This is a genomic window from Anabaena sp. 4-3, from assembly GCF_001597745.1.
Lineage (GTDB): Bacteria > Cyanobacteriota > Cyanobacteriia > Cyanobacteriales > Nostocaceae > Trichormus.
Window position 1 is genome coordinate 9598 of the sequence record NZ_LUHJ01000047.1, and the last position, 57671, is coordinate 67268.

Genomic DNA, 57671 nt, shown 5'->3' on the forward strand with positions numbered 1-57671 from the left:
CAGTCCCCATTCCCCATTCTGAAAATTATGCAAATTCGTCGTCGTCAACCAAGTCCACCTGTAAATGTTGCCTGGTTGCGTTATCAAGTTGTTTTAGATGACTCGCAACCCCAGAATATCCTAGAGGAAATTGTCTGGCATAAGGAAATAGAAATTGAGCAAATGCGCGAAAAAGTGCCTTTGCGAGAGTTACAAAAGCAAGCACTCACCGCACCCCCAACTCGTGATTTTGTCGCCGCTTTACGACAAGGGAGAACTAAACCAGCTTTGATTGCGGAAGTGAAGAAAGCTTCCCCCAGTAAAGGTGTATTTCGGGAAGATTTTGACCCTGTAGCGATCGCCCTATCTTACCAACAAGGTGGCGCAAGTTGTCTTTCGGTTTTAACGGATGTTAAATTTTTTCAAGGTGGTTTTGATAACCTAGCTAAAGTCCGTGCTACCGTAGACTTACCGCTACTATGTAAGGATTTTGTGATTTACCCTTATCAAATGTACCTAGCTCGTGTCAAAGGTGCAGATGCGGTGTTATTAATTGCTGCTATTCTCAGCGATCAAGATTTACAATACTGTGTCAAGATTGCCAAGGCTTTGAATATGGCAGCATTGATTGAAGTCCACAATTTGGCAGAACTTGACCGGGTATTGGCTTTAGATGGTGTAACTTTAGTAGGCATCAATAACCGCAATTTAGAAGATTTTTCTGTGGATTTGCAAACAACTTGCCAACTGTTAGAGGCTAGGAGTAGCCAATTACAGGAAAGAAATATTCTAGTTGTGAGTGAGTCGGGATTACATACGCCAGATGATTTAAGTGTTGTATCCCAAGCTGGTGCATCTGCCGTGTTAATTGGTGAATCTTTGGTAAAACAACCAGATCCAGAAATTGCGATCGCCCGCCTATTTTCCCAATCACCTTGACAACCTTAGTTATTAGTCATTAGTCATTAGTTATTAGTCATTAGTCATTAGTCATTAGTCATTAGTTTCTCTCCTTTGCCCCCTGCTCCCTGCCCCCTGCCCCCTGCCCCTGCTACTTTCCGCAATAGCAACAGTACGTACTGCTACATTGATTATCTAAATTTAAGTTAAATATTTATTTAATGTGTCAAAATTGGCTGGACAGTTAATAAACAGTTACCATTCAAAAATTACCAACTTGATAACTACATGGAGCAACTTCCCCTACCATCACCCATCCACTACGAACTGATACTGCAACTATTAGAAAGACAAACCATGTCAGCAGCCAGTAACAACCCAGAACTGCGACATCAAGTCAATCAACTAATTATTACCCTCCGTAAAGCCGCAGCCCAACAAAAACAATTAGAAGAAACTTGTCAAGCTTCCTCCGTACCTGTAGAACACCGTTGGTCAATCAATCATCATAATCAGCCAATTGGCAGATCGGATTAATTGGTTAATACTTATTAGTCAACCTCAGAGATTATTCATAAAGTAAACCTTAAATTGTAGGGGGCGTTAAAGCAGCGCATAACGCACCGTGTTTATTGGTGCGTTACGGCTAATTCCTACTCTCTCAAACGTGAAAATCCTTTCATCGCCGTAACACATCCTACTTAATATTTACTTGATAAATAGCCTCTCAGCACTGAAAGAAAAGAGCGAGTTAACTAATTAACTCGCTCTTTTCTTAAATTTATAATGCAAGGAGTCTTTATCTGTCAGCCCTGGCACAAGACAGAGTAAATGTGACATACTCTGATTCTCCTGTATGAATAACCCATACTCTACGCTGCATCCATCCAATCGTAAATTTGCTCTAACTGTTCTAAAGTAATCAAACCGTACTGCCAAAGAATCATGGGTAAAGGGCCTGGGTCTTGTTCCCGATGGCGTAAAGCTACCGCCAGTGAAGCTGCGGAAATAGACAAATCTTCCCTGAGAAAATTAATTAGTCTTGAATAGGTTGATGGTGACATTTGCAACTCACCTCCTGGCTGAGTATGTATTGTCATGTCTTGGTTTCCCATTGCTATGTAACCTGCAACTATTACTTCACCCGTGAATATACGATGACCGGAAAAAAACCTCTGAAAATTCTTTTATTAGCCTGAAAAAGATGCTTTTAGCCAGAAAAATAGAATTAATCTAGCATATTCTAGCTGTAAAAGCATTTGTCTGCTGAATTCTCAAGCTGCAAGTTACTCTCTGGCAATGGGCTTGAACTTTTTTACTGTCATGAGCTATCTAGAATGAGCTATCTAGTCACACATTTAGTAATCAAGTTTCCATAGCTAATACTGCCTTATGAGCGACTAATTACACTTATGCCAAAAGGAAGATTTTTAGCAACCAGTTTTATTAGGATGAAATTTTACCTGAGAAACAACATATTTGGTTATTTTTGACATGATATTCAATAGTAACCTCAGAATTCAATAGTTTACGTACATTTGATATTTTTTTTACACAAACCTCATGAATTCAAAATTCCTTTAGCCTTACTCCATCAGTGATACAAAGATTGATTACTGCAAGGCTCCGGTGTTTAAAAACTGAATGTTGATCCGATCTCCTGTTTTGAGATTTAATTCCGCAGCTCGTCCTGAGCGCAGTTCGATCACTTGATCGATGGGTACGTTAGGGCCATAAGTAGGACAAGGCTCACTTGTGCAAGGAGGTGCGGAAGCTTGAATATACTTGACTACTCCATTGTGTAAAAACACCATATCGAGAGCTACAGGTACATTCTTCATCCAAAACTGCACAGGTTGTGCTGTAGGAAACTGAAAGAGCATTCCCCGATTGTCTGGTAGGGCAGGACGATACATCAAGCCCATTTCTTGCTGTTCACGTGTCGCCGCTACTTCTAACTCAATCTCTGTACCATTGGGAACTGTTGCTTTTGCAGAAATTGGTAGTATTTGTCCAGATGGTAATTGTGTTAGAGCATTAGAAGTGTTTGTGGGCGGTTTAGCGGTTGTCTGCATTGAACATCCCATCAGTAAGATACTCAGCAGCAGGGGCATTAAACTTAACCAACGCATCATCGAATTCGTCTTGTAATAATTGGGATTTCGATTTTACCGAAATTTCTGCAAAATGGCTTTTGGCTGTTGAGGGAATGGGGATTGGGAACAATCCTCAATATTTTTCGCGGTAATTACGTAAATGGTATACTATTCGGTGTTAGATTAAGAGAGGACTAAATTACTCTGGTGCGGACGCTACGCGTAGCTTGCTTCCCCGGAGTGGCTCAATACATACAAATAATGCTTCCACCCTCTAAAGGATGGAAGTATTTAATGAATTTGTAATTTTTACTACTTAGTTTTGAGATGCTATGATTCTCTGAGTACGTAACCTACGCCGCGCACTGTTTGAATTAGCCGTTTTTGACCTTCGTCTTCTATTTTTAAGCGTAAGTAGCGAATGTACACCTCTATAACATTAGATTCACCCATGAAGTCGTAACCCCAAACATTTTCCAGAATTTGTTCACGGGTTAATACTTCACGGGGATGTTCCATTAAGAACTTTAAGAGTTCAAATTCTTTCATGGTTAAGTCAATGATTCGCCCGTTGTAAACCGCACGGCGGTTGGCTATGTCTAAAACCAGTTCTCCAAAGCGTAACTGTTCTGTTGTATCAACTTCTGGTTTCAGGTAGAGGCGAATCAGTTTTAAAAAGTCTTCGGAACGATAAGGTTTGAGGATATAATCATCTGCCCCTGCTTCTAGACAAGCTACCCGATCATCAACTGCATCCCTAGCCATGAGTACCAAGACAGGCGATCGCATCCCAGCACTTCTAAGATTTCTGCACAATGACAGTCCTGATTCACCGGAAAGCATTCGGTCTAAAACTACTAAAGCAGGTTGGCGATCGCGATAGTATTGTAAACCACTCGCCGCATCATTAGCCAACACAGGCTCATAGCCAGCTTCTTGCAAATCACAGGAAATCTGATTGGCTAGGCTATCATCGGTTTCGATGACCAAAACACAGGCACTGTGAGCAGGTGTCATAACTATTGGGGACTGGGGATTGGGGACTGGGGAAGGAAAGGCAGGGGGCAGAGGAGAGAAACTAATGACTAATGACTAATAACTAATGACTAATGACTAAGGTAATTCTACAGAAGTTGGTTTAGCGATGTGTGGCAAACCCCAACCTAATTTTTCCCTTAAAATGCGGAAAAATTCGGGTGGTTGTAGGCGGATGAATTTGACACTGTAAGGCGATCGCTCTAAATATACCCTATCCTCTGGGAAAACGTAGCAACCACCATTACCATCCACTACCATGACTAACCGAGGAATATTCACTGGATAAATATTCACTGGTTCCGTATCTGGAAATACCAAAGCCCTAGAAGCCAAAGAGTGGGGGCAAATAGGTACTAATTGTAATACAGGTACACCTGGGGTAATGACAGGGCCACCGGCACTTAAAGAATAAGCTGTAGAACCAGTAGGTGTAGAAACAATTATACCATCAGCCGCAATATCGACTGGTGCATGGCGACCTACAGCAATTTCAAAATGGCACATCGAGGTTAAAGGCTCTCGATGTAAGACCATTTCATTTAAGCATAGGGCTTCCCAAAGCACCGACTCGCCTCGCCGCACTTGCACACTCAGCATGGCGCGTTCTTCAATTTCATATTCACCCGCGATCGCCTGTTCTATGGCTTGGGGCAATTGATTCAGATAAGCTTCTGTTAAAAACCCCATGTGTCCGGTATTCACTGCTAATAGTGGAATACCGCAAGGGGCAACCTGACGCGAAGCTGCTAAAACAGTACCATCCCCCCCTAGAACCACGGCAAACTGCATTTCTGAGTCAAATCCAGGGGGTGTCAAACCATCAATAGGGGTGTGACATACAGGGCTTTCGGGATTAGAGTAGCCCAATATGCCACCGATACTTGATGTAATACATACATCCCAACCGGCTGCGGTTAGCTTGTCTTTCAGTTCGATAGCCGTGCGTGTGGCTATCGGTTTAACGTCATTGTAGATAATGCCTGCTTTCGGCACACTCAAATATCCAAGTATAGTAGGCTATGCTTTTACTTATGTCATCCTGACACATTTTGGATCACGAGTCATTAGTCAAAAGTCAAAAGACTAAAATTGTGGGCTTTTTCAATTGTGGAAAGTAGGAATTGGGGGAGCTTTCAAAGCAGGGGAGAAAAACTCATGACTAATGACTAACAACTAATCACTGCTGACTATTGACTTTTTTAAAGGGAGTCTTTTTCGATTTCTGCTTTTTGGTTTTTTCGTAATCTAATTCCTTGAGCTTTCTCATGATGCGGCTGAAATACTCTTGTAAATAGCCTTCTAAAGTCGTTGTCTGTGATTGTTCTAAGCCAAATACTGTATATACCTCATCCATTGGCGCATTCAGAGGTTTACCACTAGCTAAGACTTCTGTAAATGCTAGTCTATCTGCCACATTCCATCCCCACTGAAAGAATCGGGCAATTTGGCGCACAGTACGCAGCAGGTTAATCGGCATGCGTCGGACTTTTGCTTCTTTCCCAGATAAACGCTCACATAAGCTGGTAATTTCTTCTGCACTCCAAGCACGAGTTCCCACCACCGGGAACGTTTGTTTTTCGGTGGCTGGTACACTTAATGCACCCACAGCAAACTTGGCAATGTCTTGAGTATCCATGTAGGCGATAGGTGAAGATGTACCAGTCACCCAAACTGGTTGTCCTTCTAAAATGGGTATGCCATATTGACCGATTAAACCTTGCATGAACCCAGCCAAGCGTAAAATTGTGTAGTTTAATCCAGACTCGATTAAAAATGCTTCAGTACACCGCTTAATCTCCATCAGTGGCACTTCTGGGTACTTGTCAGCATCAATAATAGAAAAGAATATAAAACGCTCTACACCAGCAGCTTGAGCCGCTTGAATTAAAGCTACCTTCCCTTGCCAATCTACTTGTTTGATTGTCAGGGAATCTGTAGCACGAGAGGTAGCCGCATCAATTACGGCTGTGACACCTTCTAACGCGCCTGTGAGGCTTTCAGGATAACATAAATCTCCTTTGACGAGTTCCGCACCCCATTCTTTGAGAAAAGCAGCTTTTTTAACACTGCGGACAAGACAGCGCACTTTATAACCCTCATCGATTGCACGACGAGCCACTTGTCTTCCCAAAGTGCCGGTAGCACCAACTATTAATAATGTCATGAGGTTTGTAATATTTATTAAACTTTTATGAGAAAAATCTTAACAGAATTATATTCTGTAAACAAAAGTTTACGTCTTTTTAATTGATTTGTTGAATATTTCGGGGATAGCCAAAAATTAAATTCTGCAATTTCTGCGTGTGAATACGGCTATCAGGTGTTTTTTTTCCTGCTTCCCCTGCTTCCCCTCTTCCCCCTGCGCCAGAAACGTCACCCACAGCGATTGATTATCTTTTGATTTGGAAGTCTCTGGGGAGTAGTGGAAACAGCGTTGTCCGGTTGGCGGACACGCTATTTTTTTAGAGAGAGTCGAGTTTATTGTCTCTCGCCGAAGGTTCTGGAAAGGGATTATTCTTCTGAACCTTGAATTTTCAGCAATAAAGCACCCAAAGCCCAACCTACGAAGATTAGACTAAAAGGTAACAGAGCTGCATTCAACATTTCGCCGCTCATTGATTTGGTTCTCCTTTGTGAATGGTGGACTGTAGATGTTTTTCAGTTGTTTCACCAGACTAGACTCGATGGCTCAAATCTAATCTGTGCTAATCCTACGACCGAGGCAACCTCAGATCAACAATGTCTACCAGAAGCTCTGCAACGCTAACTGTAGGATTAGCCTCGTGTAAATAATTCTAAACCAGTTTGATGGTTAATTAAGATAGGAGATTGGGGAATAGGGAATAGGCAATGGGGCATTGTGAGACTTTTATGGGTACAAATATGTATCAACTTGATCAACATCAGCCAGTTAATTTACATCAACAACACTGTCCTCGTTTAGCGATTACTTTGGGTGATCCAGCCGGAATTGGCCCGGAAGTGATTTTAAAAGCTTTGGCAGATCCAACGGTAACTCAAAAATGTGATGTTTCTGTGGTAGGTAATCAAGATTTGTTGCTACAGACTTATCACAGACTGACTCAGACTGAGAATTTAGCACCTTTGGTAAATCCTGACGAGTTGAAAATTGTTGATGTCCCTTGTGATTGGGAGAAAGGGGAAATTGTCATCGGCTTTGGGAATGCTGCTAGTGGTGCGGCGAGTTTTGCTTATATGGAAGATGCGATCGCTCAAACTCTCGCAGGGAAATTTGATGCTATTGTTACCGCCCCCATAGCTAAATCTGCGTGGAAATCCGCAGGGTATCATTACCCAGGACAAACAGAATTGTTAGCCGAAAAGGCTGGGGTTGACCGCTTTGGAATGTTATTTGTGGCGCGATCGCCTTACACTGGTTGGACAATGCGCGCTTTATTAGCTACCACACATATTCCCCTGTGTCAAGTAGCCAAAACACTGACACCGGAGTTATTAACAAAAAAATTAGATTTGTTGGTGGAGTGTTTAGAGCAAGATTTTGGGATAACTCATGGCAGAATTGCGATCGCCGGTTTAAATCCCCACAGTGGCGAACAAGGACAACTAGGAACAGAAGAACAGGATTGGTTAATTGCTTGGTTAGAATCCGAACGGCAAAAACGCCCGAATTTCCAGCTAGAAGGGCCGATTCCACCAGATACAATGTGGGTTAAACCCGGTCAAGCTTGGTATGGTCATTCTCAGGTGCAAAATCCCGCCGATGCTTATTTAGCACTGTATCACGACCAAGGTTTAATTCCCGTCAAGTTAATGGCGTTTGACCGTGCTGTTAATACTTCGATTGGTTTACCTTTTGTTCGCACTTCCCCCGATCACGGAACGGCGTTTGATATTGCAGGTAAGGGAATTGCTGATGCTACCAGTATGAAAGCAGCAATCGAGTTAGCGGCGGAGTTGGTGAGTCAAAGGTTAACTATTCAGAAATATGAGAAACCTGTTGAGCATTAGCTCTGTACTTTTCCCAAGTCTTCTACCTTCAGGGAAAATATCCGATAAATTAAAATCCACAGAGCTGTTCTTTGAGACTTGAGTAGACACCATCTTCCCTGATGTTGTTGGTATTACACCCCAAAACTAACACCAATCAACACACACAAGCCTCAGTAAAATTCTTGATCACTAACCTGATCAGTTATTTGCAAATTGATTGCAACTATCAAGCACATATTTGCATTTGCTGTACAGCAATCAGCTTGATATTTATTGCATTGCCATGAGTAAATGTGATTTAACTTGTGTATATCTAAACTGTAGTTGGCTCAGGGATTTCAAACTTGTAACCGTACCCACGAACAGTTTTAATAAATTCCGGTACACTGGTATCTGCTTCTAGTTTCTTACGTAGCTGACCGATGTGTACGTCAACTACCCGTCCATCTCCCACATAGTCACAACCCCAAATCTTTTGAATTAGTTGGGGACGACTCCAAGCTTGACCAGGATGACTTGCCAAAAAGTGGAGAATATTAAATTCCAAAGCTGTTAAATTCAAGGGTTTATCGTTCAGTGTCACCTCTCGTCCATCTGGGTTAATAGCTAAGTTTTTAAAGATTAGGCGTTGTGATGGAGATGGTTTAATAGAGCGGATGCGCCTTAAGAGAGCTTGGACTCTCAATTCAACTTCAGCTAGACTAAACGGTTTAGTTATAAAGTCATCAGCACCAGCCGCCATAATTCTGATCTTGTCAGCTTCTTCTGTCCTGCTAGTCAGTATCATCACCAACACATTGTTCCGACTTTGCATTTCTTGGCAAAGTTGATAGCCACTGGTATCTGGGAGATTCCAATCCAGAATTACTAAAGCTGGGTCGAATTCTTCAAATAACGACAGCGCAGTTTTACCATCTGCTGCTGACTCTATTTGATATTTCCGGCTTAAAAAGCGATATATCAGGTTACGCACACCAAAATCGTCATCTACGACCAGAATTTTAGGATTTGAAGAAGCAGAAAGCATCACCATAACTTGATAGCCTGTTGTTAATTTGCCAATTGATTGTGGTCTGTAAAGCTCCCCTGAAAAAAGCTACTCTGAATGTATCTGTGCTACACGCGCTTTCGTTTGGTAGTGTTTATTTCTTTGTACTTCAGAGATGGCGTATACTTACAGCAACTTATCGCCGTATATTGCCGTTGTTTTACTGATCTATATTTAATTTTCCATTAAATTTCTGAAAAGTCCAGTTATGATACTGCATACCAAAGGCATAACTTTAGTAGAAGGTTGGTATATTTTGATCGTTGCTGCCAAAATTAAGAATCTTGAAGCTGGAAATATATCCTAGAATCTCAGTGTATTCTCCGGTTTGTCAATCATCTTTTAAGTAGAAATTACTAGCTAAAAAAATCAAGCTCCAAAACAATTTGAGATACAACATCTACCATATTTTTCTCTGAACTACCCAAAGTAAAAAGTTCCTCTGGTTAGTCTTGTAGGGTGCGTCAGATTGTTTAAATGCTATCAAACTGTCTTCCTTGCTCGGAACATCCTTTGAGAATCCCCTTGATTTTTAATCAGGGGAGTACGTCAACAATAGGTCAACAATAGGTGAAAAATATACTCAAATGCTAATCTACCCCAAGAAATAATTTGCAGCTTTTCATCCCACAGCCAGAGAAATTAAATCAAGTTAATTAGCTAAATTGCTGTTATATAGCAGTAAGAAAGCAATAATCAAGTTATGGATAGCAATCGACTAGGTGGTATTATTCCTCCCCAACCACCAATTGAAGCCCAATCTGATGTTTATGCACTTAAGTCTCGTTTAGAATGGGGTGAACCTGCCTTTACTATCTTAGATGTACGCGATCGCCCCATATATAATGATGGTCATATTATGGGTGCAATGCCCATGCCAATGGATGAATTGGTAGACAGAGCCGTACCATCTTTAGATAAAAACCGTGATATCTATGTTTACGGTGCGACTGAAGAACAAACCGCCGCCGCCGTTAATATGCTGCGTTCGGCTGGCTTTGATCATGTTTCAGAACTCAAAGGTGGTTTAGCTGCATGGAAGGCAATTGGCGGCCCCACAGAAGGCATCATTGAATCTAAAACCCCAGCCGGTGCGGATGATTATAATGTAGTCTCTCGACTTCAAGACTATTCAGAGACTCAGCACAAAGATGTATAAGGTTTTGGTCAATAGCCAGTAGTCAGTAGAGACGTTTCAACGGAACGTCTCTACAAGTCATAAGTTAATAATTTTGAACATTAACAAGACTTACGCAACTGGCACATTAGTAGGGTGCGTCAGATGTTGAAAATCTGTGATTTTTGACCCAATTATCGCTTCTGACGCACCCTACACGAATCTGTGAGACTAATGTTCAAATAAATCTTTGAATTGTAATAAATCCAAAGACACAATTGTTGGTAGAACTTGAAAGCATTCTTGAGCAAGTTGCCAACGTTCTTCTCGTTGCAGCATGGCGGTTAACTTTTGCTGCACGCTGAGTAAATAGCGGACATCATTGGCGGCGTAACTCAACTGCGCTTCAGATAAGTTAGTGGCGTTACCCCAATCAGAACTTTGAGCAGTTTTATCTAGTTCTACATTTTCCAATTCTTGCACCACATCCTTAAGTCCGTGACGATTGGTATAGGTACGGGCTAGCTTACTGGCAATTTTGGTGCAGAAGACTGGTTGGACATGAATACCTAGATGATAACGCAAAGCGGCCATGTCGAACCGAGCAAAGTGAAATACTTTACCGACATTTGTAGCTTCTAGCAGTTTTTTTAAATTTGGGGCTTGGGTTTGTCCTTTGAAGATGCGAATCGCAGTGACTTTACCTTCAGGATTGCATAGCTGAACTAAGCAGAGGCGATCGCGCGCTGGTAATAAACCCATTGTTTCAGTATCAACAGCGATCGCTGCCGATGCTAAATATTGGGTAAGAGCAGCATCACTCAGATCGCGATCGCTCACTTGAAAATCTTGTAATGTCATGAACCACTTAATAATATATGCAGTATCTTCTCAACAAGCTACCATCAGACACTACATTATTATTGTGCAGAACATCCACAATTCCACCTAGCGAGTCCGGAGGAAAATTTGTGTCAAGTAAACCTCACCTTGCTGATTTGTCGCCACACCAATCCCTGTGAGATTATAATTACCATGAATATTCTTTAAATGTCCAGGACTTTCGAGCCAACCAATCACAGCTTGATTGGCAGGATCACTATACCCCCGATTGAAAGCGAGATTTTCAGCCGCACTCTTATAGCGAAGGGGAATAGCATCAACTCGCCGTTCAAATCCCTGATGACTAAAAGGTGCTTTTCCTTTAGCCATGTTCTGACTGTGGATTCTGGCTTGTCGAGTAATGTTGGAATTTAAAGTTAACTTTGGCAGGTTCTTAGCTCTCCGATAGCGATTAATTTGCTCAAATACTGATTTTTCTAAAGCAGTAGTTTGAAAAGTCGCCGAGCTAGCAACCTGAGTATAACCCGGCGATGAGGGTTGATTATCAGTAGTTGTGTTTGTAGAAGTATGGCCAGGTATGGGAGGAGCCATTAATCCTCCAGCAAAGACAAGCGTACTTAAAGCGATGCCAAAAGCAGTTTGTCGGGACATGAAAAATTACTTTGTGTACATACTATAAGACCTATACTCTAAATTCTCCTTCCTAGAATATGTAACAGGATACTTTTGCAGATTCATCAATTAGAGCAGGGGAGGCAGGGGAGGCAGGGGAGGCAGGGGAGCAGGGGAGGCAGGGGAGGCAGGGGAGGCAGGGGAGCAGGGGAGAAGAACTTGTACCCAGTCCCCAATCCCCAGTCGCTTTTAAGAACGCATAAAAATTTGTGTCAGGTAAACTACCCCTCGGCCATTCACTGCAACACCAACTCCGGTGGTATTAGCATTACTTTTAATGTTAGCTAAGTGTCCTGAACTTTTCAGCCAACTTTGCACAGCGCGTGTAGCTGCATCTCTATCTTGGTTATAAGCAACATTTTCACTAGCTGATTTGTGAGCAATACCAATTGCTTTCACTCGCTGATCAAATCCCTGATGGCTAAATGGAACTTTTCCACTAGCCATGTTTTGACTATGAATTCTGGCCTGCTCATCAATGGCAGAATTACGTGATAGTGCTGGCAAGCCTATAGAAGCTCTGTATTCGTTAATTTGCTCAAAAACTGACTGTTCTATAGAAGCAGTATTAGAGTTAGATCCTCCACGGGAAGAGCCGGAATTGGATTGTTCACGGGAAGAACTGGGATTAGATTGTTCACGGGAAGAACTGGGATTGGATTGTTCACCCGGATAGTCTGAATTTGATGTTCCGGGATTATATGGTCTTTGCCGAGAAGATGGTATTGAACGATTATATGGTCTAGAACGACGGTTGTATTGTCTAGGAAAATATTGCCCAGGAAAATATTGTGCTAGATGATTTTCTATGCTTGAGGATTTTGGCTGAACAGATGCAGATGGGAGAGAAACAGCACTCGCTCCAGTGGCGAGAAGAAAACTGCCTAAAGCAAAACTGTAGAGTGTTGTTCTAATCATTTTTCAAGCCATGTAGTTGTTGCAACCATCTAACCAGACCGTTATTGATTGAACAAATTCGCTATATGGTCATATATCTTTGGTTATAGTGTTTTGTCTAGGAATATTCTCTGCTCACGTTTAAATTCATAGATTTGCAAAAAAAAGGGGCGATCGCCTAGAATCGCCCTCTCTCATTAGTCTGATTTTTCCGAAAAATTTGGGAAAATTTTGTCAATCTTGTTCTGTTCAATCTATCAGTGAGCAGCTAAACTTATGTCTCCAGATAGATTTATTCTGGGCTGAAAAATTTAGCTACAGTTTGCACATCCTTATCGCCCCGTCCAGAGCAGTTAATAATAATTCGGGGGCTACCGCTAAGTTGAGGACAGAGGGTTTCTAAGTAGGCGATCGCATGAGATGTTTCTAATGCGGGGATAATTCCTTCCAACTGAGATAATCTCTGGAATGCTGCCAAAGCTTCTGCATCCGTCACACTGTAATATTCAGCACGACCCATATCTTTCAAATAACTATGTTCCGGGCCAACACCAGGATAATCTAAACCCGCACTAATCGAGTGTGCCTCAATCACTTGTCCATCTTCATCTTGTAACAGATAACTCATTGCTCCGTGCAGTACACCAACACGTCCTTTTGTCAAGGTAGCAGCGTGTTTTTCTGTATTCACACCTTCTCCCGCAGCTTCCACCCCAATTAGTCGGACAGATGACTCATCCACAAACTCATGGAATAAACCCATAGCATTAGAACCACCACCCACACAAGCCATGAGAATATCCGGTAAACCGCCCCACTTTTCTAAAGCTTGAGCGCGAGTTTCTTGACCGATAATCGCATGAAAATCACGTACCATCATCGGGTATGGATGGGGGCCAGCTACCGAACCCAAAATATAGTGAGTGGTTTCGACATTTGTCACCCAATCCCGGATAGCCTCAGATGTGGCATCCTTGAGAGTACCAGTACCGGCAGCTACCGGACGCACTTGTGCGCCCATCAGCCGCATTCTAAACACATTTAATGCTTGGCGTTCCATATCGTGAACGCCCATATAAATCACACATTCCAACCCAAAACGAGCGCAAACTGTCGCCGTAGCTACACCATGTTGTCCAGCACCAGTTTCAGCAATAATGCGTTGCTTACCCATGCGCTTCGCCAACAACACCTGTCCGAGAGCGTTATTAATTTTGTGCGCGCCTGTGTGATTGAGGTCTTCTCGCTTTAAGTAAATTTGCGGCCCGGAACCATCTGGCCTCGCATAATGAGCAGTCAAGCGTTCCGCAAAATACAAGGGTGTAGCACGTCCTACATAGTCCTTTAGCAGTTGTTGAAGTTCTGCTTGGAAGTTGGGATCATGGCGGTATTGCTGATAAGCTGCTTCTAATTCCGCTAAAGCAGGCATTAAGGTTTCCGGGACGTACTTACCGCCAAAGCGTCCAAAGCGTCCTTGTGTATCGGGAACCGGAGAAGTAGAGGGAGAACTTGGAGAAAGGGGAGTAGTAGTCACGGAAATCATTTTAATGATGGGACAGCTTTATTATTATAGGTAAAGACTGAGGCAGAGAAAACAGACTGTTTGACTACATCTAGCCCACTGATTGGATTTGTTAATGTTAGGCTAGAAATGGATTTGCAGGCTTATGTACCATTGCCTCTCAAGTTTTTCTCGCTCAAAATTTTATGTCTTCTTCCAATTCCCATTCTTCAGACAAGCGTTACGCCTACCGCGAGTTTGGTGACGACAACTCTGCCGCCACAGCCAGACCAACTCCCGAATTACCGCCGAAACAACAAAATATCAGAATCCAAGCCACCCGCGCAGGACGCAAAGGTAAAACAGTTACTGTGATTACTGGTTTTCAAGCCAAGCCAGAAACCTTGACAGATTTAGTCAAGAAGTTAAAAACTCAGTGCGGCACTGGTGGCACAGTTAAGGATAATGAAATTGAAATTCAAGGCGATCACAAACAAAAAATTTTAGAAATTTTAACCAATCTTGGCTATAAAGCTAAAATTAGCGGCGGTTAGTGGCAAAATTACCCAGCCAAAATTCTGGAATCAAAATCATTTCTAGGGTAGTTAAAGCAAGAAATGTATTCATCTAGTTAGTAGATCCTCAAAAGGAGGTTGACATGGATTTAGTGCGAATTCTATGCGCGATTTTCTTCCCACCTCTGGGAGTGTTTTTACAAGTGGGAATAGGCAAGGATTTTTGGATTAATATCCTGTTAACGTTTTTGGGTTATATCCCCGGAATTGTTCATGCTGTGTGGGTGATTGCCAAGAAATAATGATTCACATCTAGGTTAATTTTCGCTGTCACTATTGCTGATCATGTAGGGAATAAATAATAATTTGAAAAAATCTCTCTAGACACGAATGCAATTCACGACTAGAGAGATAAAATTTGATGACTATCAAAGATTTGAGTTGCCTAGGCTATACTAACTCAATCTATCTTACAAATCAGGAGGGATAATAACTTTGTTAATGACATGGATTACGCCATTACTAGCTTTGATGTCTGCTTGTACTACCTTAGCATCATTGACATTGACACCCATTTTGGGGTCAACTTTGACATTGATGGCACCGCCTTCTACACTTTTGACTTCGCCAGATTTTAAATCAGTGGATAAGACAGTACCTGGAACAACATGATAAGTCAACAGCTTGACTAATATTTCTTTGTTCTCTGGTTTCAACAAATCTTGTACAGCGTCTTGAGGTAATTCAGCAAACGCAGCATCAGTAGGCGCAAAAACTGTTAAGTTATCTTTGCCTTGCAGAACTTCTGTCAGTCCGGCAGCTTTGATAGCTTTAGTTAACATTGTAAAAGAACTGTTAGACTCTGCCAATGCTAACAAAGTTTTGCCTTGAGTATCTGGTGTCTCAGTGGTTGGTACTTGTGTTTCAGGTGTGCTAGGTTTTACTTGTGGGGTGGTAGTAGTTGGGGTGGTGCGATTACCACGATTGTAGGGAGCTTCATTGAAAATACTGGGTCTAGGATTTAGTTTATCCCCTCCTGTATTCTGTGAAATCTGCTCTTTATGGTGGTGTTTGCTTTTTGTAGTCTCGGTGAGAGTCTCAGTCTGGCTATGTTGGCTGTTTACCTGTACACGTTGACTGCGGTTGTAGGTAGCTTCTTTGAAAATAGAGGGATGGGGATTTAATACTTCTCTTGCGCCAGATGGTGCGGTAGTCAGGAAACTTACGCCTGCAATACTAAACACACTAGCCAAAGTGGTCAATAGTTTGCTGTAATTTACCTTCATAAATTTCGTTTGTTTTGATTTTACAGCTGTTACATAAAGACTTATAACACTTTGTTACCAATAAAAGCTAACTATCCATGAGAATTTTTTACCAAAATATTATCAGTAGGATTGTGACCTGACTTGCTCACGAACTAAAATCAGAACAATGGTGTTCTCTGGGCTGTTTTTTTACCAAAAGCTTTGTCAACAACTGTATCTCATCCCCATAGAACATTGCCTTCTTCAAACTTGAGTTAATTCTTGATTTATTGGCGGATAGGAATTTGTTGACCACACTAAAATATACAACATCAATATTTGAATAAAATTAATGTTTTTAGTGGGGTTAGGCAACAAATATAGCAATCAGCTAGATACATAATGGATGAATTATTTCTGTAGTAGTCTGGGAAAATTTATATATATTTTTACAAGTATATGGATAAATAACTATATAATTTTAAGTAGATGTATACGATGTAGGAAAAACTAAAGAAAAATTTTACGGTTGCAATTGTGAGAATTTGAGTTTGTGTAGGGAGATTTATTGAAAATATTGTGTCATTTAATATTCTTATAAGTTTAAAAATTAATGAAAGCAAAAATGTGTAAACCTGCAAAAACTTACCTAAAGTTTCAGTTTTTTAACTGATAAATCTGTCTAATAATTCATGGTTTGCTCAGGAAAATTACTTGAAGTGAAGATACAATTATAGAGTTGTTCAAATAATCAGCAACCAGGAAGACAATATGTTAGAATTATACCAATGGGAACTATCTCACTACTCAGAAAAAGTGCGGTTGATTCTAGATTATAAAGGGTTAGAATACCGCAAAATTGAAGTCACACCAGGGATTGGGCAGGTAGACCTATTTCGCTTGACTGGACAGAAGCAAGTGCCAGTCTTGAAGGATGGTAACAAATATATTGCGGATTCTACAGAGATAGCTAAGTATTTAGACTTGGAGTATCCTGAGCGTCCACTAATACCAAAAGATCCAAAAAGAAAAGGTCTAACTTTAATGATGGAAGAATGGGCAGATGAATCAATAGGGATTAAAGGTAGAAAGGCGTTATTCTCTGCGATTAGTCAAGACCAAAATTTCCGCAAGTCGTTACTACCTACCTCAACACCAGATGTTTTAAAAACGCTAGTGGAAGGTGTACCTAGTGATTTTCTGACGGTTTTGGGGTTTGGTGTTGGTTATAGTCCAGATGTGATCAAATCAGCGATCGCAGATTTAAAACAAGACTTAGAAGCATTGACTCTATTATTGGCAGATAGTCCTTATTTAACTGGAGATGAACCCACCTTAGCTGATTTAGCAGTCGCAGGTTTATCTATATTGTTAAAATTCCCTGAAGGAGCGTACCTAGATTTACCAGCAACCCTCAGAGGTAAAGGTGTACCATCCATAGCTGACAACCCTGATTATGCACCGTTTTTTGAGTGGCGCGATCGCATCTATGCCCAATTCCGCAAACCTTTAATTGGTGTGCCTCCCACTGGTTCAGCACCTACTTCTATTCAGATTGAATAGATAAGAGAGTAGGGAGTAGGGGAGTAAGGGGAGTGGGGGGAGTGGGGGGAGTGGGGGAGGCAGAGGAGGCAGGGGAGGCAGGGGAGAAAAACTAATGACTAATGACTAATGACTAATGACTAATGACTAATGACTAATGACTAACGACTAATGACTAATGACTAATGACTAATGACTAATGACTAACGACTAACGACTAATGACTAACGACAATTCTCTTAAACCATTAGGTTCAGTAATCGAAGGTTCCTTGACTGGGGGTTTAGAAGTGCGATTACACCCGGATGTATCTGTTGAGGATATGCGGGTGGGTAAATTTTTAGTTGTGCAGGGGGTGCGATCGCGCTTTTTCTGTATGCTAACAGATGTCGCCCTAGGTGCAGCTAACGCCCGCATCATCGCCAACCCCCCCAGTTGGGAAGATACTTTTTTACGGGAAGTGTTAGCTGGTAGTGGAACTTATGGGATGATTAACCTGGCTCCCATGTTAATGTTCACGCCGGAATCTGATGAGTCTTTCTCATCTACAGATGGTAAATCTGTAAACCCCTTTGTGCCATCGTCTACTAATTTGGCTTCTTTCCAACCCCAAACTAGCACCACGATGGAATTACTTCCCGTGAAAACTATCCCCAGTCACTTCAGCCAAGTCTACGAAGCCAGCGTTGAAGACTTTCGCCGGGTATTTGGTTGGGAAGATGATCCTCTGCGGCGCAACTTTTCCATCGGTAAACCCTTAGATATGGATGTCCCGGTGTGTATCGATTTGAATCGGTTTGTCGAACGTAGCAATGGGGTGTTTGGTAAATCGGGTACGGGTAAATCTTTTCTGACTCGGTTACTGTTGGCGGGTGTGATTCGCAAAAAGGCCGCAGTTAACTTAATTTTTGATATGCACTCGGAATATGGTTGGGAGGCAGTAGCAGAAGGTAAAAACGTTAACACTGTTAAGGGACTGAAACAATTGTTTCCTGGGAGAGTCGAAGTTTACACCCTCGATCCTGAGTCTACTAAGCGTCGGGGTGTACGAGATTCTCAAGAACTCTACCTGAGTTATGAGCAAATCGAAGTCGAAGATATTAAATTATGTAGTCGAGATTTAGGCTTATCAGAAGCAGCTTTAGATAATGCCAACATTTTATCCAACGAGTATGGCAAATCCTGGATTGTCCAGCTGCTGAACATGACTAATGAAGAAATTGAGATGTTTTGTGATGAGAAGCGGGGACACAAAGGCTCAATTATGGCATTGCAGCGCAAGTTATTGCGTTTAGATAGTTTAAAATATATGCGGGCAGTGTGTCCCCAGAATTACATTAATAAAATTTTACAATCTTTAGAAGCTGGGAAAAATGTAGTAGTAGAATTTGGTTCGCAGTCGAATATGCTTTCGTATATGTTGGTGACTAACATGATCACCAGAAGGATTCATGAGCATTATGTGAAAAAAGCTGATAAATTCCTCCAAAGTAAAAACCCCAGCGATCGCCCCACGCCATTAATGATTACTATAGAAGAAGCCCACCGCTTCCTTGACCCAGGTGTGGTGCAAAGTACCATCTTCGGGACAATCGCCCGTGAACTGCGAAAATACTTTGTCACACTTTTGGTAGTTGATCAAAGACCCTCTGGGATAGATAATGAGGTGATGTCTCAAATCGGGACTCGCATTACTGCCTTGCTCAATGATGAAAAAGACATTGATGCCATATTTACAGGTGTATCGGGTGCTGGTGGTCTGAGGTCTGTACTAGCCAAGTTAGACTCGAAGCAACAAGCCTTAATTTTAGGTCACGCTGTCCCTATGCCTGTGGTAGTAAGAACTCGTCCCTATGATGCCACCTTCTACGAAGAAATTGGTGATCCAGCGTGGGAAGAAAAACCAGATGCAGAAGTATTCGCAGCTGCGGAACTAGCCAAAGCTGATTTAGGTTTTTAAAGGCGATTGGGGAAGCAGAGGAAGCGGAAGCGAAAGAGAAAAACTAATAACTCATGACTAATAACTAAGGACTAAGTAGTAACTTCCCTCCATCACCTGGCCTCATTAAGTTCGGTTATCTCCCTACTGCCAGGCAACAGCAGAGGGGGTTTTCGCGTCACTATAGATATAGTTAGCTTTGTCTAGGAAAATCACTTGTTTTAACAAAAAACTAATCTAACATTATAACCTATATACCTCTTCAGGCTACTTTACTATCTGCCTGATTTGTTTTAATATAAAATAATTAAAAGTCATACTGACTTCGGATAAACCGGTGGCTGCCGGCGACTGAAAGAAAGAATTCTTGAAAAAAACCCAGATTGTTTGTAAGAGATTGAAAAATTGAGGGATGGTAGGGAACCTATCTCCAAGACGCGCCTTCTGGAAAAGGGATATAAAAGATTGATAAAGTTTGGTAGCGTTTTGTGTTCAGTGATATATGTACTACCTTCCCTGATGGATTGATGTACTCAAGATTGATTGTGTTTACGGAGTAGAGGATAACGCACCAATGCCTATTGTTAACAACCACAACGAAGACCTGAACACCAAATTCACGGCTGATATGGTGCGAACCTATCTGCGGGAAATTGGTCGCGTGCCTTTGCTTACCCGTGAGCAAGAGATTGTTTACGGGAAGCAGGTACAACAAATGATGTCGCTGATAGAAGCGAAGGAAGAGTTAGCCAAGAAGTTACAACGGGAACCGAGTTTAGCAGAGTGGGCTGATCATGTTCACCAGTCTGAGACAGAAGTGAAACAAACGGTAGCCCAAGGTAAACGCGCCAAGCAGAAGATGATTGAAGCGAACTTACGCTTGGTAGTGGCGATCGCCAAAAAATACCAGAAACGTAACATGGAGTTTCTGGATTTAATCCAAGAGGGAACTTTAGGATTAGAGCGAGGAGTGGAAAAATTTGATCCCACCAGGGGTTATAAATTTTCAACCTATGCTTACTGGTGGATTCGCCAAGCAATTACCCGCGCGATCGCTCAACAAGGTCGTACTATCAGATTACCCATCCACATTACCGAGAAACTGAACAAAATTAAAAAAGTGCAGCGCGAACTAGCTCAGACTTTGGGGCGATCGCCAACTCCGGCGGAAATTGCCAAAGAACTAGAACTAGAACCGGCTCAGATTCGTGAGTATCTGAACATGGCGCGTCAACCAGTTTCTTTAGATGTGCGAGTTGGCGACAACCAAGACACAGAACTACAAGAAATGCTCGAAGATGAAGGCCCATCTCCAGAGTATTACACCACTCAAGAATTCTTGCGCCAAGACTTAAACAGCTTGTTGGCGGAACTCACACCCCAACAGCGAGAAGTGTTAGCACTGCGTTTTGGGTTAGAAGATGGTAACGAAATGTCTCTGGCAAAAGTCGGCGAAAGATTAAACCTCAGTCGTGAACGTGTCCGCCAGTTAGAGCATCAAGCCTTAGCTCATCTGCGTCGCCGTCGAGCGAATGTCAAGGAATACGTTGCTAGCTAAATCTACAGGCGTAGTAGTGTTACGTCTCTATAGGGTAACGCGCCTCCTGAACTCAGGGGGCAATTTTTTTAGGAGAAAAAAATATTGGGAATTTTCCGAAATGGAATCAGGGGCGGTTGTAGATATGGGTGTACTGAAAAAAGAGAGATGTTTGTTCAGCGCAACATCAATTTTTTGAAACCGATTAGAAAAACAGTGAGATATCAAACCCGCTCAGGGAGAGGAATCCTTAACTCACATCCTCCAAAAGCATGATTATTTTAGCTGAAGCATAAATTTTTCAATTATTGATAGGGTGTGATTATACCGCAAAATTGCATAAAAACGCGATTTTTTAGGAATTTTAATTTTTCAAGACATAAATCCAACCTTTGACCGAGCCTTAAACAATAGAGATTTCATTATGGTTTAAGTCAAGTTACAGAGGAAGTCGTTAGGTTTTAACAGGAGAAGTCGGGTGCTTAACAACAAATTGAAAATTTTCCCCTTACACCGTTTGAGAATCCCCGCGATTGCTTTCCTTTTCACCCTTGGTGCTGTGGGCGAACAAGCAATACCTGTACTCAGTAATCGTATTGCACAAGTACCGAACTCGATAGCGATCGCCGCTTCTCTTCCCGAATTGACGCATCAACCACAAAAGAGTTCCAAAACATCTATTAATTCTGAGTCAATCACAACCGAGTTTACCAGCACTCTCAAAGCTGCCAAAAATTCAGGAATTACCCAAAAAGCCGACCTACCGCTTAAAGATGGTGTATATCTATATGGTCAATCACCCCAACCAAACCAATTAGGTCAAGGGTATGTTGTCTTCCAAAAGCGGCAAGGTAAAATAGTCGGTGCGCTATATATGCCTAGATCCGAGTTTAGCTGCTTTCAAGGCACACTCGACAAATCAGGAGAATTGGCGATGACTGTGACTGGTACACCAGATGCAGGTATTGCACCAGATGTAGCTACAGCTAGTACAATACCTACATTTTCCGTAGATCAGCCAGCTACTTATGCTCACTCTTTAGCACTGCAAGACTATCATCAGATTAACTCTATCAGTGGCGATGATCGCCGTGTGCTTCAAATGTGTAATCATTGAGGGACTGGGTAGACAAAAAAGCGGAGGGAGCAAAGGAAGCGGAGGAAGCGGAGAAAGAAATTCTTTCCCAATGCCCAATGCCCAATGCCCAATGCCCAATAAAATTAAAACTCAATCCCTGGTTGTGCTTTGACATTTTGATCGCGGAAAGGATGCTTAACTAGAGTCATTTCTGTCACTAAGTCAGCGCGATCAATGATAGCGGCTGGTGCGCCTCTACCTGTAAGGATGACGTGTTTAGTGGCAGGTTTTTGTGCTAACCCGGCTAAGACTTGCTCAACTTGTAAATATCCCATTTTCAGGGCAATGTTAATTTCATCTAACAGCACTAGCTGAAAATCGGGGTTGCGGATGAATTCGAGTGATTTTTCCCAGGCGGCGGTGGCTTTTTCGATATCGCGATCGCGATCTTGGGTTTCCCAGGTGAAGCCTTCCCCCATAGCGTGAAATTCGATTTGATCTTCCCAAAGGCTGAACACCCTTTTTTCTGAGGGTTCCCAAGAACCTTTGATGTATTGGACGATCGCTACTTTGTAACCGTGTCCAAGCGATCGTAACACCATCCCCAATGCGGCGGTTGTTTTTCCTTTACCATTACCAGTGTGAACAATAATTAAACCTTTTTCTGGTAAAGCTTGCGCTATGCGTCGATCCTGTACTTCTTTGCGACGCTGCATTTTTTCCCTGTGTTGTTCATTAGTCAGATTAGCTGACATTATTTCATCAATTAAACGCTCAATTTCCTTATCTGATTCTAATGCTTCTGGTGTATCGCGTGTCATCAAAGTCACCGGGAAATACAGAAAATAATTGTTAGGACTGACAAAACCCAGAAAAATTTGTGCTTATATGGATCAGCACTGAAGGTGAATCTGGCAGAGAATCAAGAAAAATTTGGGAAAAAGTTGGATATTATGACTAAATCTTCTCCGGTGGGAGATGTTGCGAGCATGATTTAGCTGGCATATCTTGTGACTCTAACTGATTATCTTCTAGCACCTAATTTTTTACAGTAGAGTCTTTCGGGATTGAGTATGTATGTCTAATCAGATGACCTTAGAAAATATTGATAATATCCTCACCTTTTTACCATTATTTTCTAGCCGAACCTCTAACTTTTGCGTCATATTATTATTCTAAATAATTTCAGAGATTCATTGCAGCCATTGACGAAGAAAATTTGGTCATCTGTTTTGATTGTACAAATTGGCCAGATGCAGCTAATCAGTTTGTCATTGAAACACAACTATTAAAGATAGGTGATATTTCTACAATACAGAAATTATTTACAAGTCACGTTCATCAAGAACGTTTTTGTTATAGACATTTAGCCGAAGTGATAGATAATAGTAATTTGTTGACAATATTGCAGCGATTAAAAAAACGTAATACTCAGATACCCGACTTCTCAAAGAAGTCGGGGATATATCTCATCATTATTTTATCTTTAATTATGTTGACCTACTTATTTGACTGAAGTACCCGACATATTTCATCTGGTTGAATTTGCCCGTCACTGAGTCTAACTAAGATTTTGACATCAAAGGGATAGAAGAATTACCTGAAACATAGTTAACATTAGATTCTGGTTTACTGTTTGGGAGTCTCAACATGGCAAAAAATTTAGGTAAGAAAATTGCACCCGTACCGATGTCAACAGATGTCAGCGTGGTGGATTTGATTGATAATTACTTCACTGCTTACAATTCGGCGCGGTTGCGGGAAGCTTGTCAATTATTGGCTCGTGATGTATTCCAAGATGGTGTCACCGTGGGAGTAAGTCTTTCCGGTGCGATGACACCTGCCGGGTTTGGTGTATCTGCGCTTGCGCCGTTAATTCGCAACGGTTTTATTGACTGGATGATTAGCACTGGTGCGAATCTTTACCATGATATGCACTATGGCTTAGGTTTTGAGTTGTTTGCCGGGAACCCATTCTTAGATGATGTGAAATTGCGTGAGCAAGGCACAATTAGAATTTATGACATCATCTTTGGTTATGACGTATTGCTAGAAACCGACGCATTTATCCGCAAGATACTGCAAGCTGAACCTTTCCAAAAGCGCATGGGTACGGCTGAGTTTCATTATTTGCTGGGTAAGTATGTGCGGGAAGTAGAGAAGCAATTGGGAGTTAAGCATTCTTGCTTACTAGCTACAGCTTATGAGTATGGCGTACCTATATATACATCTTCCCCTGGTGATAGTTCCATTGGCATGAATGTAGCGGCGTTGGCGTTGGAAGGTTCACAGTTGGTGTTAGATCCAGCAATTGATGTCAACGAAACAGCAGCGATCGCCTACAATGCCAGAGAAGGAGAAGGCAGAAGTGCAGCTGTAATTCTCGGTGGTGGTAGTCCGAAAAACTTCCTGCTACAAACCCAACCGCAGATACACGAGGTTTTAGGACTAGAAGAACGAGGACATGATTTCTTCGTTCAGTTTACCGATGCACGACCTGATACTGGTGGTTTATCCGGTGCGACTCCTTCAGAGGCGGTAAGCTGGGGTAAAATTGACCCGGACGAATTACCCAGCACCATTGTTTGTTACACCGATAGCACCATCGCCTTACCTTTGGTGACAGCGTATACTCTCAACCAGTGCGAACCTCGCCCCCTGAAGCGGTTGTATGATCAACGTCCAGCATTGTTAGATCAACTCCGCAGCGATTATTTAGCCGCCAAAGAACAGCCTGTAGAAAAAATCCCGACTGCTGTAGCTGAAGAAGCTGCCCAAGGTGCAGCAACTTATCCTTGCGGTAGGTTGATTCCTAATACTCAGTAGGGGACTGGGGACTGGGGACTGGGGACTGGGGACTGGGGATTGGGGACTGGGAAAGAATTTCTTCCTTCGCTCCCTCCGCTCCCCTGCTCCCTTATTCCCTAAACATTCCCGTATATGGGAATTGCTGCGCCTCGGATATCTTTAGCCGCATCTGAGGCGAGAAAGCAGATTAACTGGGCTATGGCTTCCGGTTTTACCCATTTATCGGCGTTTTCTGTACCCATAGCTTGACGGTTGGCAGGGGTGTCAATTACCGAGGGTAGGATGACATTAGCGGTGATATTTGTACCTTTGGTTTCATCTGCGATCGCTTTCGTTAAGGCTACCACACCAGCCTTCGCCGCCGAGTAGGCTGCAAACTGTCCCGCCGGTTCTACAGCCGCCTTAGAAGCCACTGTGACAATGCGGCCATAGCCATTTTCTAGCATCTTTTGCAAGCTATATTTACAAGTCAAAAAAGTAGTATTCAAGTTGATGTCAAACTCGCGTTTCCAACTGTAAAAGCTGTATTCGTGGGTTTTACCCATTGAAAAGCCGCCCACGAGATGAATTAACACATCCACCCTTCCCATGCGGCTGATGAGATTGTCTACCGAAGATTCTTCTTCTAAGTTAGTGGGGATAAATTGAATCCTAGCGAAGTCTGCGGGGGGAAGGATTTCCTTGAGGCGTTCGACTTCTTTAGGATTGCGGTAAGTCATAGTTAAATCTGCACCTTGGGCGAGAATTGCTGGTGTGACACCTAAACCGAGTCCACCAGTACCACCGGTGAGTAACACTTGCTTGCCTCTCATGCAACATGAACTCCTCAGAGCAACCACGATTAAGATACCGCGATCGCACTCTTTTCAGCAGCATTACCGCAGAAAATTTGCCGTACTACCCAGCAGTTTAATTGATCTGCCCGATTTATCAGCAGAAATTCTGGTTTTGAGTCTGAATTTTGACTAGCTTTGTCTATTCATTCAATTAATTTTAGCGGCTTTGCAGAGCATAAGTAATTAATGAAGCACAAAGCTCACAAATCTACCTGAATATATACTGCTTGGGATAGAATAATTTCTTGGCTATCTAGAGTTTATTATTCTTTGTTACTTTAAATAAATCATTCATGAGCAACTAATCTCCATAATTCTCAATCAAAACCTTCGGCAGATAATTAACCTGTAACTGTTATAATTTACATTCTCAAAAACCAATTAATAACTGAATTAGACGGACTGTAATCACAATATCCATCAATTGGAATAAGTAGAGAAAATTTCTGCTGATTCTTGCCAATTGCTGAAAAATTAACTCATTCAATTTAACTAGGAACCATTCCGGTTTCAAGTAAATTGTTCTGTCAAAGTAATTATGGGTAATAGTGACATTAAATACAATGAATGATATTGTCCTGCTGATGACAGGCGTATTAGCTACCAAACAACTCGCTCCATCTGTTTTACCCAAGCAGCCTGTAATTCATTTAGACAATGGTGTGACAAACTCTACACAAAATCAGTCAGATCAGTTAATGTCATCAGCAAAAATCACGCCGCCTGAATTTATACACCAATCTGAAATCTCACCAAATCTTCAATTAGCCGTACAGCATGAAAATCAAAAAAATCTGAGTAAAAATACACATCTAGTCAAAGATTCATATAGCCTAGATGAGTTTAATAACTTTCAGGCTGTTAGGGTAAAATTTTCACATCAACCGTTTTTGTTAACGGCACAAATCCCAGAAGAAATTGTGATTGCCAGAAGATATCAAAGGTATACAAGAAATCTACCATATTTAAGTTTTGGTAATACAGGTACACCTGTCAGAGTCTTACAAAGGTTATTAGTGGCTAATGGTTACGCTATTCGAGTCGATGGGTTTTATGGTGCGTTGACAGAAAGTGCTGTAAAAGCTTTTCAAGTGCAACGAAATCTTAAAGTAGATGGGATAGTCGGCCCAAATACTTGGTACTCTCTGACTAGACACTCAAGACAATATACATTTTAAAACATAGGGGTTCAGCAATGCTAAACCCCTACAGCATATTAATGAGGGAACAGGAAAAAATTTTGTTGCGGGAATGGGAGTTGTAGAGACTAAGCATGCTTAATCTCTACATTTGTCGGGGAGAAATACCCTGCGGTATCCTGCTATGTCGAAGGGTTTTCAGCATCTTTCATGACAACATCCTCTACAAGAGTTTACCGATATTTGTGTTGTTCTAGTAGTTGTTGCGCTCTGGGTTTATAAACTAAATAGAATAAAGCCTCAAGGTAGCGTAACAAGTCTTCTCGGTTCTCCTGAGATGTGAAATTCCAGAAGCCATAAATCCGTGCTAATGATAACAACTTAGTTGTGTGAATCTTCCAGGTGTATGTGCTGTATACACGGTCAATTGCTTGCTGAGAAACTCTACCCCAATAGGAGGGATCTTGTTGACATTTATTGATAAATTCCAGAATTTTCTGGGCCGTTTCTTCTAAATTGGTGGGGTTAATGTAAAAACCATTGACTTGATCTTGAATAATTTCTAATGGCCCACCAAATTGAGTTGCAAAGGTTGGTAAACCAGAAATCATCGCTTCTAGAATTGTCAAACCAAAGGCTTCAAATAAGGCTGGTTGAACAAAGATACCTTGATGGTCGGCGATAACGCGATAAATTTCTCCAGAGTCGCTTTTTGATAGGCGTACACCCAACCAGCGAATTTTGCCATAGAGATTGTACTCGTCAATGATGCGGTACAGTTTAATGATTTCATCCCGTTCTTCGTTATCGCCTGATTCTTCCACACGTAACTTGCCGGCGACTAAAATTAAGTTGCAATGTTCTTGCAAGTCTTTACTTTGACCAAAGCATTCTGCTAAACCGGTGAGGTTTTTAATCCGGTCGAGACGGGCCATTGAGAAGAGGGGACGCTTGTTAGGATCATCGAGTTTGCCGAAGATTTGGCTAGGATCTTCTAAAGTAAATAACATTTCGGTGATGCGATCGCGATCGCTGTCTACCCTGTCTTCAGTACGAGTGTAGGGGAAATAAGCATTTTCATTTACCCCAGGTGGTACAACATTAAACTTGGGACTAAACAACTCAATGCCATTCACCACATGATACAACTCTGGCATGGTAAAGCATTTGTAAGATTCATACTGTCCCACACTATCCGGTGTCCCGACAATTTCCTGGTAGGTGCTGCTGATAATAAAGTTAGCTGCATTCATCGCAATCAAATCAGCAGTAAATTGCAAGGAAAAATGATATTTATCGTCTAAATCTTGCCAGTAGAGGTTACTAAACAAATATTTAGATTTTTCCAAAGCGTGGGCGATGTTGCACTGGGTAATTTTCATCCGTCGCGCCAACAAAAACGCGACTAAGTTACCATCAGTGTAGTTACCCACAATTAAATCTGGTCTACCGTGAAATTCTGCTAATAATTCCTTTTCTGCATCAATGGCGAAGGTTTCCAGATAAGGCCAAAACTCAAATCTAGAAATCCAGTTTTGCGTCATATTGGGGTTGAATTCCCGCAGAGGTACGCGCAAAATCCAGGCGTTTTCTGTCCCGTGAACTTTTTCTAGTCGTTGGTTGCACAGAGTCCCGTCACTGTTGGGAATCAGACGGGTGAGAATAATTACCTTTGGCTGGACGTTTAACCCTTCTAAACCAGCCAGGATGACATCTTCTTGCAGTTGCTTTTCTAAATTTTTCGCTTGGTCAAGCACATACACCACCTGACCACCAGTATCAGGACGACCTAAGACACCCTCTTGCCCAAACCAACCATGTGCTGACACCAGGATGATTCTAAAAATCATCGGGATGCGAGAGATGAAAGCTTCTAGGGTTTGGGGGTCGGGAGAGTCGATTAATTCATCGAGAATATTTAAGGTTTCCTGAACACGCCCGGCTGTATTACCCCAACCTGGCTCAAAGCCCATCATTTGCAATTGTAAGCGAAATTGTTCGTAAGGTTCATCGCTGGGTCTTTGGCTAACAATCGCTAAGGCTTTCTTGACTTGTTGGGACAGTTGCTGTTGAGATTGGATATTATTGTTAATCAGCAGTTGCACACCATTGTAGTGGTGTAGGCGCAGGAAATTAAATAAGCCTTCTAGCCATTGTTTCGGGTCTTGAAACAGTTTGCTGGATAGATAACGGTTGAGAAACTGCACACCCTTACCAATGTTTTTGGGGTCGCGGATGGTTGGGGAATAATCATAAAAGGGGCCAAAATCGAGTTCTAGCAAGTCACCCTCTTGGGGGTGGAATTTATTCACCAAGCGATCGCGCAGATCCAACAGTTCCTGTACTGTCATCGACTCCACATCTAAATCTGCTGTCAGTCGATAAACTTCTTGACTAGCAATCTTCGGGCGAATGATGAAACAAATATTTGATTCTTCTTGAATAATTTCCTGAGTATAGTAAATTAGTTTACCTAAACGAGAATAAGTATAAAATGTGTTCGTTTTTTCTGTTTTAGAGCAATACTCATTATACTCGTTCAAGATGTCATTACGCAACAAATAATTTTGCTCTTTTTGGCGTAGTTGACTCAAAAAGTTACGCAAATCACTTCTTTCTTCGCTCTCCAATATTGCCTGAATCAATTCTGACATAGTAACCCCTGAATGAAGATTTTATTTCTAGGGTAGCGCAACCTGAAAACCTAGAAGTAAAACACGTTATAAAGCAAAAATACTCAGATAGATAGATATACCTGTGTTTTTTTCATCCTTATCAATTCGTGTTCTTATTTACTTAGAATAACTATGACTAATTATTATTGGCTCTAACTAAAGACAGACTACTTTTTATACTATTGATATATATGTAATAAATACTTATTTATACTTAATATAAATTACAGTCAGGCGATGCACAGATGAAAATACGCTCTAACCCTTATTTTTACGTTGTGAGCAGTGCATCGCCTGATGAGGGTAAGACAGCCCCCACCTTATGTAGTCCCTGTTCCCTGTTAAGAGTTCCCTGTTCCCTGTTCCCTTTTAACAAGGCTTTAACTGTGTCAACAAGACTACAATTTCATCAATAGCTTGGCGCAGGGTACTTGCAGGCTGTTCTGATTGATTCACCATAATACTGAACACCAAAGGCTCATATTCAGGTGTATTCATATATCCTGACAGGGAAATTGCACCCCTGAGTGTGCCTGTTTTTGCTTGTACAATTCCCTCAGCCGGAGTATTACGCAAACGACTTGCTAAAGTCCCATTTTTCCCAGCTACAGGTAAAGATGCACGATACACATTTGCAACAGGTGTTTTTGCTATACCCTGCAAAGTTTGTACTAACGCTTCCGGGCTAATTAAATTCCGGCGTGATAAACCGGAACCATCTGCCAACTGATAACCTGTCGGATCAACTCCCAACTTCGTTAAATTTTTCTTGATGGCTTCTAACCCAATATCAGCAGAACTTTGATTTTTCAAAACAGGAGATTGCCCACCTAAGACTCTCAACAGAGATTCTGCAAACAGATTATTACTATTTTGATTAGTTTCTTGAATTAATTCCCCTAAAGGTGGCGACTGTACAGATGCTAATTCCTGTTGATTAGTGGTACTATGTCCGATAACAGTTTGTCCTAAGTTAATTTTTTCTTGGTTGAAAGCTGTACGCAAACGTCTTAAGAAGTAAGCATCAGGATCAACTACAGGTAACTCTACTAAATAGGGTGCAGAATTCGCTGATACTTGTCCTTCAATCCGCAGGATTCTGCCAGTTAAGTCACGGCTAATATTAATGTAACTCGGTTGATTTTCGGCGACGGTTACTGAGCGATTAACTACTAACCATTGTCGGACTTCAGTTGGTTCATTCCAAACTAATTGGGGAGTTTTACCAACAGTTTGGGGTATCAGCTTAAAACCCACAATATTTTGATTTAAAATAAAACTATTAACTGGCGCACCATAATCTGACTGTATATCTTCCCATTGCCAAGTAGAATTAACAACATCTCCTTGAATATAACTATTATCAGCTATTAACTGGGGAATTTGAGTCACACCCTTTTGTCTTAGCTGTTGGACAAGTGATTGTAATTGAGTATCATTGAGGCTAGGATCTCCCCTGCCGATAACAGTAAAAACACCGTTACCATTTTGATAAATTGAGGTGCGAATGCGAAAATCTGCACCTAGTTGTAACAGTGCTGCTGCTGTCGTCAGTAACTTAGTATTAGAAGCAGGAATAAAATATTTTTCAGCATCTCGACTATAGAGACTCTGCACAGATGACAGGGGTTTAATTAACACTCCCCAGCGTGAGCGATTAAAAAGGGGACGATTAATTATGGTATCAATGGCTGTACCCAATTGAGCAGGACAAATTGATTTTGTGGTAGTTGCTGTTGGGGTTGGGGTTTGTGCTTTGACAAGTTGTTGGGGAACACCGACTTGAACACCAACAAATAACAGCATTAAGCCTAGAGTAAGTTTTTTGGACATTTTATATCTTACACCTCAAGCGATAGACCAAGAATAGGTAGATAAATTTAAGGTTTTTGACTCTATCTCCCCCCTAGTTTTGGATCTTTGCCTTCTGGTACTAGCTGTACTGTAAAAATAGATCCTTCATCAAGCTGACTTTTGACGGTAATCGAACCACCACAATTCCATAACAGGCGTTGCACAATTGTTAAACCCAAACCTGCGCCGTTAATCTCCTCACTGTTTCCTGAACGCACACGATAAAAGCAGTCAAAAATTTTGGGAATTTCGCCCTCGGCGATACCAATGCCTGTGTCACGGACTTCTAGTTGTACATATTCATCCTCAATTCTGGCTGTTACCCAGACTTCACCGCCTGTGGGGGTAAACTTGAGGCTGTTATACAGGAGGTGAATTACTATCTGTCTGAGTCCACCATTGACGCACCACACAGGCGGTAAATCAGTGGGTATGGTGTAGGCTAGCATGATACCTTTCTCTTGGGCTACAGGTTGGTAGGTGCTGACTACTCCTGGTACAATATCAGCAAGTTTAACTAATTCTAAGTTAGTCGCCTCCAAAGTATGCTCTAGTTCTACTAGATCCAATAGACTGGTAATTAGTGTACTTTGGCGATCGCACTGAGTATTGAGCATTTGTAAATATCGCTGTCGCTGTTGGGGTTTGAGATTAGGCGAACTCAACAGCGACAGGGCTGTTTTCATTTGCGTCAGGGGTGTACGCAGTTCTTGAGAAACATTTTTGAGATATTCATCTTTCTGTTGTTCTTTTTTTTGCAGGGTTTGATTTTGTCCCTGTAATTTACCTATCCTTTCATGTCTAATTTGCCGATTAATTTCATCTTGTCGCTGGATTTGTTTAGCAAACAGCAAACTCCACAGTGCTGGTTCGCAGATATTTTGACAGATCAAATCGGCTGGTGCAATTTGATTTGATTCTAATTGAATCTCTTGTTTCAAGCCATCTAGTACGTTTTGAATAACTCTGCTATCAATAGTCGTAATTGTCAATAAAGTTAGATTTTTCGGCGAATTTTCTTTTGCTAAATTTTCGCTCTCATCGTTTCTCACCTGTTGAGATGCTACCAATAAACTGCTAAACTTTGGCGATAATACTATCAAGAAGTATTCTCGATGCAATTGATTATTTGCTAATAGTTCCACATCCACCTGATTAATATATGGTGTCATGGTTTCCTGCTGTTCTTCTTGGGTTACTATATCTTTTTTTGCTGCGTCTGCTCCCTTAATTTGGCAATTGTAGATATTAATTGGCTGCTTTATTGATAACTGATAACGCCGTAATTCCTGACACCAAATTTTACCCGGTGGCAGTTTCACCCAGAGTGTTGCATTGATTTGCTGCTCAATGAGTAAGTCTATTTGCGCTCTCACCATTGATAGCAGCGTAGCAGCATTGAGAGGAATTGGTTGGGGGGACGCTTCCGCTCCTACAGCTAGCTGATAAACTGACAAATCTTGATGCAGGAAGTCATTCATGAGTTGAACACAACCAATAAAATTAAGGGCAATGAGGAAGTAATCATGTAATTAATTTTCGCGTATTTATATGCTTTTTGCTCAAAATCTAGATAAAAGACATATTAATGAATTAGATAGTTAATTATTACTCTACAAAATTTGATTTTGTTAAAATTTGTTGCAGTTTTGAAAATACATTAAGATTTTTTCATACTTTGATATCTCTTGATCAAAGATGGTTATCTTACCAGAAAATTACCACGTATTTTTATTTTTTCGAGAGATAAAAATGAATGATGAAAATTGAGGGGTGAATGCAGAGATAGGAGAATGATCAGTAACTAAAGCCAAATGGTATGATACAGTCTCAGTAGAGAAAATCATGTCAATTTCTGTTTCAACGCCAAGACACAGAGACGCAAAGAAAAACCCATATCTTTGACTAGGTAAGGTGTAAGGGTTCTGCACACTTACACCTGTATGTTTACCCTGGTTGAAAAGTTGCGCTGTTTTTAACCTTGTGAGTTGATTCTCGTTTGTAATGCGTGACGTGCGTGTTCTCGGTCGTCAAAGTGGATTTTTTCTGTACCGAGAATTTGGTAGTCTTCGTGACCTTTACCAGCCAATAATACACCGTCGCCGGGTTGGGCTTGTAAAATTGCGGTTTGGATAGCGGTAGCGCGATCGCAAATTACCATCGGCTGTATTGTATCAGGTATACCTGCCAAAACATCCTCTAAAATCCGTTCTGGGTGTTCAGTGCGGGGATTGTCCGAGGTAACAACCGCTACATCAGCTAATTCCGCCGCAATTTTACCCATTTTCGGGCGTTTAGTGCGATCGCGATCGCCACCACAACCAAACACACAAATCATCTTCCCAGGAATAAACGGCCGGGCGGCTTTGAGTAAGTTTTCTAAACTATCTGGTGTATGGGCATAATCCACAATCACACTAATATCTTGGTCAGGGCTAATTTGTACCCGTTCCATCCGTCCGGGAACTCCCGGAAACTCACCAATAGCATTTGCTACCAATTGCAAGTCTAAACCCAGATGTAAAACCGCACCAACTGCTGCTAAAAGATTTTCTAAATTATATTGACCAACTAAAGGCGATTTAAAACTTACCTCACCCTCTGGTGTATGCAGAGTCCCACTCACACCATTTGGCTGATAGTTCAAATTACTCATCCACAAATCAGCATTACTATCATTAACGCTGTAACTCCATACCTTTTGACGATTCAAAGCAGCAATTAAGCGTTTACCGTAGGCATCATCAGCATGAATAATCGCCCGTCCTTTGAGATATTCAGGACTAAATAACAAAGCTTTCGCCCCAAAATAATCTTCCATATCTTGGTGAAAGTCCAAATGGTCTTGAGTCAGGTTACTAAACACCCCCACCTCAAACGGACAACCCAAAACCCGGCCTTGCGCCAAAGCGTGAGAACTGACTTCCATCACCCCAAACTCACAACCAGCCTTTACAGCTTGCGCTAGCTGCTGTTGTAGTTCCACCGCGAAGGGTGTAGTATGGGCGGCTGTTTGTTCAAAACCAGCCCAACGAGTGTAGAGAGTTCCCATCAAAGCCGTTGGTAATTGGGCTTTGGTGAGGAAAAATTCAATTAAGTGAGTGGTAGTAGTTTTACCATTAGTACCAGTCACACCCACCAATTTGAGTTTCTGCCCAGGATATCCATAAAAAGCCGCCGCAATTTGGGCGCAAGCTTTAGTCATGTTGTTAGCACTAATGACAACAGCCTCATCTGTCGGAGGATTTTTTTCTACAGCTTGGGGGGAAACAATGGCAGCGACAGCACCGGATGCGATCGCACTCGGCCAGAATTCCCCACCATCTACCCTTGTACCAGGCATTCCAATAAACAAGTCTCCCACACCGCAAGCATGGGAATTAGTTTTTAATCCTTGAACTTCAGCATCCGCCAAAGCCGGATTATTAGGGATTTGATCCACACTATCTACTGCTGCTAGTAATTCCCGCAATTTCATTTTGTGAACCTCGCCACACATTTATCTTGCGCTTATTCTGCATTATTTTTCTCGCTGTTGGCTAAATACTTATACAACATTTGCTCTAATTGCTGCACACTAGCGCGGGGAGAAGGACGGGGTAAAGCTTGTTCTGTCTCGCCATTACTCTTGACTACATGAAGAACTGGAATCTCATACTGATACGCCCTAAACCAATCTTCACGGGTGGTAATGTCACGAATCTCTAACTCAAATATGGGATTGGGGATTTGTTCCAGCTTTTCTTGTAAGCCTTCACATAAATGACAGCCGGGTTTACTGTACAGAATTAATTGCATTGACCTAAACTTATCGCGCCTATCGCATCTTTAATGATATGCGGAAACTGAATGGCTGAGTCATCGAGCAAAATAGAGTTATGAATTAGGGTAGGCGATCGCATGACTCAACTCAAATCCCAAATCACACTCGCAGAATACCTCGCACTCCCAGAAGGAGATATCACCTACGAATTAGTTGACGGCGAACTAAAACCTAAAATGGCACCAAAAAGATTTCATTCACGATTAACCCTAGCTCTGAGTATACTTTTAACACCGTGGGCGCAAGGTCGCGGTGAGGTTGGTATCGAGTGGGCGGTGACATTAAAACGCCGAGGACGGGACTGGGTTCCTGTACCAGATTTACTTTATGTGTCATACTCTCGCCTCAACAGTGATGCGATCGAAGATCAACCCTGTCCCATACCTCCAGACTTAGCGATTGAAATTATCTCTCCCGACCAAAGTTTTGGAGAAATGAGTGCCAAAGCGACAGACTACCTAGAAGCAGGTGTGTTGCGAGTTTGGGTATTAGATGCCAAAGCCAAAACTGTCACCGTGTTTTATCCTGATGCCAGACCACAAACAAAAACTGGTGAAGATAGTTTAGCAGATGACTTGCTGCAAGGCTTGGAAATCACACCGCAGCAGATTTTTCAACAAGCCGGAATTCCTTAGTATTTTAGGAGAGCGATCGCCTAAATGATATCTCCATCGTCAAAGGGCGAGCATATAAGCTCTTGCAATCATGAGAAAATATAGTGAAAACTTCAGTAAAGTCATTATGAAGCGAGAATTTAATGTAATTATCGAACGTGATGCAGATGGCTATCTTGTAGCGTCCGTACCAAATCTTCCTGGGTGTCATACACAAGCAAGAAATTTAGATGATTTGATGGAACGCATTAGAGAAGCCATTGAACTTTGTTTAGAATTTGAGGAAGAGCAGCAAGATTCACTAGACTTTGTGGGTATTCAGCGAGTCGCAGTTGAAGTATGAGTCAGTTCCCAAGTGTCACCGGACGAGCTAGTAAAAGTAGGATGGGCATTACCTATAACTATGTATATTTTGTAATTATCAACTGTCAGAGGCAATGCCCACCCTACGAAGTTTGATCAATATACTTATCAATATCCTAAAAAATGTTACTAAAGGTGTAAATTATAGCCTGTATCTCAGATTGTGAGAGACAATATAAATATAGAGTAGCCAAGGGCTGCTAAAAACCAATACCTCATCAAACTCTAAAACAGAGAATGAAATAGAGAGGTGTAATATGTCTCACGATTTTGCTTTATTTGACCCGAATACCTACCTAATTGTCAAAATCAGCCTGTTAATTGTGATGCTGCTGATATTTTTAGCAATTTCTGCGGCTCCTGCTGTGTAGAATGGGCTTTTTCGGTTGTGTCAGTCTCCTAGATAATTGGAGATCGAATGATGCTGGATGTAAATCATCTCGCACCAATCTTTGCTATCTTTGCAACTCTGTTCACAAGTCAGTTAAATTTTAATAAATTAGTTCCACAACAAGATATAAACTTGCGGGTGAAAACACCCAAAGTTAACATAGGCAATTTAGCAGATGGTGACTACCAATTTTGCAGTCAACCTGATCCGCAAGACTGGCGAGTTGGTGCGGGAGTTTGTGCAAATTTTCACAAAACTGCAAATCAATTTCAGGGGTATTACGGCTATCCCCACTCGGATAACTTCATCTGTATTCGCGGTAATTTGAAAGGTAATCTAGTTACTGGTGAAGCGTTAGCTATTTTGTGGGATAGTCATCAGCAATATAATCTACCCCAGTCTGCATTTAATTGGGATGTTGAAGGGCGATTGACTCTCAGCCAAGGTAATTTGATCAGTACCGCTAATCATCAGGATGCTGTAAAGTGGATGCTTTATCGCCAAGCTTTGCTAAATCTTGAGGGATTTTATCAATACAACCGCCCTCGGATGACACCACCATCTCAATTATGTGAGTGGAATTTTTGATCATAAATTAACTTGCGTGTTCCCAGTCGCTTAACAATTCGTACTCCTGTTTGATTTTTTGAGGTTTACGTAATGGTACTTTCGGTGTACCAATATCCATCTTAGGAAAAGACTGATGTCTTTTTTTAGCGGATTTTTTGTCGGGTTTGGTAGTAATTGTCTGTGTAGTTGTCATGATTCATGAAGCCTTAATGAGTAACTGCGCCTACAGTCTATAACATCAATTTCCAAACTGCAAATTTCTGATAAAGGATATGAAAAATTTCCGTTTTTTTACGGTTATATAACTAACATATCCTTCTCAGCTATAAAAGTAGGATTTATCTATTATTCCCAGCTTTTGAACGATTATCCGGGTAATTCAAATATTTGCTGTTGTGGTGAAATACACCTTACTATCTCACCATTGATAGAATTTCTGTTGTGATCACTACTGATGCAACAGCAATCATCACAATCAATGTCACCCGTCCCCCAGGTACTAATAATTGATGAATATGATTTGAGTTTTGGCGTTGTTTCCAAGTCATCAATGCGGGGATAATTCCTCCCAACAAAGAAATACTAAAAGTACCAGCAAAATCTAAAGCTGTTAAGAAAATATGCGGATTCATTGCGCCTAAACTCATCGGTGGCAATAGAATCAGTGAGTAAAGCGGCAAACCATCATCTAATCCTCTTTGACGGCATAAAGTCACATCTCGGAAAAAATCGACTAATCCATACACAAAGCCAATAAAGGATGTGACAATTGCAAACTCAGAAAATATAGATATCAGCACGCCTAACCATTCACCCGCACCCCCAGCCCGGAGTATTTGCAAAGGATCAAAACCTGTGGTATCTTTTATAATGTCAGGGGTAACACTGCCTATAATCACGGCATTCCAAGCTAAGAACATGATGAGGGGAATAGCCGAACCGATAATAATGGACTGGCGGACTTTGCGAATATCACCTTCTAGCTGAGTTACTACCACCGGCACAACATTCTGATAGAACAGTGCTACTAACATCACTGAGACAGCACTGCCTACAGTAGTCCAATCTTGAAAGAAAAATTGTACAGTCTTAACTTGCCTAGTGCCTAAAACTAAGAGTCCTAAAAAGGATGTGATGACAATGGCGACAAAGGCACTATTTAATTTTTCAATCAACTTTTCTCGCCCTAGATACATAATACCGCCAAATATGAGGGTAAAGGCGGTTGTCCCTACCCATGCTGGTAAATTATGCGGAATACCCCAGACTTTCGCCAATGCAGATATTAAAATTTCTCCACCTTGGGCAACATAAGCCACTAGCAAAGCGTAGTGTTGAAATAAATATGCCCCACCTGCTACTCTCGCCCCAATTTTACCGAGATTACTTTCCACCATTGCTAACAAACTGACACTTAACCGCCCCTGTTGACGCATGGTGTTTATGCTGACTTCCGCAATCAACAGCCCAGAAACTAAGGCATATAGCCAAACTAGAATTAATAAAATTGTTGAGGGAATGACACCAGAAGGTATTGTGACTGTAGGTAATGCTAAAATTCCTGCGCCTACTGTTGTACCTGCAACTAGGGCGGTACTTCCTAAAACGCTACCGGGTTGATGGGTTAGTTTATTTTCATTCAGTTCTAGGCGAGAAAATAAACGGGTGGTTTCTGGTTGATGCAACTTAGAAATGGTATAAATAAGTTAATTTCTGTAAATATTTTAAGTGATTTTTTTAGGTTGTGTTATGGGAACAGGTGATGATGGGGGGTTAGGGGAGTATCTTAAGTGATATCTGGCATCATTCTCAATTAGAATAGGTGGGCATTGCCTACAAGGTAAAACTTAGGTCTGGGACAGTGGCAAGCAATGCCCACCCTACAAAAATTGTCTTTACTCTTAGCCAAAATCAATAATTTATATTGTGGGGACTGGAAGGGACTCTTAACTGGGGAATAGGAAGAAGTGGAGGAAGCGGAGGAGAAAAACTCATGACTAATAACCAATGACTAATAACTAATAACTAATAACTAATATCAAACAAACTTTTCGGTAAATTCATAAATCAAATCTACCCTACCTTTCCTCAACATTGCTGGATCTAGTCTTTCGGTGGTGTTGCAAGTCATCAACACTACTAATCGCTGCTTGGTTTGAATTCCACTATCATCAATGACGCTTTGGTACAGTGTGCCATCTAATAAACTCAAGATGTGTTCTGTTTTGTTGTTATACTGGGCAACTTCCGATGCACGGTTTTGCGCGAGGTTATCAGCTTCGTTGATGATGATGCAAATTCGTTCTAAATATGTGGGCGGTACAAAGTTGGCGATCGCATCATGATCTAAAATAAAAATGACAAATCCTAGCGGTATCAGAATTTCTTTGGCTACTGCTTGTGTCCATGCAGTTTTACCTGTACCTGGTTGACCATGAACTACCACCGCTAGCTGGTTTTGGTTGAGAACTGCTTGCTGTACTGTATCTGTAAAGCTTTGAATATCTGCGGGAAAACTGGGTATGGGAAATTGGCTGTAGACTTTTCCCACACGACTTTGATAGCCACTCAGCATCACTGCTAAGTCATAAGTGGCTTTGTTAATTAATGGCGACATATCTTTTGACATTAATGTGTATTGTCGTCGCCCGCGCTCATAAGCTTCAATTTGTAACCAAACGTCATATTTTGACCAGTACGCATAAACGCTACTAACAACATCTATACGTTCCCAATTGATAAATTTTTCCACTGGGTAACAAAAATTTCTTTCTAAATAATATTGGGTGATGATGTCAGGGCGACCTAATAATTCTAAAACACGTAAAACTGTAATTTCTTGGAGTCGATTCAATACATAATCAATAGGTATGCTCTGACGGCTAACTAATTGCACGATAGGCGTTTCTGTACTCAAAACATCTTGATAACGATAATCTGGCGATAGCGGATCAGGTGTTATATAATGCCAAAATTTATCTACTTCGTAGCGTGTATTTTCAGATGCGAGGTTTAAGATATTCGCCCACCAAGTATAGTTATTTCTACCTAAAACCTCTGCCAGACTACTGGCTAGGTTTAAGGTTTTTTGCGTTAGTTCTTTGGTATCGCTATATAGTAGATTCCATAAGAATTCCCAGTCTAATTCTCGATGCAATGGTCGCCAACCACTCGCCAGTAAGCTGTGACGATTTTGATTGTTAGGAATACCGTCGTTGCTTCTAAAATAATCAAATTCCATATTGTTGATTACTTAATTGTAACAAAATTTCGATGTTAAAGTTAATTTTTATCTAAATAGTTTTACTTTTGTATCTTCTCATGTATTATCTATAATCAGTCTGAATGATTAGGTAAGTTAATTATCTCATTCTACAAGCTGGTAAACAGATATAACATCCTGTCAGGATATTGAGATTTCCTCAACTATAAGTGTCAGATGTGATTTTTGCGAGATACCTGGGTATTTGCCCAGCCGACATAATTGTAATTATTGAAGTTGAAAATTTGGCGAATGTAAAAATAGCTCTTGGCATTAGTGAGGTAAACGTTTTTGCTCGTAATGAATCAAATACCAAAGTGCAACTATTAAATGTGCATTATGATTGCATTTACTAGGCTCTCAGGTACATTGATTAAATTTATCAATCAGATTTTTCATATCACTAAATGTCTGCTCACTGTTAGGGATTTCACTCAGGGATTATCTTTGATAAGATAGTGGTAATCCGTCATATTATTGATGTTTATGGTTGATTGACTGCGGTTTTATATCCCATGAAAAAGCTAGCGATCGCTTGTTAATATTTTTCATTTCCGACCATATCTCATCTTGACGTTTTTCCTCAATGAAAATATTGTACTACAAATATTACAAAGCAATCAAGCAGTTATAGAGGAAATTTGAGAAAAAATGTCTTAATCCTAGGTTGGCTGACTCGGAAATACTTATGCAGGAAGGAACATGACAATTTAATACAAAAAAAATCAGAGTCTCCACTGACAAAAAGTTATCTTGATATCTACTTAGCTAAACAGCACCAGTAATAATACGGTTAATTGGCATTGAGTATATCAAGTTATGATAAAGTTACGCTAAAAATATTCTGTAATTTTGCGTATAATCAATAGGTGTCTGCTAAAGTAATCAAGCTCAAATGTGATTTATTTCAAACTGATTGTATGGAAAAAGATGTTTAATTGAGAAAACAGCAATATGAAGCCATCTTTAATTATCTCGGTTTTGAGCTTACCTTTTGTTTTTTACGGGAATAATTGGTCTGTTGACTCAAGAATGACGATTAATCCTAATGGAACCTTATGGAGACCAAATGTATCTGACACAATCATTCATGAGTGATGAAGTGAAGCATAAATCTCGGCAGCCTTTAATTTTAGCTGTGGAAGACAATGATGATAATCTGCTGCTGATGAGTTATACCCTAGAGTCTCTAGGCTGTAGATTTATTTGTCAAAAAGATGGTTCTGCAACTGTGTTGGTGGCGAAAGAGTATCAGCCAGAACTAATTATGTTAGATATTTTGTTACCAGGTCAAAATGGTATTGATATTATACGTCATCTCAAGCAAGATCCATTAACCCGTGAAATTCCTGTGGTAGCTGTCACAGCTTTAGCTACGAGAGAGGATCGAGAACGCATTTTAAATGCAGGTTTTGACGAATACCTGAGTAAACCTTATATGATAGAAGATTTAGAAGCAGTAATTCGCTGCTTGCTGTGTGACCGATTTCAACTCCAATCAGCTTATTAATAGTCAATAGTTATTAGTCATTAGTCATTAGTCATTAGTCATTGGGTTTAGGGTATGGGGCATGGACTATATAATCTCCCTTGTCTCCTTTTCCTGCTGGCTCATCCCTACTCCCTATTCCCTAGTCCCTAGTCAATATTCTTAGGTAGTTTGATTGTAAACTTACTGCCTTTTCCGAGTTCTGAGGTCAGGCTAATTGAACCTTCGTGAGCTTCGATAATGCGGCTGGATAAATGCAATCCTAAGCCACTACCTGATCTTTTATTTCTACCCTGACGAAATCGCTCGAAAATAGTAGCTTGGTCTTCGGGAGCAATGCCATAACCTGTATCTTCCACTTCCATAGATACCCAGTTGTGATTGGGTTGCCAAACCCGAACGTTTATACCACCTGTGTCGGTAAATTTGATGCTATTATCAACTAAGTTGTACAAAACCCGTCTTAGTTCTAAGCGATCGCCCATCACTACACCAGCTGTGTTTCCCAAATTATCTAAGTTACTGGTGTCTAGTGTCAGTTTGATACCTTTCTCCCTAGCAAGCTGAGTGAGTTCACTGACTACTTCTTGGGCAATTTCTTTGAGATTACAGTTGCCATAGTTCAAAGTCTTTTTACCTGCTTCAAAGCGATAGACTTCTAACAGGGTATTGACCATTTGTAGCAAATTTTGGTTACTGCGAATCATCACCGCGATCGCTTGTTTCATTTCTGGGGAAATTTTGCAGAAAGCTTCTTGCTCAAACAATCCCAACATCCGATCAGCCGCGACTAAAGGGGTGCGTAAATCGTGAGTCAGCCGGGAAACAAAGTCTTCCCGTTGCCGTGCCATTTTGCGTTGTTCGTCTAAACTGTGCTTGAGACGCAGTAGCGATCGCACCCTGGCTAACAGTTCATCTGCATCATAGGGTTTACGAATAAAATCATCTGCACCAGCATCTAAACCTTCCACAACACTTGATTCATGAAAAGCAGTAATTAACAATATAGGAATATAATTCAGAGCCGGGTTATTGCGAATCCGCCGCGTCACCTCATAACCATCCATCCCTGGCATCATCACATCTAGCAAAATTAAATCAGGTGGCGACTGTTCCACCTTTTTTAAAGCCGAAACACCGTCAGTTACTAAGTCAATTTCATAGCCTTCGCTTTCGAGAATAGTCTGAAGCAAAATCAGATTATCTTTAGTATCATCGACAGCAAGAATACGATCACTTTTAGTATTTTCTACAGCAGACATGACTATCAACTTGTGTATAAACTTTATAATTTGAGGTGAGGATACCCCATTGATACTGTGCTGGTTTGAGAATAAAAATTAGATTGGTGGGTATTTTGCGCCGCGTTAAACATCACTTTGCCATCTAATTGTACCGCCCCAGATGTTCTAGCCGATTTCGATATTGGCACTTGTCGCGGCAGTTCAATTCTAAACATTGAACCAACTCCTAATTGACTTTCGAGAAAGATTTGCCCATTCATCATTTGCACCAGTGAATGCACAATTGCCAACCCTAAACCTGTCCCCGGATATTTCCGGGTGATACTTTGATCCACTTGGCGGAAGGCTTCAAATATATGCGGAAAATCTTTCTGAGATATGCCAATACCTGTATCTTGAACCGTGATTGCTACTCGATTCCCAGGGATGTCTTTTACCTCAACCCAAATACTACCAGATTCTGTAAACTTAATTGCATTTGATAACAGATTTATTAAAATTTGTTTAACACGCACTGGGTCATTAAAAACTACAGAGTTTTCCGAGTTGTTCTGCACTAACAAAGACAACTTTTTTGCTTCTGACAGAGAACGCATTTCTCCGACTGCGGTATTAATTACTTTCGGCAAATCAAATAATTCTGGCTTCAGTGCTAATTGTCCTTCTTGCAATTTAGAAAAGTCCAAAACTTCATTTACTAGCATGAGTAAATGCTTACTATTGTTCAATATCCTTTCTACCATATCTGCCTGTTGATATGTCAGATGCCCAAACTTTGGACGCAACAATATTTGAGAAAAACCAATAATGGCATTCATTGGTGTCCGTAGTTCATGAGATATGGTAGCTAAAAACTGCGATTTCAGCCGCGATGCTTCTAATAATTTGAAGTTTTGTAGCTGAATTTGTTGTCTTTGTCTTTCCAGTTCTTGGTTTTTACGTACTAGCTGTTCGTGACTTTCTCGTAATTGCTGTAATGCTAAAGCCGCTTGCATTTCCGCCCGGTGAATCCGAATTGCATAGCGTAAAGCCTGTGCTAATATTTCTGATGATAGTCTAGATTTAGAAACATAGTCTGTAGCACCAGCCTTAATTAATTCAACAGCAATTTGTTCATCTCCTGTAGATGTAAGCACTACTAAAGGAACTTTGATTTCCGTAGCACGTAAATTATGAATTAAACTCAAACCATCTTCATCTGGTAAGCTACAATCCAGAAAAACACAGTCATAAGTAGCATTTTTTAAAGCAAAGAGTGCCGTCTTACCATCACTCACTTCTGAAAATTCTCCACGCACACCTGCTTGAGTGAGAGCGCGACGGACTGCCATGCGGTCTACTTCATCGTCATCTACAACCAAAATTCTCAGCGTTTCTTCCATTTGTTTTTATTTTCGCTGTCAAATACAGGTCGATGTCAAACATACCTAGTTTTAATCTATCAAACTAATAATTTTAGATTTGGGATAGGGTATGAAAGCAATGCTGTAATAACTCAGAAATTAGCGTGATCATGACAAGTATTTTGTGATTAATCTCTTGGTCTTGTCTCGTGGTAGCTAAGTTAAGTAACTGAGTATGATTACCTGTAGCATTGTCACTTACTTTAACCCGTTCTGTCCTAGATTAATTGGCTGAGTAAGATTAATTTTTATGAACATCTTGAGGATATTCATGGGATTTAGGTTGTTTTCCTCCACTATTCCGTTAATTTTTGTTGTTGTCATTTTTTGTGATGAAAATTATGATTTTGCTTAATTGCCAATTGCTCATCAGCTATTATCTAGAATTTAGTTAATGAGTTGTTAGCAAGTTTTAATTGACTAGAAAGTAAAATAAAATACATTTATCAACCTTCATCACCATTGTAAAAGAATGAGTTAACACCCGTCCTCACCCATTGGTGAGAGTTGCAGACAAACATTATGTACAGTCAGCTTGAGCCGTGTTACTTAAGTGAACCCTGATGATGAGTGAAGTGAAAGGTACGGTTAGCCTGTAAAATCAGTGTTTAAAGCATCCTACTTGTTGTAGTTTCTACATTTTGTTGCCAATGTCCAGAGTCATACCTGTGTTGTCTTGGTAATCGCCAGATGGGAGAGTGGAGAAAATCACCAATACTGGCTGACGATAGCCTAAACACACATCTTGCACCTGTTCGGTGATGATAATTTTTGGAGCATGGGCATGGCTTACAACTTACTGAAAGCCTGAGTTTTACGTTGTTGGCTGTGCATCGCCTGACGCTGATTGGGAATGGTGCAAGATATCACCTCAAGCAATAAGTTAGGATCAACACAGGCAGTAGTTTAGTGATAATATCATATATTTTTTTCCCCAAGAGTAATGTATCCTCAGTCTGATTTTAGTCTCTATCTCGTTTGAAAACAGAGAGGATTTATTATTTCTATCGGTGGATGCAGTGCTGTAGAAATATCATCTATCTTTGGATTGGGAAAATTATAGAACTAAGTTACAAGCAACTTAAAGAAATCTCAATTCGCTTGCAAGTTGCCAACAGAGAAGAGCGGGTGTAGCAATGAATGAAATCAGCATTATTTTAATTGAAGACCACGACCTCACAAGAATGGGGCTAAAAGCCGCATTACAGTCGCAGGGTGGATTAAGAGTCATCGGTGAAGCAGCCAATGCGACTCAAGGACTAAAACTTTTAGAAACGGCAAAGCCAGATGTAGCGGTGGTAGATATTGGCTTACCGGACATGGATGGGATTGAACTCACCCGCAAGTTTAGACGCTATCAATCCGAGAGTGGACAAACAAATACGAAAATTTTGATCCTGACAATGGATCATACCGAGGATGCGGTCTTGGCAGCCTTTGCCGCCGGGGCAGACTCTTATTACATGAAAGAGACCAGTATTAGCAAGTTAACAGATGCCATCCAAGCCACTTACGGCGGTAACTCATGGATTGATCCAGCGATCGCTAATGTGGTATTAAGTAAGATGCGGCAAGGTATACCCGGCGAAGCCCAACCATCAGATAAACCCAAAACCGTCAAAATCGAAGCTCTACCCACAGAATATGAACAAGTTTTAGAAACCTACCCCCTGACTCAACGGGAATTAGAAATTCTGGAATTAATTGTAGCTGGTTGCAGTAACGGACAAATTGCCGAAAAACTGTATATTACCGTGGGTACAGTTAAAACCCATGTTCGCAACATTCTCAATAAACTCTGCGCCGATGACCGTACCCAAGCAGCTGTGCGTGCATTGCGTTCTGGTTTAGTAGGATAAACTACTCATAGCTGCCTTGTCTGTGACACGTTGCGCGAACGGTTGAGAGTGGGGACTTCCTAGTAACAATACAATTAATATTCGCCCAAAAACCTCATGTAGAGACGCGATTTATCGCGTCTGACAACACCAATTATCTCCAAAAATCACCCTTAACTTCACCGTATTGGTTGATGTAGACGGTTTATTCTATCTACTTGAAAAAGGTTTCGGCCTTACCAAGCTAGAAATATTTGACTATATTTTTATTAACTATTTTGTATAATACACCGAGAAATTCAACTAAATTTCCCGATGTATTGAGTGAGTATTTAAACTGATGTGGTTGCCAGTAAAATTCAAATCACCACTGTTTAAATTTTACTCTCCAGTTATCGATAATCCATCAACCCAAATCCTAGGAGCCACACCAGCAGGGGTTAACTCTACTTCCTTCTCAACATAAATAATCGACTGCAAAAGTTCCAAGAAATCGCCAGCAACAGTTGCCGACTCAATACTAATTCTTTCACCTTTGTTAATCAACCAACCATCAAACGGCAAAGAAAACGAACCTTGCAAAGATTTCACCCCAGCATGAAGCGCGTGTAAATCATCAATTAAAATCACATTTTCCGCAGTCGCTAAACTCAACTCCTGCTCAGAGTCTCCGGCGGCAAACAGATGATAAAAATTAGGACTAACGCTAACCTTTGCACCAATACTAGCATTACCTGTTGGTTGAGCATTTAACCTTTTAGCAGTTCCCGCACTGTGCAGAAAACTGGTTAAAACGCCATTTTCGATTAACTTCACCTGACGAGTAGGCGTACCTTCACCATCAAAAGTTTCTGCGCCTACATTAGCAGGGTGTAAAGCATCATCATACAGCGAAAGTAGAGGCGAAGCAATTTGTTTACCCAAATCATCGGGAGTAGATAAACTTTGTTTATCCAGAATATTTTGGGCATTAAACAAATTAGAAAACGCACCCAAAAGACTTAAAAAAGCCTCCGGTGAAAAAACAACTTGATATTTACCAGTCTTAATTTTTTCGTAATGCAAATGACTGATTGTTTTTTCGGCTGTTTCTTGGATGCAACCATCAATATCTAAACTTTCTAATCTCCGGTTGATTCTATAAGCACCTGCACTACGGGGTTTCTTACCTTCTTCTTCTGTTTTGCTATAGAGATAAATCGAAGATACAGAAAGAGAATCTTTTCTCAAAGCACCATCGCTGTTGAGATAAAACCGATCAATATCTCTTTGCGCCAAACCATTATAAGGAACTCCTTTAATAGCTGGGTGAGTCGCTAGTAATTCTTTTTCAGCACCTAATAATCTTTCAATCAGTTCCGATACAGGTGCTTGCGGTGCTTTGTCATCAAGTGCATTTGCTAGTGGAACTGTAGCTTCTGGACTAAAATCTGGAACGTGTTCTTTCACACCAAAAAAACTAGCTTCGTAAGCAGTTTTCAAAGCTAATTCTAATCCTTGATGATCTACATCAGTGGTACTTGTAATACCGATAGTATTATCCTCATTCCAAACACGAACAGTCACACCAGAACGGTTTGAGGCTTTAACTTGTTTTGGCTCACCTTGGTCAACTTGCACACTCGTTTCATCAACGATAGAGCCATAAATGTCAAATTTTTTGATGCCAAGTTTCTCAGCATTATCTTGAGCGTAAGTAGCGATTTCTTGAATATTGGGCATAACAAAAAAATTCAAAATTCCAATTAATAGTTTGTAGTGTACCCCTCCGGGGAAGCAAGCTACGCGTAGCGTCCGCACTAGAGGACTTTAGTCCACATAATTATGAGGACTGAAGTCCTCACTACGAACAAATGAAAAATCTCTAATTCTTTAGCGGCCACCGACGGTGATAGAATCAACCTTGATGTGGGGTTGTCCGACGGTGGTGTAAATACTGCCACTAATTGAGCCGCAAAAACCAGGCGCAAGATCCAAATCTTGGGAACACATAGAAATTTTATTCATAATTTCCTTGGCTTCACCGATCAGGGTAGCACCTTTGAGTGGCTTGGTAATTTTGCCATTTTCAATTAAATAGGCTTCATCCACACTAAAGTTAAATTGACCCGTAGCACCAACACTACCGCCGCCCATTTTTTTGCAGTAAATACCTTTATCTATAGAGGCGAATAAATCGTCAATTTTGTAATCACCAGGAGCGATGTAGGTATTACGCATACGGCTAGCAGCAGCGAAGGTATAATTTTGACGGCGACCACTGCCTGTTCTGGGGTGTCCAGTACGCCAAGAACCAGTTCTATCGGCGAGGAAGTTCTTGAGAACACCTTTTTCAATCAAGAGAGTTCTTTGAGCAGGCATACCTTCGTCATCCATGTCGATTGTACCAAAGGCATAATCTGCCCGTCCTTCATCCCAAGCTGTGAGGCTTTCGTGGGCAATTTTTTCGCCTTTTTTATCGGCAAAGGGTGAGGTGTTGCGTTCAATTTGGGTGGTTTCTAGCAAATGTCCGCAAGCTTCATGGAAAATCACACCACCAAAGTGATTCGCCATGATGATGGGGTAAGTACCTGATTCTACGTAATCAGCGTAGAGCATTTTTCCCGCAGATTCGGCAATTTTCTCTGAGGCTTGCTGATAATCCCAAGTTCTCAGAAAATTAGCATCGCTAGTATTGCCAGCGCGTTCACCAATAGAGGCGCGATTTGCACCGTCAGCACACAGCAGGTTAAAACCCACCGACTGAGTGAGGCGAATATCACGGGCAAAAGTGCCATCACTGGCTGCAACTAAAACTTCTTGCCAATCGCGGAAATAGCTAGCGCGACGGGATTGGACATGGCTAGCCTTGCGATTTAAGTAGGCAGTAGCATCAAGGAGAATTTCACCCATTTCGCGGATAGAACTGCACAGAGGTAGCCAGCCATCTTTACCGCGTTTGGTGGCGTAGTCTCTGAGTAATTCTAGGTTAATTTCTGGAATAAAAGCGTTGGGGGCTGGGAGTTGTAAGCCCAGAATCGAAAGTCCTTTTTCTAAGGCTGCTTTTAAACCAGAAAATGATAAGTCATTGGTGCTAACGTAGCAGTCGGCTTTGCCGCGAAATACTCTGACTCCCGCACCTGTGGAGAGACTAGGTGAAATGCTGGTAATTGTGTCTTCTTCTGCCAGACTACTAATATAGTTGCGACGTTCTAGAAAAAATTCTATAAAGTCCGCACCAGCAGCCCGTCCTAAACCCAGAAGGGTAGCCAGGGGGGCTTCCCAGGTGTCATCGAATCGTTCTGGTGTGGATGAATATTGCAGGGTGGGGAGTTGATTTGAAAGAAGTAGGGTATTTGTAAGCATGAATAGCCTCGTCTGCTGGCGTGATCAGAGATGTGACTGAAAAATCCTGGTTTCATCAGTCTAACAAATCAGTGAAAGACGCAGTTGGCAGATAGGCAGTAACGCCTTCCCCTCGGATGAATTCGGGGGTTTTTAGCAGTCCTGAGAAATAGCAGTTGAATTCCTGTTCAGGTTTCGCAACACTATCCCCCGAACATGTCGAGCGAGGGCATGGTTACGATTTAACAGAGGATGTACTCATCTAAAACCCGGATATGAGTTAGCGATCGCATCGCCATTACCAAAAAATTGCATCCAGGGTATAATTAATTGGGTATATTAACTCCTGTCCAACCAGTGAAAACCCAGAGGATAGAGCGAATAATATCACGAAGAACGCGGTCAATGGAGTCTTGGGGGCGGTTCGAGGCTACTGAGATGGGAGTAAAAGCGATACCTTGACTACCTAGGATGATGAAAGCGATCGCTTGAGACCTCCGCATGTGAAAATCTGATGTCACTAGGTAAAGGTGTTGAATGTTCCTTTGTTGAAGCTGTGGTACTATGGTTGAGAAGTTGGTGACAGTATCTACAGCACGATAGTCAATATTTACTCTGCTGTCTGGGATACCGGCATCTCGAAAAGCTTGGATTGTTTTGCGTGCATCTGCGGGAGAAGACACCCAAATTTGCAGAGATGGGTAGAATCGGGCTACTTCAGCCGCCGTTTTGCTTCTAGCTATATCACCACCTAAAATCAAAAAGGCTTGGGGTTGTGGTGTTTGGTGATAAGCGATCGCTAACCGCACTGGAATAATCAGTAAAATAGCTAGGATGAAACTTATTAGTCCTAAGCGGCAATACTTTTGAATTTTACTAAAGTTGTTGCTGCTAATAACTCACCCTCCATAAAACCACACCGTTTCTTGGATTCTGGCTGTTGAATTCTTCCTCAAGAGTTGAGTTTCTCAGTTTCTATCAGACGAATACTCAACAATACTTCTGCTAGAAAACGCTGAAAGGCGTAGTACCAACCATGCCAGCCGTCCAGAATTCCACCTTTGAGAACCAGGCAATAAAATAAGATAATGAAAGGGGCAATTACTTTTTGTTTACGGATGCGATCGCCTTTGCTAAGTTCGTTGTTTGGAGTTTCTAGTAGTTTCTTGACTTCCAGTACCATATAACGATCCTGCGCCCATAACCAACGACTTAAAGGTTTGCGATCATCATGGTGAATATAGCCGGAAAGCATTCCTGAATCACCTTCTACCCAAACTCGGTGAGCGTGTCCATCATCTTTGTAAATTGCTTTATCCCTTCTGTAGAGTACCTTCCGGGGTGGCAACAGAGTAGCACGCAAAGGTTTGCCAAAGACGCAATATTTAAATCTGGCCGTGTAGCTATTGATGCTAGTTTCTGCTTTTAATACTTTCAGTTCATCAATTAACTCATTTGTGAGTACATAATCTGCATCTAAGGAAAGTACCCATTCAGTTAAAATTTTTGTCAGCCCATAGTTACACTGTAATGCAAAAGAATCAAATTCTCTTTGAAATATTTCTACTTGAGGATAGGAGTAGAGAATACTTAAAGTTTCGTCTGTGCTATAACTATCTATAACAACAATTCTATTAGCCCAAGTTAGCTGCTCAAGTGTGCGTTTAATATTTGATGTTTCGTTATAACTCAGAATGAGAGGAGTAATATTTAATAGCATACATACAAGTTAATTACCAACAATAAATCAAATTTTTGCTAAAGTGCTAGCACAAAGCATAGACTTCCAAAGATAGGGTAATCTACCACTAAACTTAAATATAGTGTTATCAAAGCCTTCTTCTTGAAGTAGGTTAGTCAGAGTTGCCACAGAAAAGAATTTAATATGCCCACCATCCCATAATGCTGTATAATGAGAATCCATTTTCCCCAGAAGAGCAAGAGCCAAATTTTTCCAGTAGCCATTATAGGGTGTTGTAATAATTAGACGACCTTCTGGCTTCAAATATCTTTTAGCAGCCCTAAGTAGTTCTCTAGGGTAAAATAGATGCTCGATTACCTCCACAGCAATAACTATATCAAATGACTGGTTTAGATCGTTTTCAGGTAAGTTATAGATACTTGCTTGAATGAAACGGCAATCAGGAAAGTTTTGACTGGCTAAAAATATTCCAGATGCCGAATCATCAACCCCAACTACTTCATATCCATGTTGAGCAATTTTATGGCTAAGGCTACCGCTACCACAACCTAAATCTAGGACTCTCAATTTTTGGTTTTGTTTAACAGGTTCCTGCCCCATTAAATCCAACAGTGGAGATAACAAATAAGTATGATGATGTTCAGTATTACTATCTTTGTAAGAATATTCGTATTGATTTGTATTGGCTTGCATGGAATTTGTAAAATTTTTACTATTGATTTTTTACAAAAATATTAAAATTTAATCAGACAAAATTAACAATAATTTTATTTATAAGTAGATAATTTTTGCCGAGAGCAATCTGGCTTGATAATTTGTCTATATTCTTTAATTAATTTATCACAGATATGATTCCAAGTATAGTTATCCGCAATTAATTTTTGGGCATTCGCGCCCATCTGTTTAGCAACGTGATCATTGCTTAAATAATCTTCTAAAGCATTAGCGATCGCTAATACGTCCATGTCTGGAACATAGCCTAGTTGGTTTTCCTTGACAACGGAAGCTAGAGCCACGCCAGGAGTCACAAGGACGGGAATACCTACAGCTAATGATTCTAAAACTGAAACCGCAAAGTTTTCAGAGTGAGAGGTGAGAACAAATAAGTCTGAGCCTTGCATTAATATATCCTTAGTCTCGCCTTCAACAAAACCCACAATTCGGGTGCGATCGCGCAATCCATGAGAGACAAGCAAAGATTCTATTTCAGCTTCGTAGTCTGGAGTACCACTACCTGCAAGGATGAAAGTAAAGCGGTGATGAGCCAGTTTAGCGAGAGCAGGAATTAGATAATCTAATCCTTTTTTATAATGCAGTCGAGATAAAAATAAAATTACAGGTTCGTTTACTGGAATATTAAATTGTTGACGTAGGCGATAACGAGCATCAGGAATTTGATGTGGTAAAGATATTCCTAGGGGTAACACAAAATTAGGAGCTTGAAATCCCAACTGTGAAACTTCTTGCTTTTCCTTGTGGGAAGTGAAGTGGATTATCTGACTAGCGTTGAGGTTGGCTCTCTCTATAAGTTTGAGATAGGTTTGCTTTTTGCTTGTGCTTTGTTGTAAAGACCATTCACATAGTAAACCATGCGTTGTAACTATATAGGCAATATTCTGGATACGAGCGATCAACATGGCGATCGTTGATGGATAGGAGAATAAAGCATGAACGTGTACCAGTTCATAATTAGCCATATTGCGCCAAAGCCATTGGGTAAACTGACCGGAAAAGGCGTATTCTCTAACTGGTTTGAAATTAGGCGAAAAACGCTGAAAAAACCAAATCGGAACTTGCTTGTACTCAATGCGCTGTTGTAAAGGGACATCAAGTAAGTAATCACCATCATCATTAGTAGTAGCAATCTCGGCATCGACATTGCGATTTCGTAGTGACTTAACTATATCTAAAACAGCCTGGCTAGTGCCGCCACGGACTTTTGTTACAGATGCAATAATATGCAGAACTTTCATTAAATTAATCAGAATAAAAATATGTAAAAATAATCAGTGATAAAAATAAGTTTTATTTTTAGGTTTTTGTAAAATCATGATTTTTTATGGTCGGCGATGAACTGTAGTCTTTTTGATGTTTATAATCAGCATCAATTAAATACTTTCCTAATGACAGATACAAAATCAAAGCCATTACAGGGAAAGACATATTTCCTAATAAAAGAGCTTCGGAAAAGCTACCTGATATAAGGCAGGCTAAACCTGCAATAACAGTGCTAGTATGCAGGAAATAATTAGGATTTTTCTTACTTATTTTTGTAAGTCTAAACATCATCTGCAAACAGCCAAAGCCCATCATTAATAAAGGTATCAATCCTATTATTCCTGTAGTTGCTCCGGCAGCTAACCAAGTATTTTCTGCAAAATTCACGCGTTCCCCATTTAAAGGAGCACCAAATATAGGATAGTTAATAAAGCTATTCCACATAGCATTCCAAACACCTTCACGAGTGTTTCCTCCTTCCAGTAATCTGTAGCTGATTTGTGCGTTGCTATTTATAACTTCTGTGGGATTGATGAATAAAAATATAATAGCTAATAAGACAATAGCGAAAAAACCTAGGCGCAACAAAGTACCACTTCTATTGCGATAGAAAAACAAAATCGAAGTGATTGCCATAAGTGTGCCAGTACGGGAGCCTGTGAGGAATAAAAAGTAAGTAATAATCAGTAACATAGCTATCCAAAAAGCTTTTACCCAATCCCATTTTTTATTGCGTCCAATGAGGAAGATAAAACAGGGAACTGTACTAGCTAAAAAAGCAGCTGCATGTTGTGGATTACCAGTAGTTCCTAGGAATCTTCCTTGTGTAAATGTCATGGGATACATATTAAAGATACCTTGATAAGTACAGGCTAGTCCAAAAATTACGCCACTCATTGCTAGTGACCAAACACCTAGGTGGAAATTAGATTCATCCTGTAACCAACGAGAAGGCCCCAATTTGAACATAAGCACTACTGCACCAAAGGTCATGGCTGCTAGTAAAGCAAAGAGCATATCACCGTAAAATAAGACCTTAAGAAAAATCGCAGCCTGAAACATCACCAGGTAATTGATTGGTTGTGGAATAACCACCCGCCGCCATCCATTTTTTGTTTCCATTCCTAGTAGCAAGACCAAAGCTAGAATGACTATAGTTAGGGGACGACCTAGCTCACGTAATTGTTGTAAGGGAAAAACTAAAGCTGGTGGTTCCTTGACCCACTCATCCTGAAACTTTGCCAGGGAAGCGGCATAACAGCAAAATGAGAATAACAACCAAGCTAAACGACGAGAAGTTTTAGCTTTTTCCAAGAGCATCATACCTAGGGCAATGCCCAGGAAACCATAGGGGCTAAAAATTAGATTAAGAAGTTTATTAATAAAATCTGAAGCCATGCTTGATCATTTAAGTTAAATGTTTATTAACCAGCTTACTGGGATTTTGCTTGGCTTTGTTTGCTGGGTGTACATCATGTATCAGTTCGTGCCAACGGCTTGCCCAGATATTGGCTGCGTAGGGAGCTGCTAACTGTTGCGATCGCCTGCCCCATGTGGATAAGTCTGTATATTGTTGATGTAGAGTTAGCATAGCTTTAGCTAAGGCTTTGGCATCTGCTGGTGGGATAATTAAGCCATTGTACCAAGGACGAATGACCTCAACGGCTGAACCACAGGCATCAGTACAGATAACGGGTAAACCAGCCGCCGCCGCTTCTACTAATGCTAGTGGCCAAGGGTCAAATCGACTAGGTAAGATAAACGCCCCAGCAGACTGCCAAACCTGTTGCATTTCTGTCGGCTGTAAAAATCCTCGATTATCAATTCCTGGTTGTCCCTGGATTTGTGATTCGAGTGGTCCTTGACCACAACATACCAAAGTCCAAGGATGGGAGACTTGTGATCTGTAAATTTGGTAAGCCTTCACAAGTACATCAACTGCCTTAATCGAAACGTAGCGACCTACAAATAAAAATGAACGCGGCCATTCAGACTGGAGGCGCTTTTCCAACAGTGGAGACCAAGCATCATAATCAATACCATAAACACCACGAGCAATATTTGCTGGTTGAATTCCCAAGCGTGAGGCATATTGCCAACTGCGTTCCCCAGCAACGACAACACTATTCATGCGTTGCAAATAGGAGCATAAAAACCAGGAAGCTAGGTGCTGTTTCCATGTACCCCGCCAAGGGGTATCCATCGTCATAATTAAGGCTGTTCCACGGAATTCTGAGGCAAAGGCCAACTGACGATACTGTTTGTGTAACCAGCCGCACAGCACGAGGACATCAGGAGATGCTGCCAACACCAAAGTTTTAATTAAATTAGCATCCTGTCTTTCTTGAAGATTCAAAAGGCGGCAGGGAATACCCTGCATTAGTTGATCAGAAAATGACGTTTCAGTACGAGCTTGAAAGGCGATGACGAATATCTCTATATCAGATAAAGATTGTAATTCTCGCCAGCAAGCTGCCATGTAACCGGAGATGTCAGCCCAGCAAAAAACTACTCTCAGCACTTAATTTAATCTCAATTTTTTGAACTTAAAGCAATCTAAACATATTTTAACCTTTTATAAACATTCTAATTCCCAATAATAATTTGTCTTTCATATTAGCATTCTCAACTTTTTTCCACCTTAATTCTCTGACATCATCATAGAATGATTTTTTATAAATAGGTTCAATCCAAGGCTTTCCCGGTCCAGCAAAATGAACCACTGAAGCATCACCAATCATTGATTCAATGGTGGCAATATCAGAAACTTTTTTGTTTAAGGTGAAGTATTTTGTCTTATTAAATTTAATTTCTTCTGGAGTTCTTTTTTTAAAGCCACTGATTACACAAGCATCGCTACCTTCAAAAATTCCTTTATTCTCAATTTTCGCTGCTAATAATGCCCAGCAAGTTTGTTCTAGCCACCAGATATGATTGCTCTTTAAAAGATACTTAGTAGATATATAATTGATATAATCAAGGTCTACTATACCAGGATCGAAGTAAATAAATCCGGAATTAAGCCCAGTTACAATTGGGTATATAATTGGTATCTGCCAGCTTCCACTATATCCAGGAATATCATCTATGCAAAATAAAAAAGAAGGGACTTCTGTAGGCAAGATAAATCGTCTTCTAAAAATAACATCTGAATCACAATAAAGAATTCGGTTACTGGGAAAAAATAGAGAAGTATCTATCAATTTTTTGAAAAGATTTGATTGTTGACGAAGTTTTGAAATTCCAGGATATTTGCCAAGAGTGGAATTAACTACTTCATTTACATCTTTATCTGGAAGAACTATTAAGCCCATATCAGCCAATTTGGCTTTACTATCCAATGTAAGCGATCCGTCACTTAAAATATAAACTGGCTGATTGATTTGTGCCAATTTCCATGTTTCTGCACAAAGAGTAAACCATGTTTGACGAAAGAAGTATTCTCCCAAAAGACTGACCATTATAGGTATATTAGAAGGACTTTCTTGCTCGTTTAAGTTTTGCATTTTATGATGAATTTTTCCTCTTATATCATTTCCAACGTTCTATATCTTTTAGGTGAATGAATGCAGGAATACCAGAATCGCCTATGTAAGCTCAACGAATCTCCTTAACCCCTACATTTTATAGTTCTAATGAGAGTGATTTATCATCCCAAATTCGCAAATCTTCAGTCCCACTCACCCATTATTTGATATTTTTAAGAGTATTTATGCAATACCTCAACTAATCTATCAACACAGTTATTCCAAGTAAACTTTTTAGCATGGTTACGTCCAAGTTGGATATAGCTATCACGTAGTTGTGTATCTTTTTCCAAATTAATTAGAATATCTGCAATCACGGCAGCATTTTCTAATTCCACAACAATTGCTGCTGAACCTCCGACATCAGGAAGAGCACCTCGATTAGCAACTACAGCAGGTACACCGGATGCCATTGCCTCTACCATTGGAATTCCAAATCCTTCATATAAAGATAAAAATAGTAAAGATGATGCCATTCGTAATAATTTAGGCAATTCATCATCAGGTATTATACCTTGCAAAATTACATTATCTAATGTATTTGCTGCCTCTATCAGGCTTGGTTCACTAGAACCAACAACTAAGATTTTTAACGAACTTTTACGAATTTTTAGCTCTTTGGCTACTTCTAGTACATAATATCCTCCCTTTTTATATTTCAAACCGCCAATTAATATTACATAAGGTAATGGAATAGGTGCTTGCAAGTCTTTAATATCAACATCAGCAATTTCAAAAAAACTGTTATCCACGCCATTCCCAACAGTTGTTATTTTTTCAGGGTTTATTCCTAGTAAATCAATTATTCGTTGCTTGCTATAGTTTGAAACTGTACAAATATGGTCGACTCGATTAAATACTTTAGAAATCCATACCTGTGTTTTCCATTT

General features: G+C 40.8%; 54 protein-coding genes (1 of these 54 running past the window's edge). 19 read left to right on the plus strand and 35 right to left on the minus strand.

The window, feature by feature from the left end:
- The first annotated feature begins 27 nt into the window (after nucleotides 1-27).
- Both trpC and A3775_RS12235 read left to right on the plus strand, forming a co-directional pair.
- Entirely contained in the window at nucleotides 28-918 is an 891-nt protein-coding gene (gene trpC, locus A3775_RS12230; RefSeq protein WP_066425164.1) for an indole-3-glycerol phosphate synthase TrpC, read from the plus strand.
- Between the two features lie 249 nt (nucleotides 919-1167).
- Nucleotides 1168-1416, plus strand: a complete 249-nt coding sequence (locus A3775_RS12235; RefSeq protein ID WP_066382929.1) for a DUF5340 domain-containing protein — start codon at nucleotides 1168-1170, stop codon at nucleotides 1414-1416.
- Between the two features lie 335 nt (nucleotides 1417-1751).
- Here A3775_RS12235 and A3775_RS12240 read toward each other — a convergent pair whose 3' ends face one another.
- From A3775_RS12240 to A3775_RS12265, 7 genes are all read right to left on the minus strand, one after another.
- On the minus strand, nucleotides 1752-1979 hold the full coding sequence (locus A3775_RS12240; protein WP_066382963.1) for a DUF2949 domain-containing protein: 228 nt from the start codon (nucleotides 1977-1979) through the stop codon (nucleotides 1752-1754).
- 513 nt (nucleotides 1980-2492) lie between these two features.
- Complete coding sequence (locus A3775_RS12245) at nucleotides 2493-3014, minus strand: DUF192 domain-containing protein (protein ID WP_066382930.1); 522 nt, start codon at nucleotides 3012-3014, stop codon at nucleotides 2493-2495.
- Nucleotides 3015-3305: 291 nt separating this feature from the next.
- A complete protein-coding gene (gene nblR / locus A3775_RS12250; protein ID WP_066382931.1) occupies nucleotides 3306-3992 on the minus strand; it encodes a response regulator transcription factor NblR in 687 nt (228 codons plus the stop codon).
- A gap of 96 nt (nucleotides 3993-4088) precedes the next feature.
- Nucleotides 4089-5006: an NAD(+) kinase gene (locus A3775_RS12255; RefSeq protein WP_066382933.1), complete on the minus strand. Its 918-nt coding sequence runs from the start codon at nucleotides 5004-5006 to the stop codon at nucleotides 4089-4091.
- Nucleotides 5007-5190: 184 nt separating this feature from the next.
- The gene (locus A3775_RS12260; RefSeq protein WP_066382935.1) at nucleotides 5191-6177 is read right to left on the minus strand and encodes an SDR family oxidoreductase; all 987 of its coding nucleotides are present in this window, start codon (nucleotides 6175-6177) and stop codon (nucleotides 5191-5193) included.
- Between the two features lie 79 nt (nucleotides 6178-6256).
- On the minus strand, nucleotides 6257-6394 hold the full coding sequence (locus A3775_RS24230) for a hypothetical protein (RefSeq protein ID WP_156481623.1): 138 nt from the start codon (nucleotides 6392-6394) through the stop codon (nucleotides 6257-6259).
- Between the two features lie 130 nt (nucleotides 6395-6524).
- Nucleotides 6525-6629 carry a PetM family cytochrome b6-f complex subunit 7 gene (locus A3775_RS12265; RefSeq protein ID WP_066382940.1) on the minus strand — a complete coding sequence of 35 codons (105 nt, stop codon included), beginning with the start codon at nucleotides 6627-6629 and terminating at the stop codon, nucleotides 6525-6527.
- A 267-nt stretch (nucleotides 6630-6896) separates the two neighbouring features.
- Here A3775_RS12265 and pdxA point away from each other — a divergent pair, with 267 nt between their 5' ends.
- Complete coding sequence (pdxA, locus tag A3775_RS12270) at nucleotides 6897-8003, plus strand: 4-hydroxythreonine-4-phosphate dehydrogenase PdxA (RefSeq protein ID WP_082803739.1); 1107 nt, start codon at nucleotides 6897-6899, stop codon at nucleotides 8001-8003.
- A 295-nt stretch (nucleotides 8004-8298) separates the two neighbouring features.
- Here pdxA and A3775_RS12275 read toward each other — a convergent pair whose 3' ends face one another.
- Nucleotides 8299-9018, minus strand: a complete 720-nt coding sequence (locus A3775_RS12275; RefSeq protein ID WP_066382944.1) for a response regulator transcription factor — start codon at nucleotides 9016-9018, stop codon at nucleotides 8299-8301.
- Nucleotides 9019-9736: 718 nt separating this feature from the next.
- Here A3775_RS12275 and A3775_RS12280 point away from each other — a divergent pair.
- The gene (locus A3775_RS12280; protein WP_066382946.1) at nucleotides 9737-10192 is read left to right on the plus strand and encodes a rhodanese-like domain-containing protein; all 456 of its coding nucleotides are present in this window, start codon (nucleotides 9737-9739) and stop codon (nucleotides 10190-10192) included.
- A 189-nt stretch (nucleotides 10193-10381) separates the two neighbouring features.
- Here A3775_RS12280 and A3775_RS12285 read toward each other — a convergent pair whose 3' ends face one another.
- The 4 genes from A3775_RS12285 to trpB form a co-directional block, all read right to left on the minus strand.
- Complete coding sequence (locus A3775_RS12285; protein WP_066382948.1) at nucleotides 10382-11011, minus strand: ribonuclease D; 630 nt, start codon at nucleotides 11009-11011, stop codon at nucleotides 10382-10384.
- An 87-nt stretch (nucleotides 11012-11098) separates the two neighbouring features.
- On the minus strand, nucleotides 11099-11644 hold the full coding sequence (locus tag A3775_RS12290; protein WP_066382950.1) for a CAP domain-containing protein: 546 nt from the start codon (nucleotides 11642-11644) through the stop codon (nucleotides 11099-11101).
- A gap of 210 nt (nucleotides 11645-11854) precedes the next feature.
- Nucleotides 11855-12583: a CAP domain-containing protein gene (locus A3775_RS12295; protein ID WP_066382953.1), complete on the minus strand. Its 729-nt coding sequence runs from the start codon at nucleotides 12581-12583 to the stop codon at nucleotides 11855-11857.
- A gap of 271 nt (nucleotides 12584-12854) precedes the next feature.
- Entirely contained in the window at nucleotides 12855-14096 is a 1242-nt protein-coding gene (trpB, locus tag A3775_RS12300; RefSeq protein WP_066425270.1) for a tryptophan synthase subunit beta, read from the minus strand.
- Nucleotides 14097-14269: 173 nt separating this feature from the next.
- Here trpB and A3775_RS12305 point away from each other — a divergent pair, with 173 nt between their 5' ends.
- Both A3775_RS12305 and A3775_RS23575 read left to right on the plus strand, forming a co-directional pair.
- Nucleotides 14270-14617 (plus strand): translation initiation factor, encoded by a 348-nt coding sequence (locus A3775_RS12305; RefSeq protein ID WP_066382955.1) that lies wholly within the window; start codon nucleotides 14270-14272, stop codon nucleotides 14615-14617.
- Between the two features lie 104 nt (nucleotides 14618-14721).
- Nucleotides 14722-14880, plus strand: coding sequence for a YqaE/Pmp3 family membrane protein (locus A3775_RS23575; protein WP_082803730.1), 159 nt, complete (start codon nucleotides 14722-14724; stop codon nucleotides 14878-14880).
- 168 nt (nucleotides 14881-15048) lie between these two features.
- On the opposite strand, the gene A3775_RS12310 is transcribed toward A3775_RS23575, so the two are convergent.
- Entirely contained in the window at nucleotides 15049-15864 is an 816-nt protein-coding gene (locus A3775_RS12310) for a fasciclin domain-containing protein (protein ID WP_066382957.1), read from the minus strand.
- 732 nt (nucleotides 15865-16596) lie between these two features.
- Here A3775_RS12310 and A3775_RS12315 point away from each other — a divergent pair.
- From A3775_RS12315 to A3775_RS12330, 4 genes are all read left to right on the plus strand, one after another.
- Complete coding sequence (locus A3775_RS12315) at nucleotides 16597-17388, plus strand: glutathione S-transferase family protein (protein WP_066382959.1); 792 nt, start codon at nucleotides 16597-16599, stop codon at nucleotides 17386-17388.
- Nucleotides 17389-17587: 199 nt separating this feature from the next.
- Complete coding sequence (locus tag A3775_RS12320) at nucleotides 17588-19327, plus strand: ATP-binding protein (RefSeq protein WP_066425166.1); 1740 nt, start codon at nucleotides 17588-17590, stop codon at nucleotides 19325-19327.
- 553 nt (nucleotides 19328-19880) lie between these two features.
- Entirely contained in the window at nucleotides 19881-20864 is a 984-nt protein-coding gene (locus A3775_RS12325; protein WP_066425167.1) for an RNA polymerase sigma factor, RpoD/SigA family, read from the plus strand.
- 457 nt (nucleotides 20865-21321) lie between these two features.
- Nucleotides 21322-21960: a hypothetical protein gene (locus A3775_RS12330; protein WP_066425168.1), complete on the plus strand. Its 639-nt coding sequence runs from the start codon at nucleotides 21322-21324 to the stop codon at nucleotides 21958-21960.
- Nucleotides 21961-22064: 104 nt separating this feature from the next.
- Here the strand turns inward: A3775_RS12330 and cobO are convergent, their stop codons facing one another.
- Nucleotides 22065-22742 (minus strand): cob(I)yrinic acid a,c-diamide adenosyltransferase, encoded by a 678-nt coding sequence (gene cobO, locus A3775_RS12335; protein ID WP_066377257.1) that lies wholly within the window; start codon nucleotides 22740-22742, stop codon nucleotides 22065-22067.
- A gap of 398 nt (nucleotides 22743-23140) precedes the next feature.
- On the opposite strand from cobO, the gene A3775_RS25035 reads away from it, so the two are divergent.
- Both A3775_RS25035 and speY read left to right on the plus strand, forming a co-directional pair.
- Nucleotides 23141-23437 carry a DUF6508 domain-containing protein gene (locus A3775_RS25035; RefSeq protein ID WP_231866997.1) on the plus strand — a complete coding sequence of 99 codons (297 nt, stop codon included), beginning with the start codon at nucleotides 23141-23143 and terminating at the stop codon, nucleotides 23435-23437.
- Nucleotides 23438-23571: 134 nt separating this feature from the next.
- Nucleotides 23572-24747 carry a homospermidine biosynthesis protein gene (gene speY, locus A3775_RS12340; RefSeq protein ID WP_066377255.1) on the plus strand — a complete coding sequence of 392 codons (1176 nt, stop codon included), beginning with the start codon at nucleotides 23572-23574 and terminating at the stop codon, nucleotides 24745-24747.
- Between the two features lie 98 nt (nucleotides 24748-24845).
- On the opposite strand, the gene fabG is transcribed toward speY, so the two are convergent.
- Nucleotides 24846-25541 (minus strand): 3-oxoacyl-ACP reductase FabG, encoded by a 696-nt coding sequence (gene fabG, locus A3775_RS12345; RefSeq protein ID WP_066377253.1) that lies wholly within the window; start codon nucleotides 25539-25541, stop codon nucleotides 24846-24848.
- Here fabG and A3775_RS24235 point away from each other — a divergent pair.
- Nucleotides 25540-25698, plus strand: coding sequence for a hypothetical protein (locus A3775_RS24235; RefSeq protein WP_156481624.1), 159 nt, complete (start codon nucleotides 25540-25542; stop codon nucleotides 25696-25698). The two genes, fabG and A3775_RS24235, sit on opposite strands and share 2 nt — an antisense overlap.
- Before the next feature lie 430 nt (nucleotides 25699-26128).
- Nucleotides 26129-26743 carry a peptidoglycan-binding protein gene (locus A3775_RS12350; protein WP_066377251.1) on the plus strand — a complete coding sequence of 205 codons (615 nt, stop codon included), beginning with the start codon at nucleotides 26129-26131 and terminating at the stop codon, nucleotides 26741-26743.
- A 194-nt stretch (nucleotides 26744-26937) separates the two neighbouring features.
- Here A3775_RS12350 and A3775_RS12355 read toward each other — a convergent pair whose 3' ends face one another.
- The 5 genes from A3775_RS12355 to A3775_RS12375 all read right to left on the minus strand — a co-directional run bounded on the left by A3775_RS12355 (nucleotide 26938) and on the right by A3775_RS12375 (nucleotide 35031).
- Complete coding sequence (locus tag A3775_RS12355; protein WP_066377249.1) at nucleotides 26938-29358, minus strand: sucrose synthase; 2421 nt, start codon at nucleotides 29356-29358, stop codon at nucleotides 26938-26940.
- Between the two features lie 390 nt (nucleotides 29359-29748).
- Complete coding sequence (gene dacB, locus A3775_RS12360; RefSeq protein WP_066425169.1) at nucleotides 29749-31212, minus strand: D-alanyl-D-alanine carboxypeptidase/D-alanyl-D-alanine-endopeptidase; 1464 nt, start codon at nucleotides 31210-31212, stop codon at nucleotides 29749-29751.
- A gap of 62 nt (nucleotides 31213-31274) precedes the next feature.
- Nucleotides 31275-32714 carry a DICT sensory domain-containing protein gene (locus A3775_RS12365; protein ID WP_066425170.1) on the minus strand — a complete coding sequence of 480 codons (1440 nt, stop codon included), beginning with the start codon at nucleotides 32712-32714 and terminating at the stop codon, nucleotides 31275-31277.
- A gap of 494 nt (nucleotides 32715-33208) precedes the next feature.
- Nucleotides 33209-34711: a UDP-N-acetylmuramoyl-L-alanyl-D-glutamate--2,6-diaminopimelate ligase gene (locus A3775_RS12370; protein WP_066425171.1), complete on the minus strand. Its 1503-nt coding sequence runs from the start codon at nucleotides 34709-34711 to the stop codon at nucleotides 33209-33211.
- Nucleotides 34712-34743: 32 nt separating this feature from the next.
- Nucleotides 34744-35031: a glutaredoxin family protein gene (locus tag A3775_RS12375; protein ID WP_066425173.1), complete on the minus strand. Its 288-nt coding sequence runs from the start codon at nucleotides 35029-35031 to the stop codon at nucleotides 34744-34746.
- 102 nt (nucleotides 35032-35133) lie between these two features.
- Between A3775_RS12375 and A3775_RS12380 the strand changes: the two genes are divergently transcribed.
- The 3 genes from A3775_RS12380 (at nucleotide 35134) to A3775_RS12390 (ending at nucleotide 37012) form a co-directional block, all read left to right on the plus strand.
- Nucleotides 35134-35691: a Uma2 family endonuclease gene (locus A3775_RS12380; protein ID WP_066377307.1), complete on the plus strand. Its 558-nt coding sequence runs from the start codon at nucleotides 35134-35136 to the stop codon at nucleotides 35689-35691.
- Between the two features lie 106 nt (nucleotides 35692-35797).
- Nucleotides 35798-36013 (plus strand): type II toxin-antitoxin system HicB family antitoxin, encoded by a 216-nt coding sequence (locus A3775_RS12385; protein WP_066377302.1) that lies wholly within the window; start codon nucleotides 35798-35800, stop codon nucleotides 36011-36013.
- 438 nt (nucleotides 36014-36451) lie between these two features.
- Entirely contained in the window at nucleotides 36452-37012 is a 561-nt protein-coding gene (locus A3775_RS12390) for a hypothetical protein (protein ID WP_231866998.1), read from the plus strand.
- A gap of 7 nt (nucleotides 37013-37019) precedes the next feature.
- Here the strand turns inward: A3775_RS12390 and A3775_RS24655 are convergent, their stop codons facing one another.
- The 3 genes from A3775_RS24655 to A3775_RS12400 all read right to left on the minus strand — a co-directional run bounded on the left by A3775_RS24655 (nucleotide 37020) and on the right by A3775_RS12400 (nucleotide 40235).
- Nucleotides 37020-37187 carry a hypothetical protein gene (locus A3775_RS24655; RefSeq protein ID WP_197480144.1) on the minus strand — a complete coding sequence of 56 codons (168 nt, stop codon included), beginning with the start codon at nucleotides 37185-37187 and terminating at the stop codon, nucleotides 37020-37022.
- Nucleotides 37188-37407: 220 nt separating this feature from the next.
- Nucleotides 37408-38679, minus strand: coding sequence for an amino acid permease (locus A3775_RS12395; protein ID WP_231866999.1), 1272 nt, complete (start codon nucleotides 38677-38679; stop codon nucleotides 37408-37410).
- A 353-nt stretch (nucleotides 38680-39032) separates the two neighbouring features.
- The gene (locus A3775_RS12400) at nucleotides 39033-40235 is read right to left on the minus strand and encodes an AAA family ATPase (RefSeq protein ID WP_066377234.1); all 1203 of its coding nucleotides are present in this window, start codon (nucleotides 40233-40235) and stop codon (nucleotides 39033-39035) included.
- A gap of 1090 nt (nucleotides 40236-41325) precedes the next feature.
- Here A3775_RS12400 and A3775_RS12410 point away from each other — a divergent pair.
- A complete protein-coding gene (locus A3775_RS12410; RefSeq protein ID WP_066377297.1) occupies nucleotides 41326-41766 on the plus strand; it encodes a response regulator in 441 nt (146 codons plus the stop codon).
- A 128-nt stretch (nucleotides 41767-41894) separates the two neighbouring features.
- Here A3775_RS12410 and A3775_RS12415 read toward each other — a convergent pair whose 3' ends face one another.
- Nucleotides 41895-43007 carry a hybrid sensor histidine kinase/response regulator gene (locus A3775_RS12415; RefSeq protein ID WP_066377231.1) on the minus strand — a complete coding sequence of 371 codons (1113 nt, stop codon included), beginning with the start codon at nucleotides 43005-43007 and terminating at the stop codon, nucleotides 41895-41897.
- Between the two features lie 23 nt (nucleotides 43008-43030).
- The gene (locus tag A3775_RS12420; protein WP_066377230.1) at nucleotides 43031-44371 is read right to left on the minus strand and encodes a hybrid sensor histidine kinase/response regulator; all 1341 of its coding nucleotides are present in this window, start codon (nucleotides 44369-44371) and stop codon (nucleotides 43031-43033) included.
- A 1157-nt stretch (nucleotides 44372-45528) separates the two neighbouring features.
- On the opposite strand from A3775_RS12420, the gene A3775_RS12425 reads away from it, so the two are divergent.
- Nucleotides 45529-46251 carry a response regulator transcription factor gene (locus tag A3775_RS12425; protein ID WP_066377229.1) on the plus strand — a complete coding sequence of 241 codons (723 nt, stop codon included), beginning with the start codon at nucleotides 45529-45531 and terminating at the stop codon, nucleotides 46249-46251.
- Between the two features lie 360 nt (nucleotides 46252-46611).
- Here the strand turns inward: A3775_RS12425 and A3775_RS12430 are convergent, their stop codons facing one another.
- The 10 genes from A3775_RS12430 to A3775_RS12475 form a co-directional block, all read right to left on the minus strand.
- Nucleotides 46612-47952 carry a TldD/PmbA family protein gene (locus tag A3775_RS12430; protein WP_066377228.1) on the minus strand — a complete coding sequence of 447 codons (1341 nt, stop codon included), beginning with the start codon at nucleotides 47950-47952 and terminating at the stop codon, nucleotides 46612-46614.
- A 150-nt stretch (nucleotides 47953-48102) separates the two neighbouring features.
- Nucleotides 48103-49575: a TldD/PmbA family protein gene (locus A3775_RS12435; RefSeq protein WP_066377227.1), complete on the minus strand. Its 1473-nt coding sequence runs from the start codon at nucleotides 49573-49575 to the stop codon at nucleotides 48103-48105.
- Nucleotides 49576-49880: 305 nt separating this feature from the next.
- Nucleotides 49881-50372 carry a YdcF family protein gene (locus tag A3775_RS12440; protein ID WP_231867006.1) on the minus strand — a complete coding sequence of 164 codons (492 nt, stop codon included), beginning with the start codon at nucleotides 50370-50372 and terminating at the stop codon, nucleotides 49881-49883.
- 134 nt (nucleotides 50373-50506) lie between these two features.
- Nucleotides 50507-51274, minus strand: coding sequence for a glycosyltransferase family 2 protein (locus tag A3775_RS12445; protein ID WP_066377221.1), 768 nt, complete (start codon nucleotides 51272-51274; stop codon nucleotides 50507-50509).
- A 27-nt stretch (nucleotides 51275-51301) separates the two neighbouring features.
- Nucleotides 51302-51949 carry a bifunctional 2-polyprenyl-6-hydroxyphenol methylase/3-demethylubiquinol 3-O-methyltransferase UbiG gene (locus A3775_RS12450; RefSeq protein ID WP_066377219.1) on the minus strand — a complete coding sequence of 216 codons (648 nt, stop codon included), beginning with the start codon at nucleotides 51947-51949 and terminating at the stop codon, nucleotides 51302-51304.
- 74 nt (nucleotides 51950-52023) lie between these two features.
- On the minus strand, nucleotides 52024-53229 hold the full coding sequence (locus A3775_RS12455) for a glycosyltransferase (RefSeq protein ID WP_066377217.1): 1206 nt from the start codon (nucleotides 53227-53229) through the stop codon (nucleotides 52024-52026).
- A 58-nt stretch (nucleotides 53230-53287) separates the two neighbouring features.
- A complete protein-coding gene (locus tag A3775_RS12460) occupies nucleotides 53288-54652 on the minus strand; it encodes an O-antigen ligase (protein ID WP_066425176.1) in 1365 nt (454 codons plus the stop codon).
- 10 nt (nucleotides 54653-54662) lie between these two features.
- Nucleotides 54663-55775 carry a glycosyltransferase family 4 protein gene (locus A3775_RS12465; protein WP_231867000.1) on the minus strand — a complete coding sequence of 371 codons (1113 nt, stop codon included), beginning with the start codon at nucleotides 55773-55775 and terminating at the stop codon, nucleotides 54663-54665.
- Nucleotides 55776-55821: 46 nt separating this feature from the next.
- On the minus strand, nucleotides 55822-56760 hold the full coding sequence (locus A3775_RS12470; RefSeq protein WP_066425179.1) for a hypothetical protein: 939 nt from the start codon (nucleotides 56758-56760) through the stop codon (nucleotides 55822-55824).
- A gap of 194 nt (nucleotides 56761-56954) precedes the next feature.
- Nucleotides 56955-57671 carry the 3' portion of a glycosyltransferase family 1 protein gene (locus A3775_RS12475; protein WP_066425180.1) on the minus strand. 411 nt of this gene lie beyond the right edge of the window, so 717 of the gene's 1128 nt are visible here — the last part of the coding sequence; the start codon falls outside the window, past its right edge — the gene reads right to left on this strand; its stop codon occupies nucleotides 56955-56957.

Bases quoted from the DNA above. Each gene is read 5' to 3' on its own strand.
- A3775_RS12400 (WP_066377234.1), bottom strand. From the start codon at position 40,235: ATGGAATTTGATTATTTTAGAAGCAACGACGGTATTCCTAACAATCAA.
- A3775_RS12425 (WP_066377229.1), top strand. From the start codon at position 45,529: ATGAATGAAATCAGCATTATTTTAATTGAAGACCACGACCTCACAAGA.
- A3775_RS12435 (WP_066377227.1), bottom strand. From the start codon at position 49,575: ATGCTTACAAATACCCTACTTCTTTCAAATCAACTCCCCACCCTGCAA.
- A3775_RS12445 (WP_066377221.1), bottom strand. From the start codon at position 51,274: ATGCTATTAAATATTACTCCTCTCATTCTGAGTTATAACGAAACATCA.
- nblR (WP_066382931.1), bottom strand. From the start codon at position 3,992: ATGACACCTGCTCACAGTGCCTGTGTTTTGGTCATCGAAACCGATGAT.
- A3775_RS12290 (WP_066382950.1), bottom strand. From the start codon at position 11,644: ATGTCCCGACAAACTGCTTTTGGCATCGCTTTAAGTACGCTTGTCTTT.
- A3775_RS12385 (WP_066377302.1), top strand. From the start codon at position 35,798: ATGAAGCGAGAATTTAATGTAATTATCGAACGTGATGCAGATGGCTAT.
- A3775_RS12390 (WP_231866998.1), top strand. From the start codon at position 36,452: ATGATGCTGGATGTAAATCATCTCGCACCAATCTTTGCTATCTTTGCA.
- A3775_RS12470 (WP_066425179.1), bottom strand. From the start codon at position 56,760: ATGCAAAACTTAAACGAGCAAGAAAGTCCTTCTAATATACCTATAATG.
- A3775_RS12365 (WP_066425170.1), bottom strand. From the start codon at position 32,714: ATGAATGACTTCCTGCATCAAGATTTGTCAGTTTATCAGCTAGCTGTA.
- A3775_RS12275 (WP_066382944.1), bottom strand. From the start codon at position 9,018: ATGGTGATGCTTTCTGCTTCTTCAAATCCTAAAATTCTGGTCGTAGAT.
- A3775_RS12350 (WP_066377251.1), top strand. From the start codon at position 26,129: ATGAATGATATTGTCCTGCTGATGACAGGCGTATTAGCTACCAAACAA.
- fabG (WP_066377253.1), bottom strand. From the start codon at position 25,541: ATGAGAGGCAAGCAAGTGTTACTCACCGGTGGTACTGGTGGACTCGGT.
- A3775_RS12320 (WP_066425166.1), top strand. From the start codon at position 17,588: ATGACTAACGACAATTCTCTTAAACCATTAGGTTCAGTAATCGAAGGT.
- A3775_RS12450 (WP_066377219.1), bottom strand. From the start codon at position 51,949: ATGCAAGCCAATACAAATCAATACGAATATTCTTACAAAGATAGTAAT.
- A3775_RS23575 (WP_082803730.1), top strand. From the start codon at position 14,722: ATGGATTTAGTGCGAATTCTATGCGCGATTTTCTTCCCACCTCTGGGA.
- A3775_RS12265 (WP_066382940.1), bottom strand. From the start codon at position 6,629: ATGAGCGGCGAAATGTTGAATGCAGCTCTGTTACCTTTTAGTCTAATC.
- A3775_RS12315 (WP_066382959.1), top strand. From the start codon at position 16,597: ATGTTAGAATTATACCAATGGGAACTATCTCACTACTCAGAAAAAGTG.
- A3775_RS12430 (WP_066377228.1), bottom strand. From the start codon at position 47,952: ATGCCCAATATTCAAGAAATCGCTACTTACGCTCAAGATAATGCTGAG.
- A3775_RS24655 (WP_197480144.1), bottom strand. From the start codon at position 37,187: ATGACAACTACACAGACAATTACTACCAAACCCGACAAAAAATCCGCT.
- A3775_RS12285 (WP_066382948.1), bottom strand. From the start codon at position 11,011: ATGACATTACAAGATTTTCAAGTGAGCGATCGCGATCTGAGTGATGCT.
- A3775_RS12410 (WP_066377297.1), top strand. From the start codon at position 41,326: ATGTATCTGACACAATCATTCATGAGTGATGAAGTGAAGCATAAATCT.
- A3775_RS12305 (WP_066382955.1), top strand. From the start codon at position 14,270: ATGTCTTCTTCCAATTCCCATTCTTCAGACAAGCGTTACGCCTACCGC.
- A3775_RS12370 (WP_066425171.1), bottom strand. From the start codon at position 34,711: ATGAAATTGCGGGAATTACTAGCAGCAGTAGATAGTGTGGATCAAATC.
- A3775_RS12455 (WP_066377217.1), bottom strand. From the start codon at position 53,229: ATGAAAGTTCTGCATATTATTGCATCTGTAACAAAAGTCCGTGGCGGC.
- A3775_RS12310 (WP_066382957.1), bottom strand. From the start codon at position 15,864: ATGAAGGTAAATTACAGCAAACTATTGACCACTTTGGCTAGTGTGTTT.
- A3775_RS12375 (WP_066425173.1), bottom strand. From the start codon at position 35,031: ATGCAATTAATTCTGTACAGTAAACCCGGCTGTCATTTATGTGAAGGC.
- pdxA (WP_082803739.1), top strand. From the start codon at position 6,897: ATGTATCAACTTGATCAACATCAGCCAGTTAATTTACATCAACAACAC.
- A3775_RS12260 (WP_066382935.1), bottom strand. From the start codon at position 6,177: ATGACATTATTAATAGTTGGTGCTACCGGCACTTTGGGAAGACAAGTG.
- trpC (WP_066425164.1), top strand. From the start codon at position 28: ATGCAAATTCGTCGTCGTCAACCAAGTCCACCTGTAAATGTTGCCTGG.
- A3775_RS12240 (WP_066382963.1), bottom strand. From the start codon at position 1,979: ATGACAATACATACTCAGCCAGGAGGTGAGTTGCAAATGTCACCATCA.
- speY (WP_066377255.1), top strand. From the start codon at position 23,572: ATGGCAAAAAATTTAGGTAAGAAAATTGCACCCGTACCGATGTCAACA.
- A3775_RS12460 (WP_066425176.1), bottom strand. From the start codon at position 54,652: ATGGCTTCAGATTTTATTAATAAACTTCTTAATCTAATTTTTAGCCCC.
- A3775_RS12355 (WP_066377249.1), bottom strand. From the start codon at position 29,358: ATGTCAGAATTGATTCAGGCAATATTGGAGAGCGAAGAAAGAAGTGAT.
- A3775_RS12325 (WP_066425167.1), top strand. From the start codon at position 19,881: ATGCCTATTGTTAACAACCACAACGAAGACCTGAACACCAAATTCACG.
- A3775_RS12415 (WP_066377231.1), bottom strand. From the start codon at position 43,007: ATGTCTGCTGTAGAAAATACTAAAAGTGATCGTATTCTTGCTGTCGAT.
- A3775_RS24235 (WP_156481624.1), top strand. From the start codon at position 25,540: ATGCAACATGAACTCCTCAGAGCAACCACGATTAAGATACCGCGATCG.
- A3775_RS12295 (WP_066382953.1), bottom strand. From the start codon at position 12,583: ATGATTAGAACAACACTCTACAGTTTTGCTTTAGGCAGTTTTCTTCTC.
- cobO (WP_066377257.1), bottom strand. From the start codon at position 22,742: ATGACACGCGATACACCAGAAGCATTAGAATCAGATAAGGAAATTGAG.
- A3775_RS12380 (WP_066377307.1), top strand. From the start codon at position 35,134: ATGACTCAACTCAAATCCCAAATCACACTCGCAGAATACCTCGCACTC.
- A3775_RS12245 (WP_066382930.1), bottom strand. From the start codon at position 3,014: ATGATGCGTTGGTTAAGTTTAATGCCCCTGCTGCTGAGTATCTTACTG.
- A3775_RS12280 (WP_066382946.1), top strand. From the start codon at position 9,737: ATGGATAGCAATCGACTAGGTGGTATTATTCCTCCCCAACCACCAATT.
- dacB (WP_066425169.1), bottom strand. From the start codon at position 31,212: ATGTCCAAAAAACTTACTCTAGGCTTAATGCTGTTATTTGTTGGTGTT.
- A3775_RS12420 (WP_066377230.1), bottom strand. From the start codon at position 44,371: ATGGAAGAAACGCTGAGAATTTTGGTTGTAGATGACGATGAAGTAGAC.
- A3775_RS12235 (WP_066382929.1), top strand. From the start codon at position 1,168: ATGGAGCAACTTCCCCTACCATCACCCATCCACTACGAACTGATACTG.